The sequence below is a fragment of the Rossellomorea pakistanensis genome, from assembly GCF_016908495.1.
Classification (GTDB): domain Bacteria; phylum Bacillota; class Bacilli; order Bacillales; family Bacillaceae_B; genus Rossellomorea; species Rossellomorea pakistanensis.
Genome location: NZ_JAFBDZ010000007.1, coordinates 115,344 through 164,713 on the forward strand (window position 1 = coordinate 115,344; position 49,370 = coordinate 164,713).

General features: G+C 36.7%; 50 protein-coding genes, 9 tRNA genes, 1 rRNA gene and 1 pseudogene (1 of these 61 only partly in view). 15 read left to right on the forward strand and 46 right to left on the reverse strand.

Translation table 11 applies throughout. The features are described 5' to 3' along the window. Nucleotides 1-462 carry the 3' portion of a D-2-hydroxyacid dehydrogenase gene (locus JOC86_RS22830; RefSeq protein WP_205175538.1) on the forward strand. Its footprint begins 501 nt before the window's first position, so the window shows 462 of its 963 coding nt (coding positions 502-963); its start codon lies off the left edge, out of view; it ends in the stop codon at nucleotides 460-462. 334 nt (nucleotides 463-796) lie between these two features. Here JOC86_RS22830 and JOC86_RS22835 read toward each other — a convergent pair whose 3' ends face one another. The 6 genes from JOC86_RS22835 to JOC86_RS22860 all read right to left on the reverse strand — a co-directional run bounded on the left by JOC86_RS22835 (nucleotide 797) and on the right by JOC86_RS22860 (nucleotide 6,504). Beyond that, nucleotides 797-1,447, reverse strand: a complete 651-nt coding sequence (locus JOC86_RS22835) for a response regulator (RefSeq protein WP_205175540.1) — start codon at nucleotides 1,445-1,447, stop codon at nucleotides 797-799. A 123-nt stretch (nucleotides 1,448-1,570) separates the two neighbouring features. Next, complete coding sequence (locus JOC86_RS22840) at nucleotides 1,571-2,812, reverse strand: helix-turn-helix domain-containing protein (protein WP_205175542.1); 1,242 nt, start codon at nucleotides 2,810-2,812, stop codon at nucleotides 1,571-1,573. Between the two features lie 205 nt (nucleotides 2,813-3,017). After that, nucleotides 3,018-4,682 carry a M4 family metallopeptidase gene (locus JOC86_RS22845; RefSeq protein ID WP_205175544.1) on the reverse strand — a complete coding sequence of 555 codons (1,665 nt, stop codon included), beginning with the start codon at nucleotides 4,680-4,682 and terminating at the stop codon, nucleotides 3,018-3,020. A 32-nt stretch (nucleotides 4,683-4,714) separates the two neighbouring features. Continuing rightward, complete coding sequence (locus JOC86_RS22850) at nucleotides 4,715-5,308, reverse strand: CalY family protein (RefSeq protein ID WP_205175546.1); 594 nt, start codon at nucleotides 5,306-5,308, stop codon at nucleotides 4,715-4,717. A gap of 60 nt (nucleotides 5,309-5,368) precedes the next feature. Then, the gene (gene sipW / locus JOC86_RS22855) at nucleotides 5,369-5,926 is read right to left on the reverse strand and encodes a signal peptidase I SipW (RefSeq protein WP_205175548.1); all 558 of its coding nucleotides are present in this window, start codon (nucleotides 5,924-5,926) and stop codon (nucleotides 5,369-5,371) included. Beyond that, entirely contained in the window at nucleotides 5,923-6,504 is a 582-nt protein-coding gene (locus JOC86_RS22860; protein WP_472925696.1) for a hypothetical protein, read from the reverse strand. The genes sipW and JOC86_RS22860 overlap by 4 nt, the downstream gene beginning before the upstream one ends. 28 nt (nucleotides 6,505-6,532) lie before the next feature. Between JOC86_RS22860 and JOC86_RS25115 the strand changes: the two genes are divergently transcribed. Continuing rightward, entirely contained in the window at nucleotides 6,533-6,667 is a 135-nt protein-coding gene (locus tag JOC86_RS25115) for a hypothetical protein (protein ID WP_275583429.1), read from the forward strand. A gap of 305 nt (nucleotides 6,668-6,972) precedes the next feature. On the opposite strand, the gene JOC86_RS22865 is transcribed toward JOC86_RS25115, so the two are convergent. The 6 genes from JOC86_RS22865 to JOC86_RS22890 all read right to left on the reverse strand — a co-directional run bounded on the left by JOC86_RS22865 (nucleotide 6,973) and on the right by JOC86_RS22890 (nucleotide 13,160). Further along, on the reverse strand, nucleotides 6,973-7,224 hold the full coding sequence (locus JOC86_RS22865; RefSeq protein ID WP_205175550.1) for a hypothetical protein: 252 nt from the start codon (nucleotides 7,222-7,224) through the stop codon (nucleotides 6,973-6,975). A gap of 335 nt (nucleotides 7,225-7,559) precedes the next feature. Then, a complete protein-coding gene (locus JOC86_RS22870; RefSeq protein ID WP_205175552.1) occupies nucleotides 7,560-8,843 on the reverse strand; it encodes a purine/pyrimidine permease in 1,284 nt (427 codons plus the stop codon). A gap of 355 nt (nucleotides 8,844-9,198) precedes the next feature. Further along, entirely contained in the window at nucleotides 9,199-10,677 is a 1,479-nt protein-coding gene (locus tag JOC86_RS22875) for a sodium:solute symporter family protein (protein ID WP_205175554.1), read from the reverse strand. Continuing rightward, a complete protein-coding gene (locus JOC86_RS22880) occupies nucleotides 10,677-10,874 on the reverse strand; it encodes a DUF3311 domain-containing protein (RefSeq protein ID WP_205175556.1) in 198 nt (65 codons plus the stop codon). The genes JOC86_RS22875 and JOC86_RS22880 overlap by 1 nt, the downstream gene beginning before the upstream one ends. Nucleotides 10,875-11,017: 143 nt before the next feature. Then, the gene (locus JOC86_RS22885; RefSeq protein ID WP_205175558.1) at nucleotides 11,018-12,262 is read right to left on the reverse strand and encodes an amidohydrolase family protein; all 1,245 of its coding nucleotides are present in this window, start codon (nucleotides 12,260-12,262) and stop codon (nucleotides 11,018-11,020) included. Nucleotides 12,263-12,389: 127 nt separating this feature from the next. Next, nucleotides 12,390-13,160, reverse strand: a complete 771-nt coding sequence (locus JOC86_RS22890) for a DeoR/GlpR family DNA-binding transcription regulator (protein ID WP_205175559.1) — start codon at nucleotides 13,158-13,160, stop codon at nucleotides 12,390-12,392. Between the two features lie 341 nt (nucleotides 13,161-13,501). Between JOC86_RS22890 and JOC86_RS22895 the strand changes: the two genes are divergently transcribed. Beyond that, a complete protein-coding gene (locus JOC86_RS22895) occupies nucleotides 13,502-13,765 on the forward strand; it encodes a YiaA/YiaB family inner membrane protein (RefSeq protein ID WP_205175561.1) in 264 nt (87 codons plus the stop codon). Between the two features lie 350 nt (nucleotides 13,766-14,115). On the opposite strand, the gene JOC86_RS22900 is transcribed toward JOC86_RS22895, so the two are convergent. The 5 genes from JOC86_RS22900 to JOC86_RS22920 form a co-directional block, all read right to left on the reverse strand. Next, a complete protein-coding gene (locus JOC86_RS22900) occupies nucleotides 14,116-14,730 on the reverse strand; it encodes a PH domain-containing protein (RefSeq protein WP_205175570.1) in 615 nt (204 codons plus the stop codon). A 99-nt stretch (nucleotides 14,731-14,829) separates the two neighbouring features. Next, nucleotides 14,830-15,291 (reverse strand): tRNA (N6-threonylcarbamoyladenosine(37)-N6)-methyltransferase TrmO, encoded by a 462-nt coding sequence (gene tsaA / locus JOC86_RS22905; RefSeq protein ID WP_205175572.1) that lies wholly within the window; start codon nucleotides 15,289-15,291, stop codon nucleotides 14,830-14,832. A gap of 19 nt (nucleotides 15,292-15,310) precedes the next feature. Continuing rightward, complete coding sequence (locus tag JOC86_RS22910; RefSeq protein ID WP_205175574.1) at nucleotides 15,311-15,928, reverse strand: YdbC family protein; 618 nt, start codon at nucleotides 15,926-15,928, stop codon at nucleotides 15,311-15,313. A gap of 13 nt (nucleotides 15,929-15,941) precedes the next feature. After that, complete coding sequence (gene lepB, locus JOC86_RS22915; protein WP_205175575.1) at nucleotides 15,942-16,478, reverse strand: signal peptidase I; 537 nt, start codon at nucleotides 16,476-16,478, stop codon at nucleotides 15,942-15,944. Between the two features lie 137 nt (nucleotides 16,479-16,615). Beyond that, nucleotides 16,616-17,173 (reverse strand): cysteine hydrolase family protein, encoded by a 558-nt coding sequence (locus JOC86_RS22920; RefSeq protein ID WP_205175577.1) that lies wholly within the window; start codon nucleotides 17,171-17,173, stop codon nucleotides 16,616-16,618. Between the two features lie 208 nt (nucleotides 17,174-17,381). On the opposite strand from JOC86_RS22920, the gene JOC86_RS25375 reads away from it, so the two are divergent. Beyond that, on the forward strand, nucleotides 17,382-17,597 hold the full coding sequence (locus JOC86_RS25375) for a hypothetical protein (protein ID WP_205175578.1): 216 nt from the start codon (nucleotides 17,382-17,384) through the stop codon (nucleotides 17,595-17,597). A gap of 165 nt (nucleotides 17,598-17,762) precedes the next feature. Here the strand turns inward: JOC86_RS25375 and JOC86_RS22930 are convergent, their stop codons facing one another. From JOC86_RS22930 to JOC86_RS22950, 5 genes are all read right to left on the reverse strand, one after another. Further along, nucleotides 17,763-18,869 (reverse strand): hypothetical protein, encoded by a 1,107-nt coding sequence (locus JOC86_RS22930; protein WP_239587799.1) that lies wholly within the window; start codon nucleotides 18,867-18,869, stop codon nucleotides 17,763-17,765. Nucleotides 18,870-19,268: 399 nt separating this feature from the next. Further along, the gene (locus JOC86_RS22935) at nucleotides 19,269-19,907 is read right to left on the reverse strand and encodes a FusB/FusC family EF-G-binding protein (RefSeq protein WP_205175580.1); all 639 of its coding nucleotides are present in this window, start codon (nucleotides 19,905-19,907) and stop codon (nucleotides 19,269-19,271) included. Between the two features lie 149 nt (nucleotides 19,908-20,056). Further along, nucleotides 20,057-20,320, reverse strand: a complete 264-nt coding sequence (locus tag JOC86_RS22940) for a CD3324 family protein (RefSeq protein ID WP_205175582.1) — start codon at nucleotides 20,318-20,320, stop codon at nucleotides 20,057-20,059. Nucleotides 20,321-20,696: 376 nt separating this feature from the next. Continuing rightward, complete coding sequence (catA, locus tag JOC86_RS22945) at nucleotides 20,697-21,359, reverse strand: type A chloramphenicol O-acetyltransferase (protein ID WP_205175584.1); 663 nt, start codon at nucleotides 21,357-21,359, stop codon at nucleotides 20,697-20,699. Between the two features lie 142 nt (nucleotides 21,360-21,501). Beyond that, on the reverse strand, nucleotides 21,502-21,945 hold the full coding sequence (locus JOC86_RS22950) for a VOC family protein (RefSeq protein ID WP_205175586.1): 444 nt from the start codon (nucleotides 21,943-21,945) through the stop codon (nucleotides 21,502-21,504). 87 nt (nucleotides 21,946-22,032) lie between these two features. On the opposite strand from JOC86_RS22950, the gene JOC86_RS22955 reads away from it, so the two are divergent. The 4 genes from JOC86_RS22955 (at nucleotide 22,033) to JOC86_RS22970 (ending at nucleotide 25,872) form a co-directional block, all read left to right on the forward strand. Then, nucleotides 22,033-22,971, forward strand: a complete 939-nt coding sequence (locus JOC86_RS22955; RefSeq protein WP_205175588.1) for a helix-turn-helix transcriptional regulator — start codon at nucleotides 22,033-22,035, stop codon at nucleotides 22,969-22,971. 114 nt (nucleotides 22,972-23,085) lie between these two features. Further along, a complete protein-coding gene (locus tag JOC86_RS22960; protein ID WP_205175590.1) occupies nucleotides 23,086-23,514 on the forward strand; it encodes a DUF6508 domain-containing protein in 429 nt (142 codons plus the stop codon). A gap of 401 nt (nucleotides 23,515-23,915) precedes the next feature. Beyond that, entirely contained in the window at nucleotides 23,916-24,530 is a 615-nt protein-coding gene (locus JOC86_RS22965) for a TetR/AcrR family transcriptional regulator (protein ID WP_205175592.1), read from the forward strand. A gap of 109 nt (nucleotides 24,531-24,639) precedes the next feature. Then, a complete protein-coding gene (locus JOC86_RS22970) occupies nucleotides 24,640-25,872 on the forward strand; it encodes an FAD-dependent oxidoreductase (protein WP_205175594.1) in 1,233 nt (410 codons plus the stop codon). Between the two features lie 98 nt (nucleotides 25,873-25,970). Here JOC86_RS22970 and JOC86_RS22975 read toward each other — a convergent pair whose 3' ends face one another. Next, entirely contained in the window at nucleotides 25,971-27,215 is a 1,245-nt protein-coding gene (locus JOC86_RS22975; protein WP_205175597.1) for a helix-turn-helix domain-containing protein, read from the reverse strand. Nucleotides 27,216-27,532: 317 nt separating this feature from the next. Here JOC86_RS22975 and JOC86_RS22980 point away from each other — a divergent pair, with 317 nt between their 5' ends. From JOC86_RS22980 to JOC86_RS22990, 3 genes are read left to right on the forward strand one after another with little or no spacing between them, the layout of a single operon-like run. Further along, entirely contained in the window at nucleotides 27,533-28,288 is a 756-nt protein-coding gene (locus JOC86_RS22980) for a DUF2087 domain-containing protein (RefSeq protein WP_205175599.1), read from the forward strand. Between the two features lie 23 nt (nucleotides 28,289-28,311). Further along, a complete protein-coding gene (locus JOC86_RS22985; RefSeq protein ID WP_205175601.1) occupies nucleotides 28,312-28,671 on the forward strand; it encodes a GIY-YIG nuclease family protein in 360 nt (119 codons plus the stop codon). A 21-nt stretch (nucleotides 28,672-28,692) separates the two neighbouring features. Then, the gene (locus tag JOC86_RS22990; RefSeq protein WP_205175602.1) at nucleotides 28,693-29,031 is read left to right on the forward strand and encodes an MATE family efflux transporter; all 339 of its coding nucleotides are present in this window, start codon (nucleotides 28,693-28,695) and stop codon (nucleotides 29,029-29,031) included. A gap of 461 nt (nucleotides 29,032-29,492) precedes the next feature. Here the strand turns inward: JOC86_RS22990 and JOC86_RS22995 are convergent, their stop codons facing one another. Further along, nucleotides 29,493-31,925, reverse strand: a complete 2,433-nt coding sequence (locus tag JOC86_RS22995) for an ATP-binding cassette domain-containing protein (RefSeq protein WP_205175609.1) — start codon at nucleotides 31,923-31,925, stop codon at nucleotides 29,493-29,495. Nucleotides 31,926-32,414: 489 nt separating this feature from the next. On the opposite strand from JOC86_RS22995, the gene JOC86_RS23000 reads away from it, so the two are divergent. Continuing rightward, entirely contained in the window at nucleotides 32,415-32,909 is a 495-nt protein-coding gene (locus tag JOC86_RS23000) for a DUF3291 domain-containing protein (protein ID WP_338021810.1), read from the forward strand. Nucleotides 32,910-33,258: 349 nt separating this feature from the next. Then, nucleotides 33,259-33,873, forward strand: a complete 615-nt coding sequence (locus tag JOC86_RS23005) for a DUF421 domain-containing protein (protein ID WP_205175611.1) — start codon at nucleotides 33,259-33,261, stop codon at nucleotides 33,871-33,873. Nucleotides 33,874-34,188: 315 nt separating this feature from the next. On the opposite strand, the gene JOC86_RS23010 is transcribed toward JOC86_RS23005, so the two are convergent. The 5 genes and pseudogenes from JOC86_RS23010 to JOC86_RS23030 form a co-directional block, all read right to left on the reverse strand. Then, complete coding sequence (locus tag JOC86_RS23010) at nucleotides 34,189-35,370, reverse strand: DHH family phosphoesterase (protein ID WP_205175613.1); 1,182 nt, start codon at nucleotides 35,368-35,370, stop codon at nucleotides 34,189-34,191. A 275-nt stretch (nucleotides 35,371-35,645) separates the two neighbouring features. After that, nucleotides 35,646-36,503: a DUF2599 domain-containing protein gene (locus tag JOC86_RS23015; RefSeq protein ID WP_205175615.1), complete on the reverse strand. Its 858-nt coding sequence runs from the start codon at nucleotides 36,501-36,503 to the stop codon at nucleotides 35,646-35,648. Between the two features lie 752 nt (nucleotides 36,504-37,255). Next, a pseudogene (locus tag JOC86_RS23020) lies at nucleotides 37,256-37,505 on the reverse strand (FMN-binding negative transcriptional regulator); the annotation flags it as partial. Between the two features lie 21 nt (nucleotides 37,506-37,526). Continuing rightward, nucleotides 37,527-38,042, reverse strand: a complete 516-nt coding sequence (gene paiA, locus JOC86_RS23025; protein WP_205175618.1) for a spermidine/spermine N(1)-acetyltransferase — start codon at nucleotides 38,040-38,042, stop codon at nucleotides 37,527-37,529. Nucleotides 38,043-38,069: 27 nt separating this feature from the next. After that, nucleotides 38,070-38,522 (reverse strand): MarR family winged helix-turn-helix transcriptional regulator, encoded by a 453-nt coding sequence (locus tag JOC86_RS23030; protein WP_205175620.1) that lies wholly within the window; start codon nucleotides 38,520-38,522, stop codon nucleotides 38,070-38,072. A 115-nt stretch (nucleotides 38,523-38,637) separates the two neighbouring features. On the opposite strand from JOC86_RS23030, the gene JOC86_RS23035 reads away from it, so the two are divergent. Then, the gene (locus JOC86_RS23035; protein ID WP_205175622.1) at nucleotides 38,638-39,282 is read left to right on the forward strand and encodes a DUF6198 family protein; all 645 of its coding nucleotides are present in this window, start codon (nucleotides 38,638-38,640) and stop codon (nucleotides 39,280-39,282) included. A gap of 252 nt (nucleotides 39,283-39,534) precedes the next feature. On the opposite strand, the gene glmS is transcribed toward JOC86_RS23035, so the two are convergent. The 6 genes from glmS to sigW form a co-directional block, all read right to left on the reverse strand. After that, a complete protein-coding gene (glmS, locus tag JOC86_RS23040) occupies nucleotides 39,535-41,337 on the reverse strand; it encodes a glutamine--fructose-6-phosphate transaminase (isomerizing) (protein WP_205175624.1) in 1,803 nt (600 codons plus the stop codon). A gap of 476 nt (nucleotides 41,338-41,813) precedes the next feature. Further along, nucleotides 41,814-43,163 carry a phosphoglucosamine mutase gene (gene glmM, locus JOC86_RS23045; RefSeq protein ID WP_205175626.1) on the reverse strand — a complete coding sequence of 450 codons (1,350 nt, stop codon included), beginning with the start codon at nucleotides 43,161-43,163 and terminating at the stop codon, nucleotides 41,814-41,816. Between the two features lie 30 nt (nucleotides 43,164-43,193). Beyond that, nucleotides 43,194-44,477: a CdaR family protein gene (locus JOC86_RS23050; protein WP_205175628.1), complete on the reverse strand. Its 1,284-nt coding sequence runs from the start codon at nucleotides 44,475-44,477 to the stop codon at nucleotides 43,194-43,196. Next, complete coding sequence (cdaA, locus tag JOC86_RS23055; RefSeq protein ID WP_205175630.1) at nucleotides 44,470-45,306, reverse strand: diadenylate cyclase CdaA; 837 nt, start codon at nucleotides 45,304-45,306, stop codon at nucleotides 44,470-44,472. Before cdaA ends, JOC86_RS23050 begins: the two co-directional genes overlap by 8 nt. A 200-nt stretch (nucleotides 45,307-45,506) precedes the next feature. Then, on the reverse strand, nucleotides 45,507-46,139 hold the full coding sequence (locus JOC86_RS23060; RefSeq protein ID WP_338021812.1) for an anti-sigma factor: 633 nt from the start codon (nucleotides 46,137-46,139) through the stop codon (nucleotides 45,507-45,509). 18 nt (nucleotides 46,140-46,157) lie between these two features. Continuing rightward, complete coding sequence (gene sigW, locus JOC86_RS23065) at nucleotides 46,158-46,721, reverse strand: RNA polymerase sigma factor SigW (protein ID WP_205175632.1); 564 nt, start codon at nucleotides 46,719-46,721, stop codon at nucleotides 46,158-46,160. 170 nt (nucleotides 46,722-46,891) lie between these two features. Here sigW and JOC86_RS23070 point away from each other — a divergent pair, with 170 nt between their 5' ends. Beyond that, nucleotides 46,892-47,047, forward strand: coding sequence for an aspartyl-phosphate phosphatase Spo0E family protein (locus JOC86_RS23070; RefSeq protein WP_338021813.1), 156 nt, complete (start codon nucleotides 46,892-46,894; stop codon nucleotides 47,045-47,047). A 44-nt stretch (nucleotides 47,048-47,091) separates the two neighbouring features. On the opposite strand, the gene rocF is transcribed toward JOC86_RS23070, so the two are convergent. From rocF to rrf, 11 genes are all read right to left on the reverse strand, one after another. Further along, nucleotides 47,092-47,994 (reverse strand): arginase, encoded by a 903-nt coding sequence (gene rocF, locus JOC86_RS23075; protein ID WP_205175636.1) that lies wholly within the window; start codon nucleotides 47,992-47,994, stop codon nucleotides 47,092-47,094. A 347-nt stretch (nucleotides 47,995-48,341) separates the two neighbouring features. Continuing rightward, a tRNA-Ala gene (locus tag JOC86_RS23080) sits at nucleotides 48,342-48,417 on the reverse strand. A gap of 65 nt (nucleotides 48,418-48,482) precedes the next feature. Beyond that, nucleotides 48,483-48,558 (reverse strand) — tRNA-Lys (locus JOC86_RS23085). A 6-nt stretch (nucleotides 48,559-48,564) separates the two neighbouring features. Next, nucleotides 48,565-48,639 (reverse strand) — tRNA-Gln (locus tag JOC86_RS23090). Between the two features lie 66 nt (nucleotides 48,640-48,705). Then, nucleotides 48,706-48,789 (reverse strand) — tRNA-Tyr (locus JOC86_RS23095). A gap of 13 nt (nucleotides 48,790-48,802) precedes the next feature. After that, nucleotides 48,803-48,875, reverse strand: a tRNA-Thr gene (locus JOC86_RS23100). 51 nt (nucleotides 48,876-48,926) lie between these two features. Next, nucleotides 48,927-49,002, reverse strand: a tRNA-Val gene (locus JOC86_RS23105). 10 nt (nucleotides 49,003-49,012) lie between these two features. Continuing rightward, nucleotides 49,013-49,087 (reverse strand) — tRNA-Glu (locus tag JOC86_RS23110). 29 nt (nucleotides 49,088-49,116) lie between these two features. Continuing rightward, nucleotides 49,117-49,189 (reverse strand) — tRNA-Thr (locus JOC86_RS23115). A 4-nt stretch (nucleotides 49,190-49,193) separates the two neighbouring features. Beyond that, a tRNA-Asn gene (locus JOC86_RS23120) sits at nucleotides 49,194-49,268 on the reverse strand. 7 nt (nucleotides 49,269-49,275) lie between these two features. Further along, nucleotides 49,276-49,370, reverse strand: a 5S ribosomal RNA gene (gene rrf / locus JOC86_RS23125); the annotation flags it as partial.

Sequence of the window (49,370 nt, forward strand, 5' to 3'; positions counted from 1 at the left end):
GGTGTGCGTCGTTCGGGAATGCAGGAGGATTATGTTGATGAAATGTACACAACTGAAGAATTAGCAACCATTTTACCTCGCTGTGATTATGTCGTCGTCACAGTACCCCTTACAAAAGATACTCGCGGTTTATTTGGACAGAAGCAATTTTCATTAATGAAGCCAACTTCTTTTTTTATTAATATCGGGCGTGGTGAAACCGTCGATGAAGACGATCTGATTCAAGCCCTAAAGGAGAAACAAATCGCTGGAGCTGGGTTAGATGTGTTTACACAAGAACCATTAAGTGAGGAAAGTCCTCTTTGGAACATGGAAAATGTAATTATAACTCCGCATACCTCAGGCTCAACGGAACATTACAACAAACGAGTTATCGAAGACATTTTCATTCCTAATCTAAAGAATTATAAACAAGGGAACACCCCTTCGATTAATCTTGTTGATTTTACTAAAGGGTATTAAACAGTAAACAGAATTGTCCTATAAGGAGTTCCCTCAATATTCGACCATGACCTTAGGTCGAATATTGTCACTTTTTATCGAGAAATCGATAAAAGGGTAAAAGTTGAAAATTGAAAGCTAAAAGTTAAAAATAAAAAGATTTAGTATGAGAAAATCACAGTTAAAAATCGTGATTAAGTCTAAGTTTCACAATAAATTCTTTCATTTCACATTGAGGTAGTTGAAAAATTGAGCTTTTTTATAAAAAACCATCAACTCTTCATCTAAAAACGACACTTATTCCTCCAAAATCTTAAAACAAAAAACGCCTATTTCCAGGCGTCTATCATTCACTCTATTTCATAACCAAATCCTTAGGATAGATAAGATCGTTTCGAATCGCACAAATAATCGCTTGCGAGCGGTTTTGTACATTCAATTTTCTAAATATATTGTTCAGATGTATTTTTACAGTGTTGTCACTTATAAATAAACTTTGGCCAATTTCTTTATTGGTTTTTCCCTCTACTAAAGCTTCTAGTACCTCTTTTTCCCTGCACGTCAATAGTTCATGCTCTTTACTTTCTTTTTGACGATGATAATTCATAAGTTTTTGTGTTAGTTGTGGGTGCAGTGTTGGTTGACCTTGTATGAGAGTTCGTATGGAGGATACAATTTGTTCGATAGACATATCTTTTAACAAATACCCATCAGCCCCTACTGATAAGCATGCTAGAAAATCTTTTTCAGAGTCATTCTCAGTTAGGATCATTACTCTTACATGGGGATGCAGAGATTTAATATCTGAAAGTAATTGAACCCCATTTTTATATTGAAGGTTCACATCCATTACAATCATCTGAGGTTCCAGCTCTTGAACTAAATTCATGATGTTGCTTGATGATGAAACATATTCTACTAGTTCAAAACCCGTTAATCCTGATAGAACACTTGCAAGTCCTTCTCTAACAAGGATGTGATCATCAACAATCATTATTTTGATCATAGCATCAGCTCCTACAGTAAAAAGAAAATATTCCCAAACTCACCCTGACTTAACAATACTGTAATCAAAATATAAAGTAAATTGGGTTATATTCTAGAATCTGACTAATATTGACCTTTAAAATTAATAATGATAAAGCTGATACTTTAAGCGTTCTTCTGCAATTATAGTAGCTTTCTCCCTATTATTTTCACGACAATAGTACTTAAATAACTCATATTCGTAATATTGAATGGTGTATAAGTACCCTTTTAATTGAAAGTAAGGTAATGCATCACTTTCAATGAATTTGTAATATTGTGTCGATTTATTTTTATATAGTAGGGTTTTTAACTTAAATTTCTTTGAATGGAATAAATCTTGAATCTTTTTGGAAAGGTCTAATCCTTCTTGTGCAATTCTGTTAAGCTCTGATAATCCTAATAGTTTTCCATGATAGCTTGCATTTGCATATCCATTCAACGAAGCGAGATATTTGCTCGTTAATGGCTTTAAATTTAACGATTTTAAGTAATATTGGCTTGCTTCCAGATAATTCTCGCTTCTATAATAGAGGTCTCCAATATGGTGAAAGACTTCTGCTTTTCTCTTCTCATCTTCACACATGTTACATAATTTGATGACAGAATTAAAATCATCTATAACTTTTTTATAATAGGCGTCATTATCTCTTCCCCGTTGGATCAGCATAAGGCTCTTGGCATCAATCACACCTAAGAAATTACTAGTTTCTTCAAAATAGGCTAAAGCTAATTCAGCATAGTAATAGGATTTCACCTTTGCCCCAATGGCACTATAGGCCATTGCTAGATGATAATAATACTCTTTAATAGGATACTCTTGTGGAATGATGTTCTGTAGTTCCTCGATAGCCTCTAAATTATCATGGATAGCTAACTTGAGGATTCCAACGATATGTTTATAAAGGTTTCGATCGTATGAGCTCATTTGTGTCTGTGCTTTACCAAGCTTTTTAATTTTTTTTCTTGCTTCCTTCATCTGTCCTTTGTAGATTAAATATCTAATCTTTAAAAGTGCATAGGTTATTTTATAGGTAGATATTTCTATTAAATAGGCACTTTCTTCAAGATGATCCTTGACCAATTCGATCTCATGATGATTCTCGAGGATTAGATTGTCATGAAAATAAAATAGCATTTTAGGAATCGACTCGAACTTTGCCAATTCACTCTCCATGTTAATCTCAAGACGATTAGCTAAAGACTCCGTGATCTCATCAGAACAATCTGTTAACCCTCTTTCCATCTTGCTTAAGTGGGTCACGGAACAGATTCCTTTTGATAGCTGTTCCTGTGTCAATTCGGAGATCATACGATAATGTTTAATGATTTTACCTTTGTGCATTCCTGTTTTATCCCCCCAAATCAACTTAAGAGCCTTTTAAATAATAGTAGAATCGTAATAGTTATTTATTAGGAGAATATCATATTTTATAGTAAAAGTGTAAAAAAAAGATGACCCTCTAAAGTGGTTGCCTCCAATCATAGACAGAAAATAATTGGTAGGAGAACACTTTATTTGGGTCATCCCAAAGCTTTTTATTTACTTATTACTGAATTCCAACGGCATCAAATGATTTTTCAACAGCTGTTACTTCTTTTGAACCTTCACCATATAAGTCAATAGCTGATTGAATGGAAGCTTGTCTCGCCATACTGAAATCAGAAGTAGAAGTTAAATATTTTGTTAGAGTACGATAATAGATTTGTTCTGTCGCTTCTCTTCCAACACCTTCTACTGTTACTCCGTAGTGTGTGCCACCTTCAGATAGTAGGTAGGCAGCTTTGTTGATAATGCTAGAGTTAATGTGGACGCCGCCATTATCTGCTGTACCTATATAGAGCTTGCTATAGTGGTCTGGATACGGACCAGTGATACCATTCGTTACAGATGTAGGATCTTCTAATGAGCGTAATGCATCTCCCTCAACTCCTGGAGTATATACATCTTCTCCCATTAACCAATCGTCACGATCGACCATTGATCCTAATACATCCGAATATGCTTCATTTAATGCTCCCGGTTCGTTTTCATAGACAAGATCTGCTGTACTAGTAGTTACGGCATGTGTAAGTTCATGGGCAATAACATCTAATGCACCTGACAGTGGGATAAATGTACTTCCATCTCCATCTCCATACATCATTTGGACACCGTTCCATGCAGCGTTGTTCCAGCCTTCCCCTACATGGACAGAAGAGATTAATTTAGCACCAGCGTCATCAAAGGAGTCACGGTTAAAGGTTTCTTTATAGTAATCATAAACCTCACCAGCATTCACATGAGCATCTACAGCAGCAGGGTCTGAGAAGTATTTATGTCCACTTGTAATTTCCTCACCTGTATATCCAAGTAATTGGGAGAATAAGTTGAAAAGGAACGGATCCATATTTTTCGCATCGAAAGTATGAACACCGCTACCTCTTGTTCCATCAAATAGGAAGTAGTTTCCGTCCTCACCTTTAGTGATTTCAAACTTTTCTCTCTCACCGTCAACCCCTTTACCAAAGCCTGTTACATGGTCAATGGCATTGAAGGAATTAATAACCTCACCATTTGTAGCGTCAACAAAATAGTGGAAAAACCCTGGTTCTGGTTTTGATGTTGATGCTTTTACAAGATAGGATAGATAGAACTTTCCGTCATGTTCATAAACAAATTTTTCACTTGTAACATCTGCATCATACTTCTCGACTTTTCCAATCTGCTTTTCAATATCTTTCTTAGCAATTTCTACCGCTTTATCACCAGAAATCGATGCCTTAGTAGGAATCTTTTTATCTTCTAAATTTGGAACAACCTGTCCAAAAAATGATTGCACTTCATAGTCCTCATTTAGAGTAATCGTTTGATCTGAGCCAAAGATAGGTACACCATCATGTTGTTCTACTAGTTTAATATGATGTGTTCCTGTTTCTTTATCCTTCTCTTCATCTACTACTTTAAATTTCTCTTTCATATCTCCAGCTAACTTAAATTGTTTACTCTTATATTTAAGGTAGGCATATGCTACATCTTTTTTACTGATCGAAGATTTTGCTTTTTTCTCTACTGATTTAGGTGCTTCCCAATTCTCAATAATATAGGAAGGGGTTTGATACTTCTCATTCATTAATGTTTTGCTTTCTTCGGCATTGGCTGTTAGACCTGTTGCCGATAGACCCCCAACACCTAGGGAAAGAGCTAAAGTGTAAGACAAAATTTTCTTTTTCACTGATTTCCACTCCTCTTCATCGTTTTATTGGATTACTTTTCTTCACCGTCTGTTTGAGTAGCATTAAATGTCCATTCAAGTTCCAAGTTGTCTCCTTGGAAGATATTTTGATCTTGCTCATTATCGACAAATTCAAACTCTACCCATAAGTCATTTGTTTCACCAGTAGCGATTCCACCTTTTTGTGCCCATAACGGATCCCAAATATCCTTTTTCACTACATCTGGATCCATGTTTTTCAATTCATAAAGAGTCGTTTCGAAAATTGGTTCACTTTCCTTGTCCCAGTTCCACATAAAGTTCACTTTGATATGTTTACCAAAGTCTTCTCCAGCATTATCTCCTTCTGTATCTCCAACCTGATAGTTCGTAAGCAGGTTCACATTCTTGATATCCAATGATCCGCTGTTCGTTAATTGGAATTCGCGAACCATCGAATCACCAGGTTTCAAATTACTAACATCAATAATGGTTGTTGGATCAACAGATAAATCCAATGTTCCTGCAGCAAAAGTGTTGTTTGTTACTTCCGTATCACTGAAGTAGGCAAACGTTCCGCCTCCAACTAATGACAATCCTAGTGAAGCAGTTAATACCCCCATACCTAATTTCTTTTTAAGACTCATTCAAAATTCCTCCCTATGTTTTTTATCTATTAAACTCTTATGTACTAAGAGATAATACCTTTAGGTAGCACTGACTTTCTTTTTTGGATCAATTTCCTTCAAAGCACCCATGATCGAAAAGATTGAATAGATGAACAAAATGAGACCTGGAATGATTAATAATAAAGCGGCACCTAACTTAGAATTAGCATAGTCTAATAAATAGCCGACATATGGGATGGTAATATCCGCATATTTACCAATTACATTCTGACTTAGAACTGGATTTAGATCAGCTCCAGCGTTGTTATCCCCTTTAGTTGTGTACATGACTTGGTTATTAGCTTTTTTGACTTCAGTGATTCTATGGGTAATGATTTTATTATCCTTTTCTTTAAAGGTGATCACGTCACCTTTTTTGTATTGAGAGCCATCTGCTGAGGGCTTAATGACGATAATTGACCCCGTTTTAAAAGTAGGCTCCATTGATCCTGATAGCACTACTTTCATTTGATGACCAAAGACCGTCGGTTCTCCCCCACTCGCCTTCGATGAAATCACAATAATCGCAAGTGTTAAAAATAGTGCAATCAATAAATAGGAGAAAATCGTTCTTACAATTTTGAATGTTTTCTTCATTTTGATTCCCTCACTTTGTTAGTAGTTGCCTCTTCCTTAATGGCTTCGGTATCATTTGATTCATCTACGTCCTTTGGTTCTGCCGCAGGTTTATCTAGTATTTCAGCTTTCGATTCTGTAGTTTTCTCCAATACTTCAGGAGCTTTTGGTATTTCCGTTGATTTTGGTTGTTTCTCCTGATTCGTAGATATCGACGAACTAAAATCCTTTTCATTAGGCTTAGCCTCTTCGATCCCTTTTTGTTTCTCTGCTTTTTCCAAAGCCTTTTGTAAGGATAGAATCACATCATTAATTTTCTTTAAGTCTACTGACTGCTGTGATGCCGTTACCTTAGAATTTATAAATGCACGTCCCTCTTCTACATACTTCATGACCTCTTTATAGCCAGGGTTATTTGATTGATTATTAGAGATTTTTTTCAATAGAATTTCCACTTTGGCATTTAAAGTCTGTAATTCTTCCGTTCTATTAATGAGTTGCCTTTTCTTTTCTTCTAGAGTGGAGATCTTCTCGCTTGTAGGTGAGTCTGTTGAGGTACTGGTGATGGATTGGCTTAATTCGATTATTTCATTAGACAATTCTTCAGCCTTTTGTTTGTAGTTTTTAATGGTGTCAGGAAAAACAGGTGCAGCTGTTATTGAGCTTGTACGTTTCTCTTGTTCTGTGAACGTTGCCTCAGTATATCCAACAACAGTGGATAAACAATATAAGCCGATACAACTGATCCATACTATCGTGTGATATCGAAAGGGTTGTTTGATTATGCTTTTAAAGTTTGTGAAGAAACAGATACTCTCACCTTCCTCCTATGCTTCCAGCACATCTATTATTATCCTTTATTTTAATTTTTTTGAATATTACGCAAACATACTATCTTTTCTACAACTTGTACTAGTTTATTTATAGTACTTTCGGGTTAACATAAGTAGTCCTCATTATTGATTCCTAACCCGAAAATAAAAAAAGAACTTCAACAGAAAAAAGACCAAGGAAATTCAAGCTGCTGCCTGATTTCCCTCGGCCTTATACAACACTTTCGTTAGATCTTAAATATTTAGTAACATCGGGGTTACATATTGCCAGCATAATAATACAGCCAGTAAAAGAATATTACCCCATAACACAACTTTTAATATGATACTACTTTCCAAAAGGTTGCTAACTACACTAAAAAGCAATCCTAAGACTAATAAATAATAGACAACATACCAATTACTCATTTCGACTACGATCAAAATTAAACATATAATGGCGGTTATGAATAGGAGTAGAGATGCTATATTGAACACCTTATTCATTTCCTTCACCCCTTTATAAGGTAGATATTACCATATGTTGGTTTGTCACTGCAAATTATGAAAGGAGTGGCGTCGTAACTCTCTAACAATTTCAACAGGTTGAAAGTAGTGAAGTGATTGTAGAATTATATAGTAATACTTAAGCTACAAAACGCAAATACTGTTTTGATTACAATAAATGACTTGGGATATATCTTGTCCCAAATTATTTTATTAAGGTAATCTTCAAACCTTATATCTTAGTGGATCGTCTATTTTATTTGTTCGAATTGAATAGCTGTATAATAATATCCTTAATAGAGGTGGGATTTTTTTAACTACTAAATTCCCCTCGTTTATTCCTTCCAAAGCTGTTCTAGTAGAATGACAATCATCGTTCCAACTAGCAGTCCATTACTAAACACATACTGTAGAAGAGAGGGCATTTCTTGATATACAGCAGGTGGTAAAAACATTAGTCCTATGCCAATTAACAATGTAATTCCTAATATTGTTAATCGACGTTGGTCTAGCTTTTCTCTCAGAATGGATTGAAAAGCAATTCCAATCATTTGAACAAACGATGCCAATAGGGCAGCACTAGCAACGGGTCCCGGGAGCATTGCCAAAAAATGAACAATTGCTGGAATGATGGCAATACCGGATAGGGCTAAGCTTGCAATAAGAAATGGCAGGAGTCTTTTTTGTTTCGTTAATTGGATAAAGCCAGCCGAAACCGGTAGCGGAACGACTCCAATGGTAGAAAAAAGGGATGAAATAAAATGAGAAATACCTCCTACCCAACTACCGCGATTTAACGTTTGTTTTTGAAGCCCCTCTGATTCTGATACTACTTGATTAACAGCTGTAACAGCTGCAATCGTATTCGAGATCAAAATAAAAGTAAACAAGGTTGATGTTATAATGATTCCCGCATTTAGTTGTGGTACTCCCCAGACGAAAATCTCCGGGAGTTTAATTAAAGCATTCGTGCTTGACAGTGACGCCGAATGTTTACCTAAAAAAGTGTATAAAAGCCAACCAAATAATATCCCAATCAAAACTGCATAACTTTTGAACCACCCTTTTCCTTTAATGGACAAGAAAATGACAAGGAAAAAGACTACCAACGATATCATCGCTATTCCGTAATCTGGACGGGCTGATTCCCCCTGTATTCCCATCATTCCTTCTAGAAAAACTCCACTCAGTTGGATAGCTAAGATTAAGAGAAAAGAACCGGTAACAAGGGGCGTAAATAGAAATAAAAGCCGATGGATCAGGCCAGTAATACCAAGTATAAAAAGTAAAAGACCTGATATGAGTAATCCACCTTCTAAAATTTGTAGAGTTTCCCCAGTACTTTGTCCCTGGTGGATAGCCACATCAGCTAAAATGACAAATACGCTTACCCATGAACCTGCCGGACCATCTGCAATAGGGTATCGGTGTCCTAGCCACCCTTGGATAAACGAACTAATCCCTACAACAAAAAATGTCCTTTGCATTAATGTAGAGACCTCTTCGATAGATAAATGAAAAACGTTGCCGATGACGATAGGCAACGCAACGGAATTTGCTAATAGAAAAATAAACCATTGAAATGTACTAAAGCTTGTATCCCAACGATGTGTATTCATTTGTTCACCTTCTATTTATTTTTTAACTATTTTCGAAATAAGCATTTTAATAAAAAAACTAGAGATTATATTTGGACTATGGTAGGGCTCCTACTACAGATAAAGCTATTCCATCTCACTGTTTATAGCACACAGGTAAGATTGCTTGTCCGCAACAAATGTGATTACTCCAAACTAAGGCTTTCTTTTCTCTCTACATCAAACATCAATATCGGTAATCCGACCTTTCAGGATTACCGATATAATCTATTAAAATCTCTTTTGTGTCATAATTCGTTTCGATTTACATTTTTAATGAACGAACATACCATTTCGTTCTTCTAGGGAGCTTTCTTGGCAAAAATGATTCACCTTATTAAGAGGCTTGATAATTTCCACTTACTTTACCCTTATCCATCATTGCTTTTTGAATATTGCTAACGGATAGGGAAACAAGCACATTAATCATTAATGCAATTAATCCGATATTAATATCCTTTAATACTTGAGGAAGAGAAGGAAATAATGATCCGATTGTTGTATTAGTAAAGGTCAGATACGAAATGATGATGATGCCAACCACAATTCCTGCAATCGAACCTTGTGTTGTAAGATATGGTTTTTTAGATAAACTCAAAAATACAGAAGGGGTTAATTGCGTGATTAAACTAGAGCCAATAATGATTAGAGAGGCAATCGTATTGGTCCCATAAAGAGTGAACCATACAGCAATCAATCCTACAATAGGAACGAACCATTTTGCCACCATCATCACTTTTCGATCATCTGCAGAAGGGGCTAGTTCTTTAAATACATTTTTCGCCAATAAAGTAGAAATGGACATGAGCATCATTGATCCTGGTACTAATGCGGTTAACAATCCAGCTGCTCCAATTAAGCCCACCACCCAAGGATCAAACGTCTGTAAAGATAATCGGAACAAAGCTAAATCAACATTTTCTCCTGTTAAACCGGGAACTTGCAAAATAGCTGCAAACCCTACAAAGAAGACAAACACAATAATTAATGAGTATAGTGGCATCATACCGACATTTTTACGTATTGCATTCGCATTTTTTGCTGAATATAGAGAACTGAATGCGTGCGGATACATATAGAAACCCAAAGAAAGGAGAACAATGGTTGAAAGAAACCATGAAGGACTCATCCCCTCGGACGGTAAAACAAGGAATCCTGGTTTAGCACTTTCTATATTTTGAAACATTTCTTGAATTCCTCCATAGTAATGGAAAGGCAAGTATAAACCTAAAAATAAAACAACTCCTAAGATCATGATGTCTTTGATAACAGCTGTCCACGCAGAACCGTGAATGCCTGAAATCATGACATAGATAACAATAGTAGCCATTGATACCCAAACAGCTGTGCTTGGTGGGATGCGACCGTAAGAAGCTTCCGATACAATAATGCCAAGTCCTTTCAGCTGCATAACCAAATATGGAATCATGGCAGCAACTGAAACAATCGTTACTAATAAACCCAATCCTTTACTATTAAATTTACTTGCAAAATAGTCTGGTTGTGAGACTAATCGATTTTCTTTAGCATACTTCCAAATACGGGGTAGCACCCAATACCCGATAATATTAGCCAGTGCTCCATATACTAGAATAAACATAGCCGGACCACCGACCCCGTATGACATCCCGCTGCCTCCTAAAAAAGTAAACGTAGTATAGGTCTCTCCAGCTAATAACACAAATACAAAAATAGTTCCAAATCCACGTCCTCCAACAGCCCATTGTTCCAAATCCATATCTTTCCCTTTTCTTGCTTTAATGCCCAGCCATAAAGAAAGGAATAGAAACAGTCCTATTATAAGTAAAGAAGTCATTATTCCACATCCCCCTTCGCTTTCACATCAAATTTATTCATAATAAGTAGAGTGAGAGATGTTACTAACACAGATAAGCAAACAAAAAACATGAAGAAGGGTAGTCCTAAAATGTATGGTGTTACCTTATTGGCAAAAATAGGCGCCCCTAATATGAACAAAATAGGAATCAGTACAAGAAGGTATATCTTTTGCATTCATGATCCATCCTTTCCGAATAGAGGTATATTATTTTTAATATTCAGACTACTTTTTGTATGCTCTGCCTCTTGGCTGTCTGTATATGGTAAGCTACACGAATCCACCTTTAATCCGTGTAGCTTATTACGTTAAAACTCTTTCAAGAAAGTAAGCTTAACTCTTCAGAGGGGAATGTACCTGTTACAATGTTTCCTTTAAAAATAACAGCATGACGCTTTGAGACTCTAGCGACTGCTTCGGCTGAACAGGAAGCCTCTACAAAAGCAAAGGTTGCAGGGTCTCCAACCTTTGGCCACTGCTTCGTTCCGTTCTCATCGAGAGGTGTTTGGCCATTTGTAGCAAACCCTAAAGCTTTTGCTAATGCTTGTTCATGAATCCAGTGGAATCTTTGAGCAAGGGTATTCGCTTTCACCAACATATCTCCAGTTCCAAAAGGATTCCAATGATCTCGAATCGTATCAGTCCCTAACATGACTCGAACACCTTTGTCATGAAGGTATGGAATTGGAATAACTGACTGTCTAACAGGGACGGTAGAAGCGATACTAATTCCTAGATTTGCAAACTTCTCCGCGATTTCAGTTACTTCTTTTTCAGGAACATCTCCTAAACCAAGTGCATGGCTAACGGTCACTCGATTATGCCAGCCGGCTTCTTCTGTTAATTGTGCTAACCTTTTCATCGTATAAATACCTAGTTGTCCACCATCATGTAAGTGAAAATCTATGTCAGCATTAAATTCCACCGCTATGTCCATTAAAGTAGTTAATGATTTTTCTATATCATCATCGACGGTAGCCGGGTCCACAGACCCAACCATATTAGCCCCTTTACGCATCGCTTCTTTTACGAGTTGGACAGAATGACTTCTCAGTAAACCGTGTTGAGGAAAAGCGACGATTTCTGTCTCAATTTTATTTTTATATGATTCGATAGCTTCTAATGTAGCTTCTAGGTTTCTCAATCCAACAACTTGATCAATATTGCAGTGAGTCCGAACAAAGGTTGTTCCGTTTTGAAGCTCTAGTTCGAGAATTTTTTCAGCCCTTTCTTTCGCTGTTGGAAGCAATTTTGGCAAGAGAGTTTGTTCTTCGTGAATGCGTGTAAAAACATTCTTATACGGGGTTGGTGCTTTCCAAGGACCGCCATAATAAGTTTTGTCGATATGGATATGCATTTCTGCAAAGGTAGGTAAAGCCAGTAGAGATCGTGCGTCTTGAGATATAGCATCGCCAGGAAGAGCTTTATCGGATGTCACAATATCCTTAATGATCCCATCCTCAATTAGAAGATGAAATAAGTCCGTTTTAGTGCCTATGACCACTTCATTTTCATATATAAACCCTGTCTCTAACCGAACATTGGTTAGCCAATAGCTTTTCATAAAAAATCCTCCTTACTATTGTATTTATATATCAATAACAAATATTGGATATCCAGCTTCCTCATTAGTTCCATTATCTCGGACATGATCATTAAAAATCCTGTCCCATTCTGTAAATTGGCTATAATCATGACTCTTCTTCAGGAACGACAATGACTTCGATACCATGGTGACTTAGCACTTCATCCACGTTTTTTGGTACTTCCTTATCTGTCACCACTATATCGATAGCCTCTAAATCACAAGCCTTTTGGAAAAAAGTTTTATTAAATTTTGTCGAATCTGCTAGAACAATAACTTTTTCAGAACGTTTAATGATTTCATGTATAAGGAGTCCTTCTTCCTCAATGGAGGTGGACAGACCTTCTGAAGATATTCCACAGGTACCAATCACACATTTGTTCACCATAAAATCTTGAACGTTTCGAATCGCTCTTGAACCATAAATTGCTTGGTGTTTATGACTTAATGTCCCACCTAATAAATTTATTGCAATATCCTCTCTTTGACATAAGACATTGGCAATGTTAATTGAATGGGTCACGATATTATGGTTCCTACTCGTTAAATGCTTTGCTAAATGTTGAACAGTTGTAGAGGCATCTAAAATAAGATGATCTCCGTCATTAATCAAAGTAGCAGCAAATTTGCCAATTTTACTTTTTGCCTTGGATGCCATGTTCATACGTTGATCATAATTGTAGACTTCATTGGAGAGTAAAGGCCTTTTTGCCCCGCCTCGTATTCGGATAACTTTCCTCCCCTCTTCTAGTTTGATCAAATCTCTTCTCGCTGTGTCTTTGGACACATGATTCAAATCACAAATTGTTTCAATGTCAATCCGTTCGTGTTCGTTTAAATATTGGACAATTGCTTCTAATCGTTCATCCTGTAACATGTTCTCACCTCATATTTTGAATTATAAGACATTTTAAGTTTTTTTGCAACAAAATCACCAATAATTTAAGTTTAATTAAGTTTTTTTGCATTTTAAAGACATTGAATTTAAATTACACTCATTCTTTTTCATGGCAATACAAATAGGAATATGTAATAACTTGAATATTTTAGAAGCTTTAATACTTTACTTATTAATAGTTAACCTCCTATTCAAAGTCAGGAAATATATGGTATAATCATTTTGTTCTTACTCTATACCCAGCACTTATTATGATCATTTATAAGAAAACAAGCGTCCTAGTAGTAGGGAAATATTAAAACCATGAGGAGGTTATAAGAATGCAGAAGTACAGAAGGAGAAACACACCTGCTTTTACATTTTTAGCTTATTTCACATTTTTTGCAGGAGTAGCTTTGTTTTGCATTGGATTATACAATGCTGATGGCCTACAACTAAATGAAAAAGGCTACTACATTGCCGTTATGATTCTAGTGGCCGTAGGAGCGATCCTAACTCAAAAGGTGACAAGGGATAATGCGGAGGATAACGAAATCATTGCCGAACAGGAAAGAAAACAGAATTTATCTAATCATGTAGATTAATAGAAAAGCGGAAGCGCCTCGAACAGCTCTGACAAGCATAAGGCGAGCTAACTAGAAAGGGCGCCTTTTCCCATTCTAAGGGGCTTGACTTATGACTCGAAAGCCTAGGCGCTGGAGATGGACACTCGAAAGTAGGTGGACTTAATTATTTGTCCAATTTCGAAGATAATTTGTCCGTTATAGTGCTTTTTTTATCCATAATGGTCATTAATTTGTCCAGAATCAAAATATATTGACCAATCGACAAAGTTCGGCATTTTCCGATCCATCTATTTCATTTTTCGCAGCATATACATTGAAAAAAAGAAGACCTACACATAATGGCCTTCCCTTTTGCTCTATATATTCCCTTAGTTATTAATATATTTCTCAAAAACAGATCCAAAGTCTTTTTCGTGGTATTTTTCACGTACAGAAGATAACCATTCAAATCCGAAGTCTGTTAGCTCTTTATATGTAGCAGCTAGGTTATTATCATCTGTTCTTGAGTTTTGTAAAATGCTAACTGCTTTATCCATGCTTTGTGTGGCCATATTAGTGGAAATTCCATTTTCATATGTGATTTCAGCAATACGGAGAAGAGCTTTGTAAAGGTCTTTTAACTGTTCAATTTGATCTTTTCTAACATCAATATCAAATTTATGATTACCTAACATAAATTTAATCTCAACATCCATATCAATTTTCCCGGCAGTTTCAAGCATAACATTTGAAATTTCATACTGGGTATATGGGTAACGCTTCAACGTTCTTTTCGAAGACGCTGCGCTCGCACCATCAACATGTATAATGGCTAGATTCGTAAAGCAATACTCATCCGCTTTCGTTTTAATTAAAAAGTAAATTTTTTCATCATCTTCATGCATTACGTAATCATCGGCGTCTGTTTTGTCGTAATCAACCGGAGAAATAATTTTTCCAATATCAGATAATCCTAAGGCATCTGCAGCCATTTTTTTAAACATGCTATCATCCCTTCAAAAATAGATTCGTAGAGTCAAAAGCCCTTTATCATTTTATCAATTGAATTCGACTTATAAAACCTTTTTCGGAATTTTCCCCATTTAACCCCAATACTTCTCCATGATTGCAAAAGACCAATCCGGTTGTTTCACTTTACCTTTAGGAAGAAACTCTTTCATCACAGGTTTAATATCTAAAACAGGGGTTCCGTCAAGGGCATCTAAACCTTTTACAATCAAGACTCTGCCGCTATGTTCTAAAAGCTCTACAGTAGTTAAACCTAGCTTATTGGGTCTGTTTTTCCCTCTTTGAGCAAAGATCCCAACCTCAGGAAAGGCTTTGTTGTTTCTTGGATGTCTCGCACCTCGTTGTATTTTATTGTCTGAAGCTCTATTAAAATAAAAGATTACTTCTAAGTGAGAGAAGTCTACAATTCCTTGCAACGAAGCTTCATTAAATTCTTTAGAAAGTTCAATTTCCGATACAACTGTACCCCAATGATCGTCTTCGATTTCTTTGCGGATGTTACGCACAAATGCAATTGGTTTAATCGTAAACTCCATGCTGCCGCTTCCTTTCTAATTAAATAACCGTCCAGCTTTTCTCTAACTTTATGAAGTTGCCCGAAATACTCTCAAAAAAATCCTTCACACCCAATATATTCAATAAGGAAGGGAGCTTAATGTCTACATATCTTTGATGTAAAGAACTATTCTGCCAAAATGAGGCGACTAAATACTGATGATCCCGTTTACAAAATACACCTGATAGCATTCCTGGAGAGTTTCCCATCCCTTTATTCCACACTTCATTTTGTATTTGTTCAAAATATGATTGCCTTCTTTCTATTTCAGAAATACGAAGCAATGTCCCCTCTGATAAGGATTTCATTAATGAATCCCTTCCTATGCCCATATCTGACAGTTTTTCATAAACTCTAACAGAAATTTTCCTATATGTACTTCGTTGATTACTTTTATAAAAAATGCCATCATGGATATACTTCATGAACCGCTGATACGAATCCTCATTTTCCCAAAAGGCTAGAATTCCAGCTTCTACTGGATTTTTCTCATCCCATCCGCCTACTTGCCCAATAAATCCATCTACATTCCTTAATGCCTTCCACTCCTTTTGCGCTTCTGAAAATAAAGCTTGCTTATCAAAATCAACTTGACACTTGACCCATTTGATTAGCATTCGATCACCACACTTATTCAGGAGTCCCAATTTCATTTAGAGGAAAAAAACGAAACCCTACTTCTCCGACAACGGATTCATTACTAATAGAACCAAACTCTCTACTATCTGTACTATTCAAACGATTGTCCCCCATTACAAAATAGTTGTCTTTCGGAACCGTGATAGGTCCGAAATCTCCGGTAAGCTTTTTCATTCCTGCTTGTTCAGCGATTTTGCGATTTTGTGATAAATATGATTCTTGATAGACCTTTCCATTTATAAATAACTGATCATTGTTCATTTCAATCGTATCATCTGGCAAGCCGATGACTCTTTTAATGAAATTCTTCTCTGAAATTGGAGAACGGAAGACAATCACATCAAAATGATCGATTTCACTAATCTTAGACACTACAAGCCTATTATTATTTTCAAATGTCGGCATCATTGATTCGCCTTGAACGGCCACTGGTGCAAATAAGAATTGGCGGCAAATAAATGCGATCATTAAAGCAAAAAATATCGATTTAATCCAAGAAAAAACTTCTTTCTTTGTGTTATCTCGCAATGTTCACCCCTCCTATCGTATTTATTCACATTATACCATATTATGGTTATTCATCGCCAAATTTAGTAGAATCAAAAAAGAGGCTTCCCCAAACAGTGTGCAAGCCCCTTCAATCAATTTATATTCTTGTACGCTACTTATCTATAAGAGTTATGGGTTGGATGAAACAAGTCTTCTTCTGCCTTTCGAACCATCGAAAAATGATCTACATTGTAGTGGCCATGAAGTGTTTCATTATGGTGCTGTATGATTTGTTCGGCAGATAAGGTTGATGTATCACTTGTTGAGTGACCATCCCCCACTAATGTGACATCAAATCCATTTACTGTCGCCGTTCTGACTGCTGAGTCTATACAGTGCTCTGTTTTACACCCCATGATCACAAGGTGTTCAACCTTGTTTTCTACTAGATAATTTTTTAATTCTGTTCCATAAAACGAATTCGTCGCTTCTTTATCAAATACTTTTGACATTTCCGGTACTTCAATATTCTCATGAACTTGAAACCCCTCACCTTCACCCTCACCGACATCCGTATCTCTTACAAAAACGACTAAAGCATTTGATTCCAAAGCTTTTTTAATAACAGAATTAATCGTCATAATCAACTTTTCTTTGTTAAAAACACTTTTTTCTTCCTCGTTCCCCTCGATTAACTCCTGTTGGGCATCAATAACCACTAAAGCTTGCTTCAATAGCATCCATCTCCTTTAATCAAAATTTAGATCTGTTCCTTTGCACCTTTTTGGTTTTCATTTGTCATCATAACCGCCTCCTTTTATATGAATTTTAACATAATTCCGAAAACTATAGGTAAACGAGTTTAATTTAACAAATTTTCTATAATCCAGGGCAGTAACATTTCCCGTTTAATCTGTATGAAACTTCTTTTTAAAGATCCATATGTTTGTAACTATAATTGTTAAGGTCGAGAATACGAATGTCGTTAATATATTCGATACTACGTCTGTGTTGACTGTTCCTACAATTAGTACTTTCATGGCATGTTTACTCATGCTTGCCGGATTCACATGGTCTATGACAGGACTTAAACCAACTATGATTCTACATCCAGTAGAAATACAATCGAAATTAACGCGATTATTCCCTGACTATTAAAAAATTGGTACTGATCATCGTCGTGAAAGATACGATAAAAAACAAAAAACCGGATACTCCCATTCGAACCAATGGCGTTACCATTATTCCTGAATGATAAGTTAAGAGGGCTGTTCCGAATCCTATATAGACAGCCCTCTTCTTTTTTAAAAAAATGCTAAATTGTTAGTGTCTGCCACAATACTTACATTGTCCCCGCCTGCGCATATAATAGGCAAAAGTTGCTGCCCCTAGGGAAATACCCCACGGTAACCAGAACAATGTTGGTCCAAATTCTCCCCAATTATCGATTGTGATACTAAAGGTGCCATTAACGATCCCGGAGATGATTTGGATGCTAGTCTTTAGCCCTGCTACGGTTATTATGGCAGATGCCATTGTTGCTGGAGCAACTACGAACCAGATGGGGATCCGCTTCTTTGCCAGGAATAGACACCAGCGTGGAAAGGTCTCGCCCCAACTCTGTATAAGCCCGAGACTAAGAATGGCACCGCCAATATGAAGTCCTCCAAGAATGAACTCTACCATTTTTCCTTCAAGGGAGGTGTTTGCAACCCACACTTCTCCGCTTACTCCTAATGGAATACCCGCAGCCCATGCCCAGCGAACGATTCCATAAGGCAAGGCCAGGATAATGGAAATATAGGTGAACCACTTTCCCCATTGAGTCATTGATATTGATGAAGTTCCCTTAGAAGCGTCAATTCGACCGCAATTCCCGCACGCTTCCCGCGTTCGAAGATGGTAGGCCACTGCTGCTGCCCCCCATATGAACCCGCCAATGATGCAGAATACTTGATTTACTACTAACCAATCAATAAGGTCAAAATGCAAGGCAAACATATATGCGAAGTTCTGCACAATTCGGACATCAGGAACCACCAAAATAAGAGTTACACACATTAACATGGAAAAGGAGAGTATCAAAACCTTTGGAATCCATCTTCCCCATGACTGGACCATCGCCAATGCGACCACTATACCAACTAGACATATAATCGCTATAGCCGTTCCGCCTACATCTGCACTAAGGTTAGATAAGAATGACCCCATCATATCTCCTCGGGTATCATTCTCACCAAAAGGAAAACCTCCCCCTCCTAATGCCCAATAAAATCCAAGCAAACAATATAGAATAGACCAACCCAATGAGGCATACCCAACCCACCAATGCCAACGAGCTAAAAAAGAGCGTGGTTTAGGTGAGAAATTTGAAGCCATGTTCGCTCTATCTTCCCTCGACTCTCGCATTACTTTTTCACTATCGCCCATATAGCCCCAGCTCCTTAAGATTAAGTACCGTATTATATACTTCTACTTTGATATTACAATATAGGAATAAATTAACAATGGGTCTGTAGATGTGTTAATGAATACTCCTAAGGGACCTTTTTGACCTTCGAAATAATAGGAATGATAAAAAAGTGGGGTGCCTAAAAATAGGAGGCGCATAATACTGCATGCATGGCTCATAAACTCTCGGTTTTGGCTCATAAATCCGAAGGTTACTCATAAAGTGCTGGGGTTCACTCGTAATAAGGGAGCAGGCGCACAATACTGTATACCTAACTCATAAATTTTCGGTTGTGACGCATAAAACAAAAAAACTTGAGCATAAGTTCTGGAAATGACCCATAAATTTGCTCAAGTTTATATAGCTGACACTGAACTTTAACCATTTAACCGCAAAATAAAATCATTTAATTTATCCAATGCCATGATATTTTGATTACATTTTTGACTATCTTGGCAAATATAGTTCCCTCGTTTAGTAAATGTATCTTTTCCTGATCCTTTTGTTTGCGAAATGAACATAGCTGTTTCCTCATGAGCATTACAGATAGCACAAATCCCTGTTTGACTTGTACTTTTTATTGACCCTTGTAATCCTATCAGCTTATTATCGATGTCGGCCACAATATATTTCTTATTTGAACCTTTATCCGTCCAGCCCAGATATGATACTTCTTTTAAATCGATATCCTCCAATGAAGGAAGCTTCAATTTCTTTGCTTTCGGAAACAATTTTTTTATCGTTTTTTCTGATAGATCTTTAAAAGGAATAACATAAGGCTTTAATGTTGATAAGAACTCTTGAGCATCTTCTTTATCTTCCACTTTAAGGATGGGGTTTAATAATTGCATTTGCTTATCACTGAGATTAGTGAAAAAGTCCGATACTTTTTCTATCGCTAAAGATTTTAATGCCTTTAGGACATCTTGGTCGTTTACCGTTGAATGTCCATTAATTAAAATCTTCGTTTGAGCTTTAATAAAGTTATATTGGTCACTTCTTATAAAAGGTTCCATTTAAATCGCTCCTCCATAAAACAAATAGCTAATTCTCCTTATACTTTAAAAGATCCGGTTAGTTTATTCAATGTAAAAAACAACTTAGAAACAAACTCAACCTAAAAAGCACTGAACATCCATACATGGGATGGTCAGTGCTCTATGGTTTATTTGGAATACACAATTTTTTTAATTGTTTCTACAGAAAGAAAGTATTCCTCAGCTAATTGATCAATCGTCCTGCCTTTTTTAAAGGCACTTTTTATCACTTGATTTCGGTCGTCGATCCGCTTTCTTCCTCCAGAACGTGTTCCCCACCTTTGATAACTCGTTTCTGGTTTAGGGATATAGATGGTTTCACCTTGAACATATTTTTGAATTTCTAAAATCAACTTTTCAGGTAAAATGTTGGTTGCTTTAACATATTTCAATTCTGCCAGCCCCTTATTCTTTTTTATCAATAAAATAAGGTGCAAAGCCTAATCGAAAAGAAATGATATAAGCTACTCGGGCGATTTTATTTTAAATAAGAGTCCACCCCATGCAAAGTATCGCCTCTTTCATACTAGGCTTTGCATGAGATGCTGCAGATTCTGGCAAATAGTTATTTACCATTTCCACCACCTCCCTAAAGATTGACATTTCATATAATAGTATAAAATATATTATGCTTTATTTCATCCTGTTGCTTTTGGAATAACTTTTTTCAAAAAAAATCACACCAAAGAGATGTCTACGTTAACGTCTCTAAGGTGTGATGTATCATCGATCTTTTATTACCTAATCTAGATCAACCCTTATATCCTATCATATCGGGTTAGTAAGCCAGTCCTCGTAATTATCGGCTAAGCTTTGTACCCCATTGATAAAGTTACTGGCATGATATCCATCACAAACCGCGTGGTGTACTTGTAATGAAATAGGCAACAAGGTTTGACCTGCTTGTTTAAAATATTTTCCTCCAGTGATGATGGGTAATAAATAGTTCCCATCATTATAAATGTTGAGATTAAACCCTGTGAAATGAACCCAAGGGATGCTGGAGATAGGAAAAGTATTCTTTGGTTCATTGTCTTTTGTAAAGAATCCTTTTACATCACCGTATTGTTTCATATCCTCTTGATAGTTTTCATAAAAAAGATGAAAATCATTTGAAAACTCAGTCCAGATGTTTGAAAATGTTTGATCATCCTTGTGGAAGATGGTAAAACTAGGGGTCATCGCTTCCCAATAACCTAGTTTCCCTTCTTCATTGAAGCATGTTCTAAATTCTATTTGTGAATTGACTGTCCTTGTCACCAGATAGATAAAAGCAGGATATAGCTTAATATCCCTATCTCGGAGCGTCTCTAATAAAGCTGTAATATCAATATTGGCTGTTATACTAAACGTACACGTAACTTGGTTTAAATAATGTTCAAAATAAGGTTTTCTATTCCAATTATTAAGTTCAATTAAATTAAATTTCATTTTATAGCCTCCTAAAATGATGATTCCTCAATATTTTAGGAGGCTACTTATCTGCCTTTACCAAAACCCTCACCTCAAAGTTTAATAACTTTTCCTTACTATTAATATAGATTAATGGAAGTTCTTATTCAAACTGGATTAATTAAAAATCATGTACCGTTACACAAAGTTGTATAACAACCCCAAACGGATCTCTTATAATCCCATATCCCGGACTAAACGAATTTCTTTCGAATGGTACTAGCACTGTAACCTTCTCATGTTGAACAAGAGATTCATAAAGCTTATGAATTGAATTCTTATCCTTAGATTGAATACATAATGAAGAGCTATTGCCTAATTGCCAGGGTTTCGAATGGTCCATTTCCTCTTCAGCAATCATGAGTTTATTCACACCAATTTCCAAAACCGAATGGGTAATATATTCTTCTTGCCCTTCCTTATATTGAAAATGAGGATTCATTTCCTTCATTTCTTTATAATTTTTCTTAAAAAGAACTTTAGCACCTAAATACTTTTCATAAAATGTAATAGCCGCTGCAGCATGGCCATTCATTGATAAAAACGGGATGACTTCCATATTCATTTTATTGCCTCCTTCTTCATTATCGATTACACTTACGAGTATAGTTATTAAAGGTGACAAATTAAGGCACCATTGAGAGGTGTTTTTATGAAAAAATCAGAACGTATCAATCAAATGCTGCGCTTTATCAATCAAAAACAACATTTTACCCTTAAAGACTTAATGGCTGAATTTCAAGTTTCAAAAAGAACGGCATTAAGAGACATCGCTTCTTTAGAGGAAATCGGAGCACCAATATATGCAGAATACGGACGATATGGGGGTTATCGTTTACTTAATCAAATACAGCTTCCCCCGATTTCATTTAACAGTCAAGAAATTCATGCCCTTTACTTTGCCATGCAAGCACTTCGAAGCTTTACCAATTTACCTTTTCAAGTTTCCTTTCGTTCCATCCATGAAAAATTTATCAACGAATTATCAGAAATCCAAAAACAAGATTTAGAGAGAATTCGAAATCGAGTATCCTTTCGACATACAGAGCAAATCAAAGAAAGTAAGCATTTAGAAACGTTATTAATGGCAGCTGTAAAAAATATCATCATAAAAATTACTTATCAAAAAGGCCACCAAAGAAGGTCTCGCACTATTCACCCTATCGCTATATACTCAATGAAAGGCTATTGGTATTGTCAGGCTTATGATATGTGCAAAAAAGCTTACCGAGTTTTCCGTTGTGATCGGATACTATCAGCTGAACTTACGGATATCCAACCATTAGTGGAACTAAGTGAAATGACGATTCAAAATGTCCATTCCTTTTGGAAGCCATCTGAAAAAGCCGTTCCATTTAAATGTCACATTAGTCAAGCAGGGATTGAGAAATTTCAACAGGAGCATTACCCATCTATGAGGTTAATCAATGAGACCGAACAGACGTATTTGGTTGGATCGTATGAACCAAATGAACTTGATTTTATTGTTAAGTATCTTGCTGGCTTTGGAAAATCCATTAAAATTATAGAACCTGTTCTTCTGAAAGAAAGCCTAAGAGAGTACTATCGAGATATGATGGAAAATATTTGAAATATATCTCTCCTGAAAACTATTATGTAAAGTCTGTTTAATGTTAAACGGGAATCGGCCTTCCCATCGAGGCATTGATCTATTTAAACTATGATTAAAAAGGAGAATGCGAATATGGAAGGAAATCCAGATGATATTCAACTCGTTAACCAGCTAGACAGGACAAAAACGGATGCCTGGGAGGAATTACGCTCTATAGCGAAAGAGCTGACAACTGAGGATCGAAATATAAAATGGACTGGTAGTGGGCGCCTACCTGATGGAACATATCGGTTAAGCTATCCCGCTTATAGTGAGCGAGTACGAAATGCTACAAAGCTATTATCTACTGTTGGCGCTGTGACTCCTCTGTACTACTGGATGGAACACGGGCTACCAGACTATTCATCAGCTAGTGAGTTAAGTGTCGCTGATGCAATTCGCACGGCTACTTTTGTCGTGCGTGGTGAGCGGTTTAGCGACGGAACCATTGCTTATGCAGCCGAGGAAGGTTTGCTAGACGCTATTTTGAATATCTTGATTAAATGGTATGAAATGGAATGAAATTATAGATTGCTATATACGTGGTAAATCCAATGGCCGCTGTGGCGAGAATAGGTTTAATAACACAGAAATTTTTCCTATTGGTTATTTAATAGATGAGTTTAGTACTGAGAATTATGCTTGAATAGGTTGATTATCATTATAAGAAATAGTAATCCCATAATAACCTTAAAGGATCATACCTATTCGACAGGTAAATAAAATAGGTATGATCCTTTTATATCTTTTCGATAGCCTCCTCGATTTTATAATGAATAAATTCACTTCGTGGTTAACTGCTTATTCCTTTCTTTTTCACTCTTCCGAACCCTTACACCTCATTTGACAATCCATTTCATAGTGTTAAAATATGAATGTATTCATAAATGAATGCGTTCATATTTTTATGGAGGCGAATAACATTGGCAGGTTTACGTGAGGAAAAGAAGCTCCAGACACAAGCACGAATAATGGAGTCAGCAAAAAAGGTGTTTATGGAAAAAGGCTTTCAAAAAGCTTCAATGGCGGAGATTGCAAAGAATGCTGAGGTCGGTGCAGGAACCATCTATAATTATTTTCCTTCAAAAGGATCCTTACTTCTCATTATTTTTTCAAAAGAATTTGAGCAAATGCAAAAGTACAATGCCGCTAAACTGACTGAACCATCAGATGGGGACCTAGTTGATATGATCATTGAAGTATTGAAACAGCTCACCTCTTTTTTCAATCATTATTCCAAAGCATTTTGGCGGGAAATTTTCCATGTTATGACGGAGGAAGTAGAAGAAAGCATCGATCTGCGACGTAAGTTATTTGGTCTTGATGAGGACATGATGATATGGTTCAAAGAATTGATTAATAAGCATTCGGAATGTTTTCTAATTCCAATTCATCCTGAGGATGCTGCATATGCGCTATATAGTATCACCATAACAGACACCATGCTCTATATTTATGACGAGAACATGACCTATGAGAAATTTTTAGAACAGATCACCAGACATGTAACATTTTTATTTGCTGGAAAACTCAAATAGACAAATGCAGAAATAATAAACCCTACACAAATATTAATTGTAGGGGGTTGTCTAAGCGAATTGAAGCACAAAGGTGGTCAAAATAATAGAAATGAAGTGGAGGGGTAACATGCTGAAAGCAACAACTATCCACCAACAATACGAGCAAGCCCGTAAAGATAATATTAGGATACTGATCATCGGTGCGGGGGTTGCAGGTATCACGGCTGCACAGATGCTTCGCCGCGATGGTCAGCATCCAGTACTAATCGAACGGAATAAGGATGAGGGCCATCCCGGCTATATGTTGGCATTGATGCCAATGGTAGATCAGGCACTCGAAGACCTGGGTGTTCGTGAACACTATCGACAGAACAGTATCCCACTTAACCGGTACGGGTTCCATGCCCATACTGGACGGATGTTGCGCATTGACTCGATGTCTAGCATTCTAGATCGCTACGGAGACTATCGAGGGATTGCGCGTGGCAAGCTAATTGAGACCCTTACATCCACTGGTTGTAATGTCAGTTTCAATACGACAGTCACCGGTCTAGATGAGTCCTCGGGCGGGACCACTGTGACTTTCGATTCAGCTGGCGAGACGTGTCAACTCGAGTTTGATCTTGTCATCATTGCTGACGGCATCCACTCGACCACTCGTAACCTGGTCCTTGGAGGCTCCAAGGTTGACGTGGTGGATACCAAATGGGGTGGCTGGGTCGTTTGGGCTCCCGAAGATATTCATATGGATCTAGGCGAGGAACTCTGGGGTGCCGGCTTCTTCCTCGGCATTTACCCAGTTAAAGGAGAACTCGGTGTCTTCCTTGGCGGATCCCGTGTAGATACTAAAGTAGGACCGAACGCTTTCGTTGAGGACATACGTCGTAAGCTTACCTCGACCAGTCCACGACTGGACAGCACCTTGAAAGCCATCACCAGTGACCCTGAACCCTACTACTGGTCACTTAAGGACTGCCGGACCCCCACATGGGCTATCGGACGCACTGTATTACTTGGTGACGCCGCCGCAGGATTCTTACCAACGGCAGGCATAGGTGCCGGAATGGCGATGGAATCGGCATGGGTACTCACTCGTATCCTGCGTCACGCACAGCGGGACACTGTCGTCTCGCTACTGCAAGCTTATGAGAAGGCTCAACGTCCCCGGGTCGAGGCCGCCCAGAACACCTCCCGTCGACTGGCTGGACTCATGTTCCACCGGAGCCGCCCCCTTGCTGTACTTCGCGATGTTATGATGAGAATCGTCAGCGTTGAGACGGCCATCAAACCAATTCAGAAACTTTTAGCTAATCAGCCTAACCCTGATCATGTCGCAAAGGATGCACTTAAGCGGATGTGATGATACAGCTAAAGGAGTTTACAAAGTAAGCAAAGGGATTATGTGCTTGCCGAGGTGGGTGTTATTCTTGGTTTTTATAAAATCAGAAGTACACGCTACTAATCCATTTCTAAATAGCTTACCTCAGCAAGCATTTTCTTTTTAGCGAGAGCCAATGCCTTTTCGTTTTGTTCGGATTTTATGTAATACCGAAATAGCTTAACCTCATAATGTTGGATTAAAACCTCGTTTCCAGTCTTATTGAAATGAGGAAGTACCTCATTTTCAACATACTCATAATAGGCATCTTCCTTCCCTTTCAATAATAATACATGTAGGTTAAATAATAGAGAAATTGAGTCATTTCGTTTTTTGGCAATTTGTAGTCCGCTTTTGGCATTGGACAATAGGCTTTCTTTCGATTTTAAATTTCCTTTATAACAAATCGAAATATATAAATCTAACATGATTAAATAATAGAAAGACTCTTCTGTCATTAAGGTCAAGCCTGCCTCAACATAATCTTTTGCTTCTTCATAATGTTTTCTTCTATAAAGCTCTTGCCCGAAATTATAATAAAGCTTGGTTAATCGATCTACAGATTGAATCTTTTTAGCCGATTGAATTAAGTTAGAATAATAGTAACGAGTCGCTTCTAGGCTATATTGTGATTGGGCATTCAGTTTAAGGATGATCAGCGTTTCTGTATCTAGTATCCGAGTAAAATTTAATGTTTCTTGAAAATAACGTAGAGCTTTCTGAGCATAGTAGAAAGCTAAAATGTTGTCATAGACAGCATGATAGGAAATAGCCAAATGGTAGTAATATTCTTCGCTAGAGTAACTAGAATCAATTTCCTTTAGGACTTCAATGGATTTTTTGTAGCTCCCGTTACTGAAATAATAGATTCCCTTAACATGCCTAAAAAGGTTTCTCTCATACGGGGAGAAATTGATACCTAGTTTATTAATCTTTTCTACTATTTGTTGACATTTTTCAATTTCATAATGAACGAGATAATGACGGGCTAAAAGAAGTGAATATTGTACATGAAAGTCAGGAATTTCCTTTAATTCGTTATCATCTAGTGCTGCTTTTTTTTCATTCATAGCTTCAGTATCTAACATCACAATTGCCTGTTTCCATTCTTGAAATTCACTTTCAAGGCTTTTGAAATTCCTTACTTCATCTTGAATATTTATATTTAATTTTTTAGAAAGAATGGTCGTAATCTCTTTTGAATATTCTGTTAAGCCACGCTCAATTTTACTTAAATGCGTGACTGAACAAACCCCTTCTGCAAGCTGTTGCTGTGTGTATCCCTTTTTTTCTCTGTAATATTTTAAAATTCTCCCCTCGATCATCTAAGTCCCCCCCTACTGATAGTATAAAGACCAATGACAAAGTTTGGAATAGTCTATAGGAGAGTGTTGTCTACTATTTTTGCAAAACCCCAATAAAAGTAGTTGAACTATTAAATTAAGAAAAATCCACTTTTTTATTAGAAATTCCATATAACTAACAACATTTGAATTTTGTTTGCTTTTAAGTAAACATATTAAAATAACGTTTGTTCATTCATTGACAACAAGCAAACGCTATATTAAAATGTTTGTTATTAACCAAACTTCCGAAACCTATGTTTGATACTAAATAAACTTTTATTGGATGTGTTTATATAATGGAGAAATCAGATATTTTTTGGAATGCCTCATTGGCTGAATTGAAACAGGGATATATTCAGGAAAAAGAATCTTATATATGCCTGTTATGTGGTGAGAAATTTGAAAAAGGTATTATTTACCCTCATGAGAATATTTTTTATGAAGCTGAAAGATACATGCGTATTCATATCGAAAACACCCATCAATCAGTATTTGAATACTTAATCGGACTTGATAAGAAACTTACAGGTCTTACCGACCATCAGAATCATCTCCTTCGCCTCTTTTATCAAGGAAAAAGCGATAAAGATGTCCAGAAAGAAACCGGCATTGGAAGTACCTCTACGATAAGGCATCACCGTTTTGCGTTAAAGGAGAAGGAACGTCAAGCTAGGATCTTTTTGGCGATTATGGAACTATTAAAAGAAAAGGATGAGTATGCGCCAGCCTTTATCTCTCCTCATAAAACAGCCAAAATGGTCGATGATCGATACGCTGTTACGAAAGAGGAGCAACAAGAAATCATTAAGAAGTTTTTACCTGAAGGATTAAGTGGTCGATTAAAGAAATTTCCTCCGAAAGAAAAACAACGACTGATTGTTCTTCGGGAAATCATAAAACGATTCGAAAGTGATGTCATCTATACTGAAAAAGAAATTAATCAGCTTTTAAACGAAATGTTTGATGATTATGTCATGATTAGAAGATATTTAATCGAATACGGCTTTTTAGATCGAAAGTCAGATGGAAGTCAATATTGGCTGAAAAAATAACGAAAGAAAGTGAGTGAATCCAAATGGATCGAAAAAAGGAACTAAAACAGCTATATAAAGAAGTACCAATCAAAGCGGGTATTTATCAAATTAAAAATTCAAAAAATGAAAAGATTTTTATCGGAAGTACAAGAAATTTCAAAACGTTAAACGGGGTAAAATTTAGTCTAGAAGCAGGTACACATAGCAACAAAGCGCTTCAAGAAGAATGGAGCCAATTTGGAAAAGACGCTTTCAGTATAGACGTAATAGAAACACTCAAAAAGAAAGACGACCCATATTTTAACGAAAAAGAAGCGTTGTCGGAACTAGAGAATAAGTGGTTAGAACACCTTCAACCGTATGGGGAACGAGGATATAACAAGAGAAAATCCCGTTCATAAGTTTACAGGAGTTAAGGTTCAATGAATAAATCTACTTATGCTTTGCACATAGCTAAACCTATGATTGCTTTTCTCATCCCTGTGTTTTTCGCCAGTGTCTTAAAATCATTAGGTCAAGTGCTTGGAATTATTGTAGTCGGGCAAACTTGGAGTGGATTCTTTGACAGCTATTTCTGCCTTTTTCCATTATTCTTTTTCCTAATATCATTTATAATCGGCATTGGCTTTGGAAGCTCGATTCTAGTTGGGCAATCTTACGGTGGTGGAAATATCGCAAAAGTAAAGGAAGTTGTTGGAGTTACATTAGTTTTTACGACTTATCACTTTTCACCATACTTGAGATCAATGGAGTATGGCTAGCATACCCCATTGCTTTCATAGTCAATTTCCTGGCTTATTCAACTTATCACCATTTTTTCTGGAAAAGGAAATCCTTAAAAGCACTATTGAATTAAACTTACAGAATAATGAAGCTGTTTGTTGTTCTATAACAAGTAGCTTCATTTACTCCATTGATTATCAAGCCTTTATCCACCTGATGACTTTAGTTCAATAAGCCTTCCCCATTAAAGGGTCCTTAGATGAAAACAGACGCATTTCTTGTTAGAGAAAACGCGCCTTTTTGTTGAAGATCATTGCTTAAACCTTTTTCAGGATAAGCACCCTTTTAATTTTATAGGTACACAGATTTCACAATAATCGCTATAAATATTTTCCTCAATGTCTCTTTCAAAAATCGGCTTGTTATCCATTTGATAGCTCTGATTAGTAGTTCGGAAAAAATATATTATAAGTGTATTTGTATTTCGTGAGCTTGTAAATTATAAATATTGTCCTGTCACAGATGATTGATTCGCCCTGATGTCACTTGGTGTTCCTTTTGCAATAATTTGTCCTCCTTTGACACCACCTTCTGGACCTAAATCAATAATCCAATCACTCATATTGATCATATGAATGTTATGTTCGACCATGATTATTGAATTACCTTTATCGATTAAACGGTTGAATAATTCTAACAAGTATTGAATGTCATAAGGATGTAGACCTGTTGAAGGTTCGTCTAGTAAGAACAGACTTTTTTGTTTATTTTTCTTCATTAAGGAAGTTGATAACTTTAATCGTTGACCTTCACCACCGGATAAGGTAGTAAGTGATTGACCAAGTTTTAAATAACCTAATCCGATTTCAGTTAATAATTTGAGGATTTTGTGGATTTTTGATTCGTTATTGAAAATATCTAATGCTTCTTCAACTGAACACTCTAAGCAGTCATTTATATTATGGTCATTGTACGTGATATTGAGGATGTTTTCTTTGAAACGTTTACCTCTACACGTTGGACAGACAACTTCTATATCATTAAAAAATAACATGTTACTCATAACATAGCCAAGTCCTTCACATGTCTCGCAACGTCCACCATTTGTATTGAATGAGAAGTGTTTAGATGTAAGACCTTGTACTTTACTATCCTCGAGTTTGGCAAAAAGATTTCGAATGTCTGTAAATACATTGGTATATGTAGCAACATTTGAGCGTTTCATTTTTGTAATACTTGTTTGATTAATTGTTATGATTTCTTCAAATTGGTCTAATCCTGAAACATTGTTAGCTTCTTCTCCTACGACATCAAATATTAGTGAAGATTTACCTGACCCTGAGACACCCGTTACACTTACAAGGGATTCAGTAGGAATGGTTACACTTACAGAAGCAAGATTATGACGCGTGGCGTCTTGAATCTGAATAGGTGTTTTTCCTGATTGTCTAACGTTTTGTTTAGGTTGACTTCTGTTTGATATATAGTCTTTAATTAGGGATTTCACATTATTTTTAAGGTCTCCTAATGTACCAGTACCAATTAGTTCGCCACCGTATCGGCCAGCTTTTGGTCCAATCTCAATTAAATAATCAGCTTCTCTCATAACATCTGTATTATGTTCAATCACAAGAACGGTATTGCCTTTATCTCTTAGTTTTTTCATAATATCGATGATCCCTTCAGTGTCTTTAGCATGAAGACTCGCTGTTGGTTCGTCGATAATATAAACAACATCTGTTAAATCTGAATCTAAGATGGCAGATAATCGAATACGTTGACTTTCACCGCCAGATAAAGTGTTTGTCCCACGTTCTAAAGTGAGATAACCGAGACCTAGACGTTTTATACGTTTAAGTTTTGTTTCTATATCACGAATATAGACCTCAACTGCCGATTTTTCCTCCTCCGTTAAGTTCAAGCTACAATCATGGACCCAATCTAACAATTGATCTAAATCTAACGTTGAGATTTCTGTGATGGAACGATCCATCACTTTAACACTGCGACTTTGTTCGGTTAGTTTCGTGCCATTACAGTCAGGACATGTATCACTATAGAAAAAGATAGATTCTTTCCCCATATCTCCACTTTTTTCTTGATATTTACGCCAAAGGTTTGTCATAACACCTTCGAATTTACCATCACCAACTGTTTTCGGCTCTTTCTTATCCGTAAGCTTTCGAACTTCTTTACTGCTTGTACCATAGCAAAGTAAAGCATATTGTAATTCATTAAAATTTTTAAGAGGGGTGTTTGGTTCAAGTGGCTCATTGTAATAATTCATTGTACTTTTGATATTATCAAGTTGATACTCTAGGTAGCGGCCTTTCCATAATGCAATCGCACCATTTTCAATTGACAATTCCATATTCAATAAGGAGTTTACATTAATTTGGATGACCTTACCGATGCCTTTACATTTTTGACAAGCACCTTCGATTGTGTTGTAAGAAAAGTGGCTTCGTGTGAATTTTTTATACTTGTGCTCACAATGAGGACAAATTTGAAAAACAGTAAAATCGCCATCTACATGTTCTGTTTCTTCAATGGCCTGAATGGGGTTAACTTTTTTCTTACAGTTTGGACATGAGCGGATACCAAGCTTCTCATAAATCATTCGTAAACTCGTATACATGGCTGTCTTAGTCCCTACTGTCGAACGAGGATTAGATGACGTTTCTTGCTGCTTTAAACTTATAGCAGGAGAAGCACCACTAATATGTGCAACATTTGGTTTCTCTATGCCTTGCATACCCATTGCCTCTAGATATTGTCGTTGTGACTCATTAAAAAGAATATCATGTGCGAGTGTAGACTTGCCTGATCCAGAAACACCCGTTATCACTGTCAATTTACGTTTTGGGATCTTCACACTAACATCTTTTAAATTGTGTTCGTTCGCCTGCTCAATACTTATCCATTCCGCCATCACAACATCCTCCTTATTCTATTGGGGAAGTTATTATACATGTGATCATAAGAGCATGCAAGTAATATCCTATAGAAATGCTCAAATCATTACACATGGTTTTTATTCAAGGGGATTGCTCGATTTTCGATAATGTTTCTTTTCGTTTATTTCAAATCCCTGCTGTTATTCCACAATATAGCCAATTTCATGCAAGTAGGCTCAGATCCTTATTCCGGAATGCGCCCATTAATGGAATATATAAAATTGGTCTCAATACTAGATTCACTTTGTTAACAACCGACCTGGTAATATTAAAGGACTGTGTCCTCAAAGTTTCTATGTTCTTTGTAATAATCCATTATTGCACCTCATTTTTTTATCTAGTGTTTAAAAAGAGATTTTTCTACTAAATAAAGGTTCAACACAGAAAAGCATCTAATTCTCTCACCATAATGAAAAGATATATAGTTCAACTAGGAATAAGTCCAGTCATTCTAGAATATATAGGTGAAAAGTGTAAATGGAGGGATTATTTTGGCTTTTGTTGCGATTTATACGGTTGGTAGGTTAAAACATCCAAATGAACATCCTGCCTCTCGTGAGTTTTTTGAAGTGGGAAATGAAGTAATTCGACAGGCTGCTAAAACTGGATATCTAATAAAAGAATTTTCACCTAATAGAGTACTTTTCCCTGAGAAAGCGGTCAGAGGAGAGGGGTCTCCTATTCTCACACTAACAGTATGGAAGAGCCTTCAATCTCTATATCGTTTTACCTATTCGGGTCAACATATGCAAGCTTTACGGGAAAGGAACAAGTGGTTTGAATCTCTTCAAGAGAGACAACCTAATTATGTGGTGTGGTGGACAGAAAAGGTAACGGATGTTTCATGGAAGGAGGCTTTCAAGAGATACGACTTTTATATTCAACATGGACCAGATCCTTTTGCATTTGACTTTAAGCACGCATTTGATGAATTGGGGGAGAGGATCTTCCTTAATTAGCTGAGATCAATTCTCCTGCTCTGTATAGGAAGCAGAGTATCTTCTTATTGAACAAACCTGACCTTTAATTGATTATAGACGAAGCTAAAATGACTGCTGAAACAGTCCATCGTTGTTCAATTCTTGCGCCGAGATCATTTTTTTAGAAAAAAGCACCTACACAAATAAATTCGGCAATCAAAATTAACTTGTTTCACTTTTTTCTTAATAAAACGAACAATTTTATCTGAATTCCACCATTTCCATCCTTAGATAGAAGGAAGAATAAGTTCTACATGCTTCCATTTGAATAAATTGTCAATTATTTGTTACGCCAGTTAGTAGGAAATTACATTAGGAGGCACTCGTTTTGGATTTAGATTGGATTTGGAAAGCAATACTTATTGTGATTGTTGGGTTTCTTATTTTGCGATTAGCTGGAAGGAAATCCATTTCTCAGCTGACAGTTGCACAAACAGTCCTCATGATATCTATAGGAAATTTAATCATTCAGCCAGTAACCGAAAAAAACATCTGGATAACCTTTTTAATCGTATTATTGCTAATATTTGTCTTAATCATAATAGAAAGCTTGCAGATCAAATTTGATAGGTTCGAAACTTTCATAACCGGAAAAGGAATAGATGTTATAGAGAATGGTGAAATCATTGAAAAGAATCTAAAAAAATTACGCATCACCATTGTCCAATTAGAAATGCGGTTACGTCAAGATAGCATCTCTAAAATTAGCGATGTGAAAACAGCAACCATCGAACCTAGTGGACAATTAGGGTATGTGCTAAAAGATTTTGCCCAATACGCCACTAAAGAAGATATTAAGGTTATATTAGATTATATTCATCATAAATTTCCTGCGGGTCAACAACCCCCAGATATCACCAAAGATACAGCAGATAATCATTCTATTTTTTCAGAGGTAGATAGGAATGAACATGTTATACCTCCACCTAAGCATTTAGAGTAACCAACACTTTGCCAGCGGACCTTTTACAACAACCCAAAGACCAACATCCGTGAGACGAAGTCTAACTTCCCTAAATAATGGATAAAAGAGATTAAAAAGTACCTATCTTATTTTGAATAGGAACATATTATTTACGCTTTTCCGTTAACTTGGTAGATTTCCCATTAAGCAACAGTTGCTAGTTCTTGACTGATTTCCCCCCAATATTGATAAAAAACCCGAAGGTCTGCCGGAAAAGTACCGAAAAAAACCTTCGGATTAGAAACGTTGATTTTAGATAGAGACAACATCCTGTTGCTTTGAAACAAAGTTTGATTATTTAGCCTTTTTTACTTCTTCCATTAAGTATCTTACGAAAATATCATCTTTTACAAGCCATGCTGAATATTTTCTTTTTAAGTACTTTTCTGCTTCTTCAAAACTTGGATGGGTCTGTTCCGTTATTGTTTTATTTTTTTCAATCCCCCATTCTCCATTTTCTAAAGGATAGATAAGATAGATCTCGTCCCTTCTGTTTTTATACATGATACCAAAAGTGGATTCTTTTACATTATATCGATTTCTTTTCGCATCTTCTGGTAACGGTTCCAGATGAAAGGTATTAATTACGAATTGCTTATAGGCATCTTCTGTTAAGGTGCAGCCGGATGCTTTTGCATGTCCCCCGCCACCGAATTGTGCAGCAACTTCAGACACATCAATATGATCGTGGATTGTTCGAAATCCCATTCGTTTGCCGCCAATATTTAATATGGCTATATAATCTAGGTGCGGGTTTTCTTTACCGAGTTCATTCCCGAGTTCTGAGTGATACGATTCCGCATAAACCACACCCGCAAAAAGTCCCCCAACCTCTGTTTGAACGAGCTCCCTTCTTTTCCTGCGAATATATCTGTCAATTTTATTTTCTTCCATATCAAGGATTTTTGTTTCAAATTCATCAAAGTGGAAATGATCACTCGTTTGCAGCCGGGAAATCATTTTTTCTTCAAATTCATCTATTGAAAGAAGAAAGAATAAGGCATTCAGTCGCTGTGCATGGTGGTTTTCATTTTTCTCCCACTCCCACGTATCGTATTGTCTTACGAGTTCAACAAATTCCGCTGTTGCGTCTGATGCCTCCATTAGTTGATGAGAAGTGAGGTATTCATATAATAAGGAAGTAGCTGAAGTTAACTTCCCTTCCTCACCCTCCACCACAACGTGCCCCCACTTATAATCATTATAATGGAGAGCCGTTTTATGGTGATCAATTAACTTAAGCTTTCCTCCTGCTTGAAAGAGTTCTTCCAGTCTTTTTTCATTTTCATCACTTACGGACAAATCTGTAATAAATAAGAAAGTATCCTTACCATCATTTTCTAAAAACCATTCCACTTCACGATTAAGACCTGAAATAGAGTTGTAGCGTACTTTGACCTGCTCACCAAAAGAAAGTTTTGCTAAAATACCGCAGCCCACTCCATCGAGATCATTATGAGATAACAGTTTATACATATTCTTCACCTCAAAAGATAGTATTGGTTTAACTATTGTTTAACATGTATATAAAAAAAAGCTGACTCAAGGTCCTCCCTTTAAGTCAGCTAAATGATTTATATAATGTCTTCACTTATTCCGCAATTGTGACGATAATTTATCAATCTTTTTTACAAAAACACATATCCTAGGGGTAATAGGCTTAGAAATAATGAACACGCCACTTTACCATTTTACAGGAAAAGTACCGTTTATTTTAGCTTATGCCCAACTTTTATAAATATTAATTAATTTTAAGGATTACAAGCCTTAGCAACCGTTTGGGCATAGCTCACATTTGGCCTCGATGGTTCTAAATTCCAACTACTCTTTGTCCTGGCAAAGCTAGCATGGCAAAGAAACTGATCTTCCATACCACCTGTGTTATACCAATTTGAACTACCACTATGAACTGCATATACTTTGTCCCAAGCATCAATGGCTCTTGCGGCTGCTTCACCTTGGTCAGGTGGGTATCTCAAATAAGAAGTAGGTTGTAGACTAAGAGATTTTACACCACTTCTAGTTATCCATGAGAAACCAGAAAAGTAGGTTGAATAATATGTTGCGCTTGCTATTAATTGAATCTCAACAGGTTCTGTAACATTATTTTTTGTCTCAACATTTAATTCTAAACGATCACCGTCTTTAATTTTCGCATTTAAATTTACTTTATCTTGATGCTCAACAACTCGTGTAGAAATTACTCCAATAGACTCATGATACTCGTTGTAAATATTTCCTGTACCATTTGTTTTACCTTCTTCACCCTGGTTAAGAATCAGGTATTCTCCATTGTGGAATTCAAATGGAATTTCAATGGTTGTACCACTAAGAGTTGGATTAATTGTAATAGATTGTTTTATGCTATTATTTTCTTTAATTTCCTCATGTTTAAGATTTAAACTTTCTGAATTTAACCCATTAAATAGTAACAATTTTGTGGATTCAGATTTAATTATTGGTGTTCCAATCCCGATCTTATTTCCATCCTCAGTAGTTACCTCTACTGAAGGTGTGTTTGTTTCTGCACTTGCAAATTGCGCTTGATTTAATCCAAGCATCATTACCAATCCTAAAGATACCAAGCTAGATTTCTTTAAAATACTCATACTATAATTCTCCTCATTTGTTTGTTGTTGCGCAACATGGATAATATTATAATATTTGTAATTAAATTGAAATAACTTATTTCGAATATTACCAAAAGAATAATTAGTTAACCAAAATAATATTGACGTTAACAATTTTATGTTATTTAATAAAGTCGCAGGATAAAAAGTCAAGGAGATGGTTGTATGGGGTGAACATAAGAGTTTCTATTTAAGAAATTCAATGTGGAAAAATATAAATGGTCAAAGAGATAGATATAGTTGTCATTTTGACACGATTCAAAATAAAAAATCCATAGAATTTAGAAATTATATGACAAAATAGCGGTTTATATTAATATGATAAAATCAACCACGATCATAAGCGTAGAGGTGTTTGTATTGGATAGTTTTAATTATTATTTTCCCGTGTTGATCACAATAACCTTATTTTTAACAATTACCTTTCTGTATATGATACTCACTAGAGAAAAATCAATTAGTCTCTTTTTGGTTCTAATTATCTCCTTATTTGGAATTGTTGTAAGTATAATAAGTGCTATATCATTAGGGTATATAGTTGATCAATATAATCTTGTTATCAGTAATAAAGACTTCATTTTAATGGTTGCGAATTTTCTTTTAAGTATATTAATTCCAATAATTTATTATTGCAAGTTTAAAAAAAAATAAAACAACTTTAAGCTTCTAATAACAAATCCCTCTAATTTTAATAATTTGGGGATTTCTTATTAGAAGCGACAAATAACGTGCGAATACCAGGAAGAAGAGACATAAGCATCCGGTCCCTGAAACATAATAAAGAACATCTCCACTGAGGATTTCCATTAGCCATATGCCCAGTAATATAGTAATCATCACCTTTTTTATTTAACCCCAAGGGCAAATGAGTGGCAATTGATTTCCCTCGTTCTGTGGGACAATCGTGCCAAAAGAGTTTTTTTGAACAAAATCCCAAATTTCATCTACATTTGTGACCTTAAAGTATTTAGGAATATACATCATAATCCGCCTTTCCTAAAGTTATATCAGTGTTTTGGCCATTATAAAGTCAATTTGTTCTTCATCACCCATATAAAAAGAGTGGGCTCCAGTTTGAACAAACCCCATTTTTTTATAAAAAGCAAAAGCATTTTCATTTTTCTCCCATACACCTAGCCAGATTTTCTGTTTATTACGTTCCATCGCAATTTCAATAGCTTTATTTAGCAGATATTTACCAAGCCCGTGTTTTTGAAATTTGTTCTTTATATAAATCCTCTCAATTTCAAGTGATTCATCACCCATTTCTTCAGACTGAGCATCATTGGTATTGACCTTTAAATATCCAGCAACTTCATTATTAAGATAAACAAAAAAGAATTGCGAAGAAACATGGGTTAATTCATTTTCTAGTTGTTTTAAGTTAAAGGCCTTTTCCAAATAGGCATTCATATTTTCGGGTGAGTTTTGATCCTTAAATGTTTCATAAAATGTTTCATAACTGATTTCTAGAAGTATGCTTAGTTCTTCAATGGTGCATTTTTTAAAATTTATCATTTATATATATCGCTCCTTTTTTTATAATTAATACCTTCTCTTGTTTCCTTTCTTAACGAATTCCCAATCGACTTCTACATTTTCCCTTACTCTTTGAAGAAGATTAAAAATGGTCTCTACTTCCACTTCAGAAAACCCCTCTAATGCAACCTTATTAGAATGATCATTTTCTCTTTTTATGAATGGATAAACATTTTTCCCTTTCTCTGTTGGAAAAAGTTTTTTAATTTTTCGGTTATGTTCATCATCTTTCTTTTCAATAAATCCATTTATTTCAAGTTTCTTTATAGCTCGTGCTGCTGTTGTTCGATCTACTTTTATCATCTCAGCTAGCTTTTCTTGAATGATTCCTGGGTTTTCACATATTCGCACAAGGTACAAATACTGCCCTTTTGTAAGATCATATTCTTTAAATTCGATATTACTTATGGAATCTAAAGCCCTTGCTATCATTCCAATTTCACGAAGAATCTCTTTCATAATTAACTCCTTTGTAAAAATAATTGTTGTAAATGCAAAAATTATGGCATATATTAAATGTATCTCATGTTTGTTGCATTTGCAATAAAAATAACGATGAAGAGGTCGAGTAAATGTGAAATATGTTTTTTATGTATTAGGAATTTTAATCTTAACCCTTGGTATTTCATTCACTATACAATCAGACCTTGGGACTTCACCTTTTGATGCACTTTTGGTAGGATTGTCCATAAATGTAGGGCTTACAGTGGGAAGTTGGGAAATAATAATAGCTTTAATATTGATATGTTGTAATTCATTTTTAAAAAGACAAAGACTAGAAGTTTTGGGGTTGTTAACAGCATTTATAACAGGTATTTGTATTGATATGTGGCTTTTTTTATTGACAGATTTGATAACTCCTGAACTATGGTCCAGCAAGGTTATTTGTTTTGCTACTGGCTTAGTTGTTATAGGATTAGGAACGGCAATTTATTTACACACAAACTTTGCACCCATTCCAATTGACCGTTTAACTTTAATCATCCAAGAATTAACGAGAACATCTATACTGTTTTCAAGAACATTCATTTATTTTGTATTCTTGTTAATAGCATTAATATTCAATGGACCTATTGGCGTTGGAACTTTATTAACCGTTTGTTTAGGAGGGGTAATACTTAATTACTTTATGCCATTTACTGAAATAGTATTAGATCGCATTTTAACACACTCTAGTACATCACCAAATTATGATAAAAATAAAAATCATTCAATATAGAATGGTTTTTGTTTTTCTTGCTTCACTAACCTGCCCCGTTGCTTTAATTACATTCTTTCACAATCAATTTTTAATTTTTTTAACTTAAGTATTCATAAATTTAGAAATAATGATCCTTATCAAAAAAAGACCCAATCCTGAAATTGGATTGAGTCTTACTTGATCAAATTTTATGAATGTTGTTGAGCATCATTTTCAAATTAGTATCCTACTTTGTTGTCAATCAACAACTACAACATCCATTCCAACAAATTACTCAACCGTAACTGACTTAGCCAAGTTACGCGGCTTATCTACATCACAATCGCGGTGTAAAGCTGCGTAGTAGGAAATCAGTTGTAGCGGGATAACAGAGATAAGAGGTGTTAACATTTCGTTTACTTCTGGAAGTACGAAACGATCGTCTTCTTCTTCAAGACCTTTCATGGAAATGATGCAAGGGTTAGCTCCACGAGCTGCAACTTCCTTCACGTTTCCACGAATGCTTAGGTTGACACTTTCTTGTGTTGCTAATGCAACGACTGGTGTACCTTCTTCAATTAAAGCAATCGTGCCATGCTTTAATTCTCCTCCAGCGAAGCCTTCTGCTTGAATGTAAGAGATCTCTTTTAGTTTAAGAGCTCCTTCTAAGCCTACATAGTAATCAAGAGAGCGTCCGATGAAGAAACAGTTGCGTGTCGTTGCTAAATATTCACGTGCAATGTCTTCAAACCCTTCTTTTGAATCGCAAAGGGCTTCCATACTTGTGGCTACAATTCCAAGCTCTTGAACTAGGTCAAAGCCAAGCTCTTTCCCTTTCGAAGCAGCTGTTACATTTGCAAAGATTGCTAGAACTGCTAATTGAGCAGTATATGCTTTCGTTGAAGCAACGGCAATTTCTGGACCTGCGTGCAACAGTAATGTGTAATCCGCTTCACGTGAAAGGGTTGAACCTTGAACGTTTGTAATCGTTAATGAACGATGACCAAGCTCTTTTACTTGAACGAGAACTGAGCGACTGTCAGCCGTTTCTCCACTTTGAGAGATAAAGATAAATAATGGTTTTTCAGAAAGAAGTGGCATGTTATAGCTGAACTCACTTGCAACATGAACTTCTACTGGAATACCTGCCATATTCTCGATGAATTGCTTTCCAACAAGACCTGCATGGTAACTAGTACCACAAGCAATGATATAAATACGATCTGTATCATTAACCGATTGAATAATGTCGGCATCAATCGTTAACTCATTGTTATCGTTTTGATACGCTTGGATAATTTTACGTGTTACTAGTGGCTGCTCATCGATTTCTTTTAGCATGTAGTGAGGGTATGTTCCTTTTTCGATATCACTTGCATCTAATTCAGCTGTGTAAGGATCACGTGTCACTACTTCACCATCAAGATTCTTGATTGTTACTTTTTCTTTTGTTACGATGACGGTTTCTTTATCCATTAACTCTACATATTGGTCCGTTACTTGCAGCATTGCCATTGCATCACTTGCAACAACATTGAAATCTTCTCCTAATCCAACAAGTAAAGGGCTTTTGTTCTTCGCTACAAAAATCGTTTCATCGTTTTCTGTATCCAATAGAGCTATCGCATATGAACCTTTAAGGAGTTTAAGCGCTTGGCGAAACGCCTCTTCTACTAGATTTCCATCATTCACTAGCTTTTCAATAAGCTGAACGATGATCTCCGTATCCGTATCACTCTTAAAGTTTACATCCTGCAAATATTCACGTTTGATTTGTAAATAGTTTTCAATAACTCCATTATGAACAATCGTAAAACGACCAGAAGTGCTTTGATGAGGATGGGCATTTACATGACTTGGTGCACCATGGGTAGCCCAACGAGTATGTCCGATTCCTGTATGGCCAAGCACATTGTCATCGACAGCTTTACGTAAGTCGGCAATACGTCCTTTTTCTTTAAAGACATGAATTCCTTCATCATTTTGAACCGCAATTCCTGCAGAGTCGTAACCTCTATATTCAAGCTTCTCTAAGCCTTTTAATAAGATTTCTTTTGTATCTAAAGTTCCAATATATCCTACAATACCACACATAATGATTCTTCCTCCCCGAATGAACAAGGGGGCAAGAAATCCGGGGGACACCTTGCCCCCTTATCTCTGAATGTCATTTTAATAGATAGCATTTTCTTTCCTTTGTACATTAAGTTGCCTTAATGTTTTAAGAAAGAAATTGAACGGTTGTGCTTTCAACCGGGAGGTATCCGCCGAATCCTCGATAAACCTCCTCCTCGTCAACTAAACCCAGTTTTTTTCTATACTAGGCTTAGCCCTGGCGCTTTATTTTTTGAACACTACTACCCACCTTTTTGTCTTTGAATAAAAAATTCCCGTAAACGGGAACCAAAACACGATAATCATACACTAAAATCTTTTATTTCGTCAATAAAAAAGTAGATTAACACTAAATTGTTATACTCCTGTTATGTTTTAGCAAAGTGATGACATAACAGTATATAATTTAAACTATGCACAGGTGGGAAAAACGTTTCCACCTGTGCATCATTTTTCTATTCTGCTAGGCCCATTTCTTGTTGAACAACTTCAGCAATTTCATCTACATACTGTGAACACAGTTCTTCAGTAGAAGCTTCAGCCATTACACGGACAAGAGGCTCCGTTCCAGAAGGTCTAACAAGAATTCGACCATTTCCATTCATATCTGCTTCAACTTTTTCAATAACCGCTTTGACTTTTTCATTGTCTGTCACATGATGCTTATCAGTTACTCGGATATTTACAAGCTTTTGTGGATATTTCTTCATTTCTGAAGCCAGTTCAGAAAGTGGTTTCCCTGTAAGCTTCATAATATTAACCAACTGAATTCCGGTTAAAAGTCCGTCTCCTGTCGTATTATAATCTAAGAAGATAATATGACCGGATTGTTCCCCACCCAGGTTGTAGTTATTCTTCTTCATTTCCTCTACAACATAGCGATCTCCTACTGCTGTTTGAATGCTCTTAATATCACTTTCCTCTAGGCCTTTATGGAAGCCCAGATTACTCATAACAGTCGAGACCACCGTAGACTGTTTCAGACGGCCTTCAGATTTAAGATGTTTTGCACAAATAAACATGATTTGGTCGCCATCAACGATTTCCCCGTTTTCATCAATCGCGATTAGACGGTCGCCATCGCCATCAAAAGCTAATCCTACATCTGCCCCTCTTTCCTTCACCATTGCAGCTAATGCTTCAGGGTGAGTAGAACCAACACCTTCATTAATATTCAAACCGTCTGGAGATGCTCCCATTGTGGAAAGATCACCGTCTAAATCAGCAAACAGGTGTGTTGCTAATGCAGATGTTGCTCCGTGTGCACAATCTAACGCAATATGTAAGCCATCGAAATCTTCGTCTACCGTTTGTTTCAAGAATTGAAGGTACTTTTGTCCGCCTTCAAAGTAGTCACTCACTTGTCCTAAATCGGCACCTGTTGGGCGTGGTAGTGTATCTTGCTCTTGATCTAATAGTTCTTCAATTTCATTCTCTTGGTCGTCGGATAATTTAAATCCGTCTGGGCCGAAGAATTTAATTCCATTATCCCCTACAGGGTTATGTGAAGCGGAAATCATGACTCCTGCTTGAGCACCTAATACTTTCGTTAGGTAGGCAACCCCTGGAGTAGAAATGACGCCTAGCCTCATTACTTCTGCTCCAATTGATAATAATCCAGCCACTAAGGCACCTTCTAACATATGACCTGAGATACGTGTATCACGACCGATAATGATCTTCGGACGCTCTGTATCCTTCGTTAATACATACCCGCCTAAACGACCTAGTTTAAAAGCTAGTTCAGGAGTTAGTTCTGTATTAGCTACACCTCTTACTCCGTCTGTACCAAAATACTTACCCATTCTAATCGCTCCTTAAATTGCTTCATTTCATTAGGCTGAAGTTTTTTCTTTAATTTCTACCTTTAGCGTTTTTTGGGATAGCTCCCAATCCACTTTTTCGGGGCCAGCTGCTTCGATATCCAGTTCATGTTCCCCGGGAGGAAGCCCCGAAAGATCCGCTATTAACGTAAAATCATCTCTAGTAATCGGGTCAATATCTTCTTTATATCCTGTTAATAAAATCTCAATGAGCCCTTCTTCAGGTTCTAAAATACTGTATTCAAACTCTTCATCGGTACCTTGCAGTTCTATAGGGACCTCAGAGATTGTCTGTTCTACGGGGGTTTCTTCAGGTTTTTCAACCGTTTCTTCCTCGGGTTTGTCTTCAAGCTTCTTCACATTTACTTTTACGTCTACAACCTCTGGAGTAATTTTGTTTAACCCATCTTTGAGCTTTATTGGTAGTTCAAATGATTTATCTTCTTTCACTTTGCTCAGGTCGAGTTCAGCCGCTACTTCCTTTATTTCCTCTAAAACGGAATCCCGCCCAAAGATTGTCGCCAGTTTAGGCTCAACTGTGATTGATTCCAATTCAAGACCGTCTGGAAGCTTCCCTTTTTGTTGAATGACCACAGGGACTTCTTTGCTTGGGTTCACTACAGATACCGTTACGTCTACCACATCAGGCTCAATCACAACATCCAGTTTATTTAACTCTCGATCAAGAACTTGTACTTTTGCTTTTCGTGTAATGTTTTCATTAATCACACTGTCTATATCTAAAGTTGCTTTTACAAATGCGATCTGGTCAATAACATCTTTTGCACCCGTAATCTTAACTGTTCTAGGCTCAACCGAAACCCCTTCCGCTTCGAATCCATCAGCAAGAATTGCTTCATTAAATTCTGGTTCAACCGTAAATTCGTCTGAAACTCGTTCTTGGATTGAAACATTGACATACTCAGGGTTAATTTTCACTTCTAGCTTTTCCGAGATATTATTCACTTTGACTTTAACTCGATGTTTACCGATCGATAAATCATTTAAATCTACAAATACGGTAAAGTTTTGGCTCGCTTTCTCCGTTTGCACAATACTTTTTGGGCCTTCAACAATAAGGTCGACGCTCTCTGGCAAACCGCTGACTACGAGGTTTTTAGAGTCATAAAAAGCTTCTAATGGAACATTTTGGATCGTGTTTACATCCTCAGTTGGGTTATCACTCGCATTTTTTTGTAAATTTGTTTCATCAAATGTAACAGATGTATACAATAGCAGCGCAAGAGTCAACCCGACGATCCTCATAAACCAACGACTTTCCATAAATTTATCCATTTGCTCTTTTCCCCCTCCAACTCCATTTAGTTGAGGAAGTCCCCTCTTTATCACTTATCAATTCCTTTGTTAATAGATCCTTAAAGTGCTCAAGAGATAAATTACGATGAAGCTCTCCATTATTTGTGAAAGAAATATTACCTGTTTCTTCAGATACAACAATTGTAATACTATCCGTTACTTCACTGACCCCTAAGGCGGCTCTATGCCTAGTCCCTAATTCTTTCGAAATAAACGGACTTTCTGACAATGGGAGGTAACACGCTGCTGCAGCAATCTTTCTTTTCTGAAGAATAACAGCTCCATCATGTAGAGGAGTGTTTGGTATGAAAATATTGATCAGTAGTTCTGATGAAATTTTTGAATCCATTGGAATACCGGTTTCTATGTAGTCACTTAACCCTGTTTCTCTCTCAATGGATAACAAAGCACCAATTCTACGCTTTGCCATATAACTAACCGCTTTGGTAATGGACTCGATCATTTGTACTTGTTCTTCCTCTTCCTGAATACCACTTCTAGAGAACAGTCGCCCCCTTCCAAGCTGCTCAAGGGCACGTCTTAATTCAGGCTGGAAGATGATCATAATTGCCAAGAAACCCCATGTAATGGCCTGCTCCATGATCCATCCAAGTGTATCCAACCCAAAGATACTACTAATACCACGTACAATTAAAATAACGAAAATACCTTTTAATAATTGTACAGCTTTTGTTCCTTTAATCAACATAATGATCTTATAGATCACAAACCATACTAGAAGTATATCAACAACATCTGCAACATAATTCAGTACGGTATAATCAGAATATACGTCTAAAAACGGCATATTACATCCTCCAATAAGTTAATCGAAAGCGTAAGCCGTAAAGCTGGCTACATCTTATATTTAACTTTATTATTATACCACATGTTCACAAGTATAAGAAAAAAGAAAGGGTGACCAAATAAAGTAAATAGTTTCACTACTAATTTGCTTGCCAAGTGAATGAAACCATTTCTTTATTGTAGTCTCCCTTATATCATATATTATTCTGTAGCCGGTTGCGAATCCCCCCAGTTTACCACATCTTGGAATGATCCTTTAATCTTGTACCAGAGCCATTCAAATGCTGCATCAATCTCCTCAATATCACCTGTTACCTTACCTGCAGAGGCACGATATTGATTTCCATTAATGATGGTAATATCCCCCTGAACTTTTCCTTCAACACGAATATCACCATTTTTTACCGTTATATCACCTTTAATGACTTCTCCTTTAGGTACGATAACTGTATGATTCTCAACAACAAGCTCAGGTTTCTTAGTGAATGAAAACTCCTCACTTTGGTTCCAAGAACTAAATAGTGTACCAACCATCATTACTAGAAATAAAGATGCTGCCGATAACATTGGGTGCTGGCGGAGCCATCTATTAACCCCAACCTTTTTCTTTTCTTTTGGCAGCCTCGCCATTACATTACTAGTAAAATGATTTGGAGCTTGTATATGGGAAGTGCTCTGAACGAGCGCAATTGTTCTTTTTAATTCATGGAAATGCTTCTGACATTCTTCACAAGTATGCAAATGTTCTTTTAAAACTTGTTCGTGTTCATGAGAGATTTCTTCATCTAGGTATTCATGCATATAATCAATGATTTCATTAGGACATGTATTCACAATTACACCTCACCCTCTCTACATTGTACGCAATTGTTTCCTAAGAGCTTCTCGCCCTCTGTGTATTCTTGTTTTTACTGTCCCTAGAGGTAAGTCTAATATTTCACTTATTTCTTGAAGGGATAACTCTTCAATATACTTTAGCACAATGACAGAACGATATTTATCTGGAAGCTTTGAAATTTCAAGCTGAATACTTTCTTGCAATTCCATTTCTTCGACTTTATCTTCAGGAAGCTGTACATCTGCTGCTACTTGTGAGTACATCGTCAATCCTTCTGTACCCGAAACCTCTGCATCTAAATAATAGTCTGGTTTCTTTTTTCGAATACGGTCAATACATAAATTTGTCGCGATCCGATATAACCACGTTGAAAATTTTCTGTTTTGATTAAAGGTTTCAATATTTACATAAGCCCTTATAAAAGCTTCCTGTGAAATATCTTCTGCCTCATGACGATTCCCAAGCATTCGAAAACAGATTTGAAAAACTTTGTCTTTATAAATCTCTACAATTTCTGCAAACGCACTTTGATCGCCTTTAATTACTTGCTTTATCCTTTTATTTACGATGGCATCCATTATTTTTTTACCTCCGCTCCATGCGGCTATACTTGTATACGTATGTATAGCAAAAAAGGTTTCATTTTTTTTTCATCATTACTATCCTAACAAATTTTTTCATATATATGTTTACATTTTTTTGAAAAAGGGTATAAAAGAACTAAAATCACAGGAAACGAGGAATTGATGTGGCTTATGATCTTCTGAATCGCATTGAGGAATGTCGAACTAGAATGATAATACTGGCATTACAATCCTCTTTCGCCAATGCAAAAGTAGTCGAGGTCAGTAATGAATTGGACAGGCTTTTAAATCAATTTCAACATGTAATATCAAAAGAATAAAAGAAAGCAGCTTTGTTAGCTGCTTTCTTTTATTCTTTCGTTAATTATAGAAGCTTTTCTCCAAAAAGAGAACCCATTAATGCAACTGCTACAGAAGCAGTTTTATTTTTCTCATCTAATATCGGGTTCACTTCCACAAACTCTGCAGATGTAATTAATCCAGACTCCTCTAACATTTCCATCGCAAGATGACTCTCACGATAGCTAATACCACCAATGACCGGTGTACCCACTCCTGGAGCATCACTAGGATCTAATCCATCCAGGTCCAATGATAGATGAACACCATCTGTTCTATCCTTTAAATAGCTTACAGCATCTTCAATTACGTTCGTCATACCAAGGCGATCTACCTCATGCATTGTATAAACCTTGATACCTTTTTCTTTAATAAGCTCTCTTTCACCTTCATCAAGTGAACGAGCTCCAATAATAACAATGTTCTCTGGTTTAATTTTCGGAGCGAAACCACCAATGGTCGTTAAATTCTCATGACCAATTCCAAGACTAACGGCAAGTGGCATTCCATGTATATTTCCTGATGGTGATGTCTCACCTGTATTCAAATCTCCGTGAGCATCATACCAAATAACGCCAAGATTTTCATAATGTTTAGAAACACCAGCTAAAGTACCGATAGCGATACTGTGATCTCCTCCAAAGATTAATGGAAAATCACCACTCTCGATTACTTCATCTACCTTTTGAGAAAGCTTTGTATTTCCTTCAGCAACCGCTTTCAAATTTCGTAAATTTGTATCTGGTGAAGTATGTACTCTTTCCGGTTGTGCAATTTCTATGTTTCCAAGATCGTTAATTCTATATCCTAAATTTTCCAATCTTTCGACTACACCCGCATAGCGAATCGCACTTGGACCCATATCTACGCCTCTGCGCATTTGTCCTAAATCCATTGGAACACCAATGATCGAAATATTTTTATTCATAATTCATCCTCCTTACCCTGTTCTATCTCTATTGTATCCATAATCCCTTCATTGACTCAACTGGACAGAATTGTGTATATATATGCGCTATTATAGCGGTTTAGAGAGAATATTATGAATATAGTTAAGTATAGGGATTAGTTGGAAAATAAGAAAAGCACACATATCAGATATATCTAAAGAAGATACGCTAAAATCACCATATTTTCTAGGTACATCATTATGAGGTGTCACAGGCATTACAATTGTCAAGCCAATGAGGAAGAATTAGAAGCTTAGATGAGAGAATTTTTTAGGAAAATAAAAAAACCTTAAACATTAGTTTAAGGCGAATGTGTACATATGTATGGTGGAGCCTAGCGGGATCGAACCGCTGACCTCCTGCGTGCAAAGCAGGCGCTCTCCCAGCTGAGCTAAGGCCCCGAAATATACTAGATACAGAAAAACTCACAGCTTCCTTTTAGGCTTGTGAGAAAAACTTTATTAAATGGTGAGCCATGAAGGACTCGAACCTTCGACCCTCTGATTAAAAGTCAGATGCTCTACCAACTGAGCTAATGGCTCACTAAATGGCTGGGCTAGCTGGATTCGAACCAACGCATGACGGAGTCAAAGTCCGTTGCCTTACCGCTTGGCTATAGCCCAATAGTGAAAATAAAAAGGGACATTAGTTAAGATGTCCAGTTTCGCTAATTTTATTCAAAATATAAGTGGTGGAGGGGGGCAGATTCGAACTGCCGAACCCGAAGGAGCGGATTTACAGTCCGCCGCGTTTAGCCACTTCGCTACCCCTCCACTATGAAAATGATGCCGGCAAGAGGACTTGAACCCCCAACCTACTGATTACAAGTCAGTTGCTCTACCAGTTGAGCTACACCGGCGTGATTGTTACTTAAATTGCTGACAAAACCAGTTGAGCTGCACTGGTAAAATGGTGGAGGATGACGGGATCGAACCGCCGACCCCCTGCTTGTAAGGCAGGTGCTCTCCCAGCTGAGCTAATCCTCCATTATGTTAGTGGTGACCCGTACGGGATTCGAACCCGTGTTACCGCCGTGAAAGGGCGGTGTCTTAACCGCTTGACCAACGGGCCAATTAAAAATTCCCCTATAAAAATGATTAAGCTTCCAACCGGGCTCGAACCGGTGACCTCTTCCTTACCATGGAAGTGCTCTACCTGCTGAGCTATGGAAGCAATATGGCTCCGCAGGCAGGATTCGAACCTGCGACCGATCGGTTAACAGCCGATAGCTCTACCACTGAGCTACTGCGGAATGATAAGCCTGGCGATGTCCTACTCTCACAGGGGGAATCCCCCAACTACCATTGGCGCTGAAGAGCTTAACTTCCGTGTTCGGCATGGGAACGGGTGTGAC

Excerpts from the sequence above, each read along its gene's own strand:
- JOC86_RS22835 (WP_205175540.1), bottom strand. The coding sequence starts at position 1,447 with ATGATCAAAATAATGATTGTTGATGATCACATCCTTGTTAGAGAAGGA.
- JOC86_RS22840 (WP_205175542.1), bottom strand. The coding sequence starts at position 2,812 with ATGCACAAAGGTAAAATCATTAAACATTATCGTATGATCTCCGAATTG.
- JOC86_RS22850 (WP_205175546.1), bottom strand. The coding sequence starts at position 5,308 with ATGAGTCTTAAAAAGAAATTAGGTATGGGGGTATTAACTGCTTCACTA.
- sipW (WP_205175548.1), bottom strand. The coding sequence starts at position 5,926 with ATGAAGAAAACATTCAAAATTGTAAGAACGATTTTCTCCTATTTATTG.
- JOC86_RS25115 (WP_275583429.1), top strand. The coding sequence starts at position 6,533 with ATGGTGTCAGGAAAAACAGGTGCAGCTGTTATTGAGCTTGTACGTTTC.
- JOC86_RS22865 (WP_205175550.1), bottom strand. The coding sequence starts at position 7,224 with ATGAATAAGGTGTTCAATATAGCATCTCTACTCCTATTCATAACCGCC.
- JOC86_RS22870 (WP_205175552.1), bottom strand. The coding sequence starts at position 8,843 with ATGAATACACATCGTTGGGATACAAGCTTTAGTACATTTCAATGGTTT.
- JOC86_RS22875 (WP_205175554.1), bottom strand. The coding sequence starts at position 10,677 with ATGACTTCTTTACTTATAATAGGACTGTTTCTATTCCTTTCTTTATGG.
- JOC86_RS22880 (WP_205175556.1), bottom strand. The coding sequence starts at position 10,874 with ATGCAAAAGATATACCTTCTTGTACTGATTCCTATTTTGTTCATATTA.
- JOC86_RS22885 (WP_205175558.1), bottom strand. The coding sequence starts at position 12,262 with ATGAAAAGCTATTGGCTAACCAATGTTCGGTTAGAGACAGGGTTTATA.
- JOC86_RS22890 (WP_205175559.1), bottom strand. The coding sequence starts at position 13,160 with ATGTTACAGGATGAACGATTAGAAGCAATTGTCCAATATTTAAACGAA.
- JOC86_RS22895 (WP_205175561.1), top strand. The coding sequence starts at position 13,502 with ATGCAGAAGTACAGAAGGAGAAACACACCTGCTTTTACATTTTTAGCT.
- JOC86_RS22900 (WP_205175570.1), bottom strand. The coding sequence starts at position 14,730 with ATGTTTAAAAAAATGGCTGCAGATGCCTTAGGATTATCTGATATTGGA.
- tsaA (WP_205175572.1), bottom strand. The coding sequence starts at position 15,291 with ATGGAGTTTACGATTAAACCAATTGCATTTGTGCGTAACATCCGCAAA.
- JOC86_RS22910 (WP_205175574.1), bottom strand. The coding sequence starts at position 15,928 with ATGCTAATCAAATGGGTCAAGTGTCAAGTTGATTTTGATAAGCAAGCT.
- JOC86_RS25375 (WP_205175578.1), top strand. The coding sequence starts at position 17,382 with ATGTTTGTAACTATAATTGTTAAGGTCGAGAATACGAATGTCGTTAAT.
- JOC86_RS22930 (WP_239587799.1), bottom strand. The coding sequence starts at position 18,869 with ATGGGCGATAGTGAAAAAGTAATGCGAGAGTCGAGGGAAGATAGAGCG.
- JOC86_RS22935 (WP_205175580.1), bottom strand. The coding sequence starts at position 19,907 with ATGGAACCTTTTATAAGAAGTGACCAATATAACTTTATTAAAGCTCAA.
- catA (WP_205175584.1), bottom strand. The coding sequence starts at position 21,359 with ATGAAATTTAATTTAATTGAACTTAATAATTGGAATAGAAAACCTTAT.
- JOC86_RS22950 (WP_205175586.1), bottom strand. The coding sequence starts at position 21,945 with ATGAATATGGAAGTCATCCCGTTTTTATCAATGAATGGCCATGCTGCA.
- JOC86_RS22955 (WP_205175588.1), top strand. The coding sequence starts at position 22,033 with ATGAAAAAATCAGAACGTATCAATCAAATGCTGCGCTTTATCAATCAA.
- JOC86_RS22960 (WP_205175590.1), top strand. The coding sequence starts at position 23,086 with ATGGAAGGAAATCCAGATGATATTCAACTCGTTAACCAGCTAGACAGG.
- JOC86_RS22970 (WP_205175594.1), top strand. The coding sequence starts at position 24,640 with ATGCTGAAAGCAACAACTATCCACCAACAATACGAGCAAGCCCGTAAA.
- JOC86_RS22975 (WP_205175597.1), bottom strand. The coding sequence starts at position 27,215 with ATGATCGAGGGGAGAATTTTAAAATATTACAGAGAAAAAAAGGGATAC.
- JOC86_RS22980 (WP_205175599.1), top strand. The coding sequence starts at position 27,533 with ATGGAGAAATCAGATATTTTTTGGAATGCCTCATTGGCTGAATTGAAA.
- JOC86_RS22985 (WP_205175601.1), top strand. The coding sequence starts at position 28,312 with ATGGATCGAAAAAAGGAACTAAAACAGCTATATAAAGAAGTACCAATC.
- JOC86_RS22990 (WP_205175602.1), top strand. The coding sequence starts at position 28,693 with ATGAATAAATCTACTTATGCTTTGCACATAGCTAAACCTATGATTGCT.
- JOC86_RS22995 (WP_205175609.1), bottom strand. The coding sequence starts at position 31,925 with ATGGCGGAATGGATAAGTATTGAGCAGGCGAACGAACACAATTTAAAA.
- JOC86_RS23010 (WP_205175613.1), bottom strand. The coding sequence starts at position 35,370 with ATGTATAAACTGTTATCTCATAATGATCTCGATGGAGTGGGCTGCGGT.
- JOC86_RS23015 (WP_205175615.1), bottom strand. The coding sequence starts at position 36,503 with ATGAGTATTTTAAAGAAATCTAGCTTGGTATCTTTAGGATTGGTAATG.
- paiA (WP_205175618.1), bottom strand. The coding sequence starts at position 38,042 with ATGATAAATTTTAAAAAATGCACCATTGAAGAACTAAGCATACTTCTA.
- JOC86_RS23030 (WP_205175620.1), bottom strand. The coding sequence starts at position 38,522 with ATGAAAGAGATTCTTCGTGAAATTGGAATGATAGCAAGGGCTTTAGAT.
- glmS (WP_205175624.1), bottom strand. The coding sequence starts at position 41,337 with ATGTGTGGTATTGTAGGATATATTGGAACTTTAGATACAAAAGAAATC.
- glmM (WP_205175626.1), bottom strand. The coding sequence starts at position 43,163 with ATGGGTAAGTATTTTGGTACAGACGGAGTAAGAGGTGTAGCTAATACA.
- JOC86_RS23050 (WP_205175628.1), bottom strand. The coding sequence starts at position 44,477 with ATGGATAAATTTATGGAAAGTCGTTGGTTTATGAGGATCGTCGGGTTG.
- cdaA (WP_205175630.1), bottom strand. The coding sequence starts at position 45,306 with ATGCCGTTTTTAGACGTATATTCTGATTATACCGTACTGAATTATGTT.
- sigW (WP_205175632.1), bottom strand. The coding sequence starts at position 46,721 with ATGGATGCCATCGTAAATAAAAGGATAAAGCAAGTAATTAAAGGCGAT.
- rocF (WP_205175636.1), bottom strand. The coding sequence starts at position 47,994 with ATGAATAAAAATATTTCGATCATTGGTGTTCCAATGGATTTAGGACAA.